This window comes from Acinetobacter sp. ANC 5378 (assembly GCF_013004315.1).
GTDB lineage: Bacteria > Pseudomonadota > Gammaproteobacteria > Pseudomonadales > Moraxellaceae > Acinetobacter.
Genome location: NZ_JABERK010000040.1, coordinates 1 through 52430 on the forward strand (window position 1 = coordinate 1; position 52430 = coordinate 52430).

Consider the following 52430-nt stretch of genomic DNA (forward strand, 5'->3'; position numbering starts at 1 on the left):
AAATACGGTATTCTGATGTGACAAAACCTGAATCCTGGTCGTTAAAGTGTTTGTTTGCACTCATATTTTAACTGTTCGGACTCAGGTTTTTTTATTTAAATCAAACTATGGGACAGCAGTGCCAATTGGGGCTCTTTTTTTTAGCGAAGCTTCTAGGGCAGGAGCGTATTAAATTGATTAGCTGATCAAAAATAAGGTCACAAAATTGGATAAAAAATGCATAAAATTGTATATTTTTCGTCGATTAATAATAAAACTAGTTTAAACTTTTAAATCCGTAGAAAAAAACAATGAAGCGCCTGTTGAAAAAAAGTAAATAACCTTTCACGGTTATGCGTTTGTGATTACAATTGATCGCTTAAAATCGAATTTCGTTATCCATATTTTAGAATTGAAGAATTAGACTGTGACTGAAGCAACGCAAACAAAGCCCAAACATGTCATGATGATGGCCGCAGGTACTGGCGGGCATGTTTTTCCAGCACTCGCTGTTGCTAAAGAATTACAGCAACAAGGAGTACAGGTGTCTTGGCTTGCAACGCCAACAGGCATGGAAAATCGTCTGTTAAAAAATCACAATATTCCAATTTATCAAATTGATATTCAAGGTGTACGTGGCAACGGTGTTGTGCGTAAGTTATTGGCACCTTTAAAAATTTTAAAAGCAACATTAAGTGCTATGCGTTATATGAAGCAGCTCAAGATTGATGCTGTTGCAGGTTTTGGGGGGTATGTTGCAGGCCCGGGTGGTTTAGCTGCGCGTGCCTTAGGTATTCCGGTCATTATCCATGAGCAAAATGCGATTGCCGGTTTTACCAATACCCAATTATCCCGTATTGCTAAAACTGTGTGTCAGGCTTTTCCAGATACTTTCGCCGAAAGTGCAAAAATTGTGACCACAGGCAATCCTGTGCGCAAAGAAATTACAGAAATTTTAAATCCGTCTTGGCGTTATCAGGAACGTGAAAAAGCGGCGAAGCCTTTACAGATTTTAATTGTCGGTGGCTCATTAGGTGCACAAGCATTAAATGAACGTGTGCCGGAAGCATTGAAACAACTTAATGTGCCGATGCAGGTATTTCATCAATGTGGTCAAAACCATCAGGATGCAACGCAAGCACGTTATAGTGATGCACCTGCAACCTTGCAGGTTGAAGTGCAGCCGTTTATTGAAGATATGGCTAAAGCCTATTCAGATGCTGATTTAATTATTTGCCGTGCGGGTGCATTAACCGTCACTGAAATTGCAACTGCGGGTGTGGCTGCGGTTTTTGTTCCACTGCCAAGTGCCGTGGATGACCATCAAACCGCAAATGCCAAATTCCTTGCGGGTATCAATGCTGCGAAAATTTGTCCGCAAGCCAGCATGACACCAGAAAACTTAAAAGAATTGCTAACACCACTGATGAATCGCCAATTGCTGTCAGAAATGGCAGTTAAAGCACGTCAAAAAGCACAACCTGATGCAACCCAGCATGTGGTTCGTTTAATTCAAGAATTGTAAATTAGAGTTATATATGTCTCCATCTACTCCTGCTGAGCAAGCGAAAAAATTAATTAAAGTGCCTGAAATGCGCCGTATCAAACACATTCATTTTGTAGGGATTGGTGGTGCTGGTATGTGTGGCATCGCGGAAGTGCTCAAAAACCAAGGCTATAAAGTTTCTGGTTCTGACATCAAAGCGTCTAAAACGACTGCGCAACTTGAAGAAAATGGTATCAAAGTTTATATCGGTCATACGGCTGAAAATATTAAAGATGCCAATGTACTGGTTGTATCGACAGCGATTGATCCGGAAAACCCGGAAATCAAGGCAGCGATTGAAACCCGTATTCCTGTGGTTCGTCGCGCTGAAATGTTGGGTGAATTGATGCGTTACCGTCACGGTATCGCAGTGGCAGGTACACATGGTAAAACCACCACCACAAGTCTGATCACATGTATGTTGGCGGAAGAAAACATGGATCCGACCTATGTGATCGGTGGTTTGCTGAATCGTACCGGTGTGAATGCTGCACTCGGTGCGAGCCGTTATATCGTGGCTGAAGCAGATGAATCGGATGCAACGTTCTTGCATTTGCATCCGATGGCGGCAATTGTGACCAATATCGATGCCGATCATATGGACACTTATGGCGGTAGCTTCGATGTCCTTAAAGATACCTTCGTACAATTTTTACAAAAACTTCCATTCTATGGTTTGGCTGTAGTTTGTGGCGATGATGCCAATGTCCGCGAAATCATGCCGCGTATTGGTCGTCCACTTTTAACTTACGGTTTTAACGAAGATAATGACATCCGCGCGGTCGATGTTGATCAAGACGGTATGCGCACTCACTTTACCGTACTGCGTAAAAATCGTGAACCACTTCGTGTCACTGTAAATCAGCCGGGTCTGCATAATGTACTCAATGCCTTGGCAGCGATTGGGATCGCAACCGATGAAGGTGTTTCTGACGGTGCAATCTGCCGTGCATTAGAAGGTTTTAGTGGGGTAGGTCGCCGCTTCCAGGTACAAGGTGAATTTGAACTTGATGGTGGTAACGTCAAACTGGTCGATGACTATGGCCATCATCCTAAAGAAGTGGAAGCAACGATTAAAGCTGCGCGTCAAAGCCATCCTGATCGTCGCTTGGTGATGATGTTCCAGCCACACCGCTTCACGCGTACCCGTGACTGCTTCGATGACTTCGTCGATGTATTGTCACAAGTCGATCAATTGTTATTGCTGGAAGTGTATCCTGCCGGTGAAAAACCGATTGTCGGCGCGGACAGTCGCAGCTTGGCGCGTAGCATTCGTTTACGTGGCGATGTTGAGCCGATTTTGGTTGATCCTGTGGAAGGCAATTTACAAAATGCGGTGCAAAAAGTGTTACAAGCGAATGACTTGTTATTAACGCAAGGCGCAGGTAATGTGGGGGCTATCTCGATTGAGCTTGCACAAAATAAATTGTATTTAAAATAATCACTTTATGTGATTTTGAATTTGATTGTTCAGTTATAAAGTTTAAGGATATAAACGTGGCAAATGCTTCAGAATTCGGCAAAGTTGCCGTGTTGCTTGGTGGTAAATCGGCTGAGCGCGAGGTTTCTCTAGATAGTGGTAAAGCTGTACTTGAAGCATTGGTGCGCTCGGGTGTAAATGCAGAAGCTTTTGACCCGCAAGAACGTAGCGTGACTGAACTGGTAGACTATGATCGTGCATTTATTGTGTTGCACGGTCGCGGTGGAGAAGACGGTCAAATTCAAGGTGCATTGGAATGGTTGAATCTTCCGTATACCGGTACTGGTGTACAAGGTTCAGCCATTGGTATGGATAAAGTCAAAACCAAGCAGGTGTGGCAAGGTTCAGAATTGCCAACAGCACCCTACCGTATTGTGACCAAAGATTCTGATTTGAATGCTGTTGTAGACAGTATTGGTCTGCCATTCATTATCAAACCGGTACATGAAGGCTCAAGTATCGGGATGAGCAAAGTTGAACGTATTGAAGACTTTGCGCTAGCGATTGAAAAAGCCACTGAACATGATGCAGTGGTGATGGCTGAAAAATGGATTAGCGGCCGAGAGTTCACGATTGTGATTCTGAATGGTCAGGCGCTTCCTGTGATTCGTCTTGAGCCGCCAAAAGATGTGGCTTTTTATGATTATGAAGCCAAATATAATCGTAACGATGTGCAGTACGGCATTCCTTGCGGTCTATCAGAAGATGATGAAAAACGTTTGCAAGCCTTGTCTTTACGTGCTTTCCAAGCCGTTGGTGCAAGCGGTTGGGGGCGTATTGATGCGATGCAGGATGAACACGGCAACTTCTGGTTGTTAGAAGTGAACACTGTTCCGGGGATGACCAGTCATTCATTGGTACCTAAAGCTGCGAAAGCAGTAGGGTATAGCTTTGATGAGCTTTGCGTTGCCATTCTGGAACAAACTTTGACAGGTGTGGCTCACTAAACTATGGCTCAACTTCCTGCTTCAATGCGCCGTAAACGAGCAGCAATCACATCAATACATGACAAGCCACCAACGCGTAAGGAAAAGCTTGCGAATGCTGGTGGCTGGTTATTATTGCTGGTTGCACTCATGGTATTGGCTGTAGGGGTCTATGGTTTATATACAGTCATGACCGATGCGCATGTCGCGGAACTCAATGTTGTGGGGACACGTTCAGACGCAGAAAACAGTCAGGTCATGAAGCATGTTACGCCAGCGGTAACAGCGAATTATTTTACCTCTGATTTAGAACAAATTCGAGATCAGGCGCTAGAGTTGTCTTGGGTGGATCGCGTGGTGGTCTCACGTGCGTGGCCTAATTCAATTCGGGTACGGGTGATGCCGCGTCATGCCATTGCACGTTGGGGAACTGGACGACTGTTGAGTGATAGTGGCGATATTTTTGCAGAAGTGATTCCGCAAAATAATCAAAAATTACCTTTGCTGCATGGTCCGGCTTCTCAGTCAAAAATGATGATGCGTCGCTACAATGAAATTAATCAGTTATTCCTGCCGGTCAATGTTCGTTTAAAAGAATTATATTTAACAGAACGTATGACCTGGTTTATGCAGTTTGATTCGGGTTTACGCATTATTGTGGATCAAGATCAGACCATGAGTAAACTTCAACGCTTGAGTCATCTGGCACAAAGTGATTTAAAACCAGTTTGGTCTAAAATTTCGTCAATTGACTTACGTTATCGAAATGGATTGGCGATACAATGGAAGAATTCAGCACCCCCTAATATTGTAAATGGTCACTTTGTTGTAACGATTGATGACACAAGCATTGCAGATGTAAGAACGGTAAAGCCATAATTGAGCGGCTTTATATAAAATAGAGGCTTATGGCCATAAATTAACCAAACATGTAATGGTAGTAGTAGATAATGAATGAAGCTGTTCCCTCGGTTGTTGCGATTGACATTGGGACACACAAAGTTTCAGTTTTGATTGGTAAGGTACATGCGCCAGACAATATCCAAGTGATTGGGATGGCAACAGCTCGTAACCGAGGCATGAATAAAGGGAAAATTGTAAGTCTCGATAAAGTCATCACTGCAATCAAGAATGCCGTACAAGAAGCAGAAGATATGGCTGAATGCCGGGTGCATTCCGCTTGGATTTCCATTCCAAGTGCAGAATTAAAAAGCTTTTATGCATCAGGTCGTACACCCATTGAAAATAACGACCATACAATTACAACAAGTGAAGTTGTACGTGCGTTAGAGTTGGCTAAAGCCAGTCATTTGACCTCTGACCATTATTTGGTGAGTGCAGTACCGTTAGGCTTTGAATTGGATGATTCGGCAGAATGGGTACAAAATCCGATTCGCATGTCTGCACATAGTATGATCGGGCATTATCAGTTGATGATGCTACCGATCAGTACCATGCAGAATCTGGATCGTGCGTTAAAAGGTGCCAATATTGGCGTCGAGAAAATGGTGGTGTCCTGTTTGGCCACTGCTGAAGCAAGTCTGCTCAAAGATGAAAAAGAGTATGGTGCATGCTTGGTGGATATTGGTGCGGGTACGACCAATATTGCAGTTTATCTAGATGGTCGCCTGGCATTGACGCATACTTTGCAACGTGGTGGTGAGCATGTTACCCGTGACATTGCAGCAGTCTTGCAAACTACGACGGAAGAAGCGGAACGAATTAAGTTATTGTATGGCTGTGTTGACCTGAAAGTGGTGAAACCCGATCATATGATTCAATTCCAGGGCATTGATGGTCCGCAAACCACCAGTCGCATTGAATTGGCAGAAATTATTATTGCGCGTTATGAAGAAATTTTGACTCAAGTTCATCAAGAGTTACAACGCAACGGTGCAATTCATGGTTTATATCATGGTGTGGTACTAACAGGTGATGCAAGCCAAATCGAAGGAATGGTGAATCTGGCACGTCAGATGTTAGGGGTTTCAGCACATTTGGGAAATCCACCGGTACAGGTATATGCTGAAGAGCAAAATCAGGCTGCTTTGCGTCGTTCGCAATATGCAACAGCAGCAGGATTATTGATGTTTAGTCAAAGTGACACGCAAGATACCATTGTGGAATCTACGGATCCTGAAAAACTGTCTGTTTTTAAGCGAGTAGGTCGAGCATGGTCGGCATTAAATAATCAGTTAAAATCGATATTTTAAGTTGAATTTATTGGGAATATTGTTAGGAAGTTGTACGTCTAACGGCTTGGACTTGACAAGCGTGTAGTTGGGCAGCATCCTAAAACATAATTTTTTATTAAGATCAAGGCAGTATACGGGCTTAAGTGACTGCCAATTACGAATTAGGAAATCCAAAGGTCATGGCCTCATTTGAATTTTTAGAAGATGATCAAAACGATAGCAACGGTCAAGCCCGTTTCACTGTGTTTGGTGTAGGTGGTGCTGGTGGTAATGCTGTGCAACATATGCTTGAGTCAGACATCCAGGGTGTAAAATTTGTTTGTGCCAATACGGACAAACAAGCTTTAGATCGTATGAATGCCCAATTCAAAATCCAGTTAGGCGAGCAAAGCACGCGTGGTTTGGGTGCGGGTGCAAATCCGCAAGTGGGTCAAACTGCTGCTGAAGAAAGCCGTGAACTCATTCGCCAACACCTTGAAGGTACAGACATGGTGTTTGTGACTGCCGGTATGGGTGGTGGTACAGGTACCGGTGCTGCGCCAGTTGTTGCTGAAATTGCCAAAGAAATGGGTATTTTGACAGTTGGTGTGGTGACTACGCCTTTCAACTTTGAAGGAAAACGTCGCCAACAATCAGCTGAAAAAGGCATTGAGGCTTTAGAAGCACATGTTGATTCTTTAATCATTATTCCTAACCAGCGTTTGCTTAAAGTATTCCGCGATATTTCAATGAAAGACGCGTACAAAAAAGCAGACGACGTATTGCTTAATGCAGTACGTAGTATCTTTGATCTTGTGGTTCGCCCAGGTCACATCAACCTTGACTTTGCCGATTTGAAAACTGCCATGAGTACTCGTGGTTATGCCATGATGGGTGTAGGTTCAGGTCGTGGTGAAACACGTGCACGTCAAGCTGCTGAACAAGCGATTCGTAGTCCATTGCTCGATAACGTAACTATCATGAATGCCAAAGGTATTTTGATTAACGTGACCGGTGGTGATGATGTGACTTTTGGTGAAATTGAAGAAATTACCGATGTCGTCAATCAAATTGTCGATTTGGATGAAGGTCAAGTATTCTACGGAACTGTATTTGATCCAGATGCACGCGATGAACTGAGTGTGACTGTGATTGCAACAGGTTTAACTCGTAACTCAGCGGATTCAGCTGATACGGTGAAACGTCCATCTGCACAGTCTGTAACTCGTCCTGCAAATCATGTGGCTCATGCTGTAGTTGAAGATGATGATGTACCTGCAATTCAACGTCAACAAAATGAAGCCGGTACAACTGCTGCTCCAGCAGTGGGTACAGCACGTCCATCGCCAATGAGCATTCAAGATTACTTGAAAAATCAGCAACGTAAATAAACTTTATTTTTAAAGTTTTAGTTGGTGTATTTACAAAAGGTAGTAGCAATACTACCTTTTTGTTTTTTAACAATGGTTAAATATGCTAACGTATAGCGGTTTTATGAGCAGATGATAGAGAAATGTTGAAACAACGAACCCTAAAGCGTGTCGTGAAAGCGAGCGGTATCGGTCTTCATAGTGGGCAAAAAGTCTTGATTAACTTTGTGCCACACCATGTGGATGGGGGAATTGTATTTCGACGTATCGATTTAGATCCACCCGTGGATATTCAAGCCAATGCCATGTTGATTCAAGAAGCATTTATGTGCTCTAACTTGGTTCAGGAAAATGCCAAAGTCGGTACCATTGAACATGTCATGAGTGCGATTGCCGGATTGGGAATTGATAATCTGATTATTGAAGTCTCTGCTTCTGAAGTGCCGATTATGGACGGGAGTGCCGGCCCCTTTATTTACTTGCTAATGCAAGGTGGTCTGGCTGAACAAAATGCGCCGAAGAAATTTATAAAAATTTTAAAACCGGTTGAAGCTTTGATTGATGATAAACGTGCTGTGTTCCGTCCGCACGAAGGCTTTCAGCTCAACTTCACCATTGATTTTGATCACCCTGCATTTAAAAAAGAATACCAGTCCGCAACCATCGACTTTTCAACTGAAACTTTTGTTTATGAAGTCAGTGGAGCGCGCACTTTTGGTTTTATGAAAGATTTAGACTATCTGAAAGCCAATAATTTAGCGTTAGGTGCAAGCTTGGAAAATGCGATTGGAGTAGATGAAACAGGCGTGGTGAATGAAGAAGGGCTTCGCTTCTCGGATGAATTTGTACGGCACAAAATTTTAGATGCAGTGGGTGATTTATATTTGTTGGGGCATCAAATTATTGCAAAGTTTGATGGTTATAAATCGGGCCATGCCTTAAATAATCAATTATTACGCAATGTTAAAAACGATCCAACTAGTTACGAAATTGTAACATTTGATGACGAAACTCAATGTCCAATTCCGTATGTAAGTGTGACATAAGTCATTGTCTTTTAATGCGTGCGTTATAATATAACAAATGTGATTGTTAAGCAGTTCACAGAATTTTTGACTGATTTCAAAGACATCAAAGTGTCTGTTACTTTTTATTGCTTGCCAAACGTAGCATTGCTTGGCTAAGCTTAGGGTCGCTCACAAAGTCAGCAGCACCACGAATTAAATCTTGGGTATCTGGACTAAGGGATCTGGTCAGAGATTCAGACTTGAGGGGTGTTTGTGTTTGAATTCTTAAACGAACTTGCAGTTTATGCAAATCTTTAAATTCAGACAATTGTAATAATTGGGCTATATATTGCTTTTGAAGATATGCCAGTTGACTAATCATGGCTTGATTTGCACCGGTAATCGTCAAAATGCCATTTTCATAACATACAACTTGCCATTGCTCTGGTTGGGGCAATAGCGGTTGAACAAGTTTTGTAAGTTTCTGCCATGCAGCAACTTGTGTAGAGAGAAACGTAAAGTTTCCTGTTTTTAAGTGTTTTCTTGTTTGTTGAAAGAGCTTTACCGGTTCAGACATACATTGTTCCTTCATATTTGTGTCTTAATCTTATGCGCTCCTTTCAGTAGATATCAAGGAAGAGATCACGCAAGGACATTGACTAAGAACAGTTAAAAGAGGTTTTTTTATGCATACGCGACGTATTTTATTAGCGTTTTCATTGGCAGCGTCTGCCGCATCTGTAGCTTTTGCTGATTTAGTAGAACTAAATTCTAACGACGGATCAACAGATCGTATTGAACAGTTGACTCGTACTTTGGCTCAAGGGTCTTATGCAGAATCAAATGATATTGATGTTCCTGCTGAAACTAAAATGAGTGTTAAATTACGTGAAAAAACTGTTGAATTAAACAATGAATCGCTCGCAAAAAAATACGGTTCAAGCAGCTCAAAAAGCTATTCTAACAATGCTTACTCTTGGTTGGTAGCCCATCCGCTTCCTGATATGAAGCGCGTTAGCTCATCTTATGGTGGTCGTACCATGGGTGGTCGTGCGGAAAACCATTCAGGTTTAGATATGTCTGCACCGAGTGGTACGGCTATTTATGCCACTGGCCCTGGTGTCGTCACTAAATCAGGTTGGGGCACCGGTTATGGTCAATACGTGGAAATCAACCACGGTAATGGTTATTTAACGCGTTACGCACATGCATCTCGTTTGATTGCGCGTGTCGGTGATCGGGTGCAAGCCGGTGAGCATATTGCCAATGTAGGCTGTACTGGTCGTTGTACCGGTCCGCATTTACATTATGAAGTAGTCAAAGACGGTGAGCGTAAAAACCCTTCAGCATATTTAGCGATGTTGCCATAAGATTGAGTATGACAAATTTTTAAAACCCATTCTGTCGGTTTTAATTTAAAGAGTTGTAACGATCGTTAAAAAGAGTGTGGTAATTCATTTAAAGAGTAGAGTAAAAAGCCGCTATAACTTTTAAGTCTTATATTATCACTGTACAGAATACTTGTTGTATAAAAAACCGCCTTTATTGGCGGTTTTTTGTTTTATTGCGTAAAGAATGGTCAATAGGTATTTATTATCTAAATAATAGTGCTATTCCGTATTCAGCTGTAGCAATAACTGAAGCCTTCTAAAGTATGGTACATATAGAGAATATAAATAAGCTCAAGGAATAGGTGGAATATGGCGTTTTATGGTGATACTGACGCGCAAGAAACCCAAGAATGGCAAGATGCTTTTGACTCGGTTTTACAACACATGGGAACGGAGCGAGCGGCATTTTTATTAGAAAAACTCTATCAACGCGCAATTGCTACTCATGTTCCCATTCAGCGTCTAAATACTCCTTATCTCAATACCATTTCGGTTGAAGAAACTCCGGCAATGCCGGGCGACCAAGACATGGAACGCCGTATCCGTGCATTGATTCGCTGGAATGCTTTGGCGATGGTACTACGTGCCAATAAAACCGGTGACGATCTGGGTGGTCACTTGGCAAGTTTTGCATCTTCAGCAACCTTGTATGATGTTGGTTTTAACCACTTCTTCCGTGCCAATAGCGACCACTTTGGTGGCGACATGATCTATTATCAAGGTCACTGTGCCCCTGGTATTTATGCACGTTCATTCCTTGAAGGTCGTTTGACTGAAGATCAACTGAATAATTTCCGCCGTGAAGTGGGTGGCAATGGTTTGCCAAGTTACCCGCATCCGTACTTGATGCCGGACTATTGGCAGTTCCCGACCGTATCGATGGGTCTGGGTCCAATCATGTCGATTTATCAGGCGCATATTCAAAAATACCTGATGAACCGCAGCCTGATTAAAGAAGAAGACCGTAAAGTCTGGGCTTACCTCGGCGATGGTGAGATGGATGAACCAGAAAGTACTGGTGCGATTTCACTTGCTGGCCGTGAAAAGTTAGACAACCTGGTATGGGTTGTGAACTGTAACTTACAACGTCTGGACGGTCCGGTACGTGGTAACGGTAAAATCATTCAGGAACTTGAATCTTTATTCCGTGGTGCCGGCTGGCGCGTAATTAAAGTCGTGTGGGGTCGTCATTGGGATCCATTACTTGCCAAAGATGAATCGGGTGCTTTAAAAGCCGTGATGGAAGAAGCGGTCGATGGTGATTATCAGCGTTATCAGGTGAAAGGTGGTGCATATACCCGTGCTCACTTCTTTGGCAAATATCCGGAAGCTGAAGAGCTGGTGAAAAACTTAAGCGATGAAGATATTGATAATCTGAACCGCGGTGGTCACGATCCATACAAAGTCTATGCTGCATATGCTGAAGCGATGAAATCGACAGGTCAGCCCACAGTTATCTTAGCCAAGACTGTAAAAGGCTATGGTTTGTCTGAAGAAATTGAAGCGGTCAATAAAACCCACCAAATCAAGAAAATGCAGCTTGAATCACTCAAGTATGTACGTAACCGTTTCAACTTGCCATTTACCGATGAGCAGCTTGAAGAAGTGCCATTCTATCGTCCAAGTGAAAACTCGCCTGAAATTAAATACATGAAGGCGCGTCGTGAAGCATTGGGTGGCTATCTGCCTGCACGTCGTAAAGACAGTGAAGTTTTGGCAATTCCAGAACTTTCAGTATTTGATGCGGTATTAAAAGGTTCAAATGGCAAACAGCAATCAACTACCATGGTCATGGTTCGCTTAATTTCAGCACTACTGAAAGAAAAAGCAATTAAAGACCGCGTGGTTCCGATTGTACCAGATGAAGCCCGTACTTTTGGTCTGGAAGGTATGTTCCGTCAGTTGGGTATTTATGCCGCACATGGTCAGAAATACACGCCTGAAGACCAAGAACAGCTGATGAACTATCGTGAAGCCAAAGATGGTCACATGTTGCAAGAAGGGATTAACGAAGCCGGTGCGATGAGTGCATGGGCGGCGTTAGGCACCAGTTATTCAACCAATAACCTGCCAATGATTCCAATGTACATGTACTACTCGATGTTCGGTTTCCAGCGTATTGGTGACATCGCATGGGCAGCCGGTGATGCACAGGCACAAGGTTTCCTTCTTGGTGCAACCGCGGGTCGTACCACATTGAACGGTGAAGGTTTGCAGCATCAGGATGGTCATTCGCACATTCTGGCCAACACCATTCCGAACTGTGTGTCTTATGATCCATGTTTCGGTTATGAACTTGCGGTCATCGTACACGATGGCTTACAACGCATGTATGTCAATCAGGAACGTGTGTTCTATTACCTGACTGTAATGAACGAAAACTATGAGCATCCTGAAATGCCGCAAGGTGTGGAAGAAGGCATCAAGCGTGGTATGTATCTGCTTGAGCAAGATGACAAAGCCACTGTCCAGCTGATGGGTTCAGGTGTGATTCTTCGTGAAGTGATTAAAGCGGCGAAAATCTTGCGTGATGAATACCAGATTCACTCGAATGTGTGGAGTGTCACCAGCTTTAACGAGTTGGCACGTGATGGTATGGCATGTGAAGAATACAATCGCCTGCATCCACTTGCAGAAGACACCAAAGAATCTTGGGTATCTCAACAGTTGCGTGAAACTGACGGTATCGTGGTTTCTGCAACCGATCATATGCGCGCATACAGCGAACAGATTCGTGCCTATCTTCCAGACAACCGTCCATTTGTAGCCTTGGGTACCGATGGTTATGGTCGTTCCGATACGCGTGGCAATTTGCGTAGTTACTTCGGTGTGGATGCCGCGCACATTGTGGTTGCGACATTGAAAAAATTAGCCGATGAAGGCGAAGTTGATGCACGTTTAGTCAAAGATGCGATTTCAAGCTTTGAGCTAGATACTGATCGTCCTGTCGCTTGGGCCCCTCAAGCACATCCTGAAGTTCAGGCAGTTGCAGACTATAAAGAACAATCAGGTGAGGAGAACTAAGCATGCAAATCAAAACACCTGATATTGGGGTAGATAAAGCCACCGTTGTGGAAATTTTAGTCAAAGTGGGCGATACCGTTGCTGTTGATGACAGTCTGGTCTTGCTGGAATCGGATAAAGCCTCTGTTGAAGTGCCTAGCACTTCGGCAGGTGTGGTGAAAAGCATTCTGGTTAATCAGGGCGATGAGGTCACTGAAGGCGTGGCATTAATCGAGCTTGAATCAGAAGATGCATCCAATGCAGCAACTGAAATTCAACAGGCGGATGCTTCACAAAAAACCTCGGAAAATACCCCGACCTCACTGCCTGATCAAGAAATTATGCAGGAACTGGCATCGCATCAGCCGAGTGCTTCTCAGGCATCTACATCGAGCAGCATTGTCGAAGTACAAGTCCCTGACATTGGCGTAGAAAAAGCGCTGGTAGGCGAAATTTTGGTACAAGTAGGCGATGTTCTGGACGTTGATCAAAGCATTGTCGTGGTTGAATCAGACAAAGCTACGGTTGAAGTGCCAAGTTCAGTTTCAGGTATTGTGGAAAGCATTGAGGTTCATGAAGGCGACACTGTAAAAGAAGGTGTGGTGCTGATTAAAGTGAAAGTTGCGGGTACAACTCAGGCTAAAACTGCTGTTGAAGCTCCAAAAGCAGAAACTGTACACGCTGCCGTAGCGAAATCTGAGCCTGTGGCAGAAGCTGTTCCAGCTCAAAGCGGTGCAATTGAAATTACCGTGCCTGATCTGGGTGTGGACAAAGCCACCGTTGCTGAAATTTTAGTGAAAGTTGGTGACACGGTGGAAGCAGATCAAAGCATCATTGTGGTTGAATCTGATAAAGCCACTGTAGAAGTGCCAAGCTCAATTGCCGGTGTGATTAAAGCCATTCACGTTGAATTAGGCCAAAGCGTTAGCCAAGGTGTGGCTTTGGTAACCATTGAAGGCAAAGTGAAGGCTGCCGCTCAGGCCGTACCTGTTGCAAAAGCAGAAGCTAAACCAGAAGCTGCTCCTGCTAAATCAGCGCCAGTGGTACAAGCACAAGCTCCAGTCGTTGCATCAGGTTCTGATAAGCTGACCAAAGAGCAAAGTGCGGCAAATGCCAAAGTCTACGCCGGTCCTGCGGTACGTAAACTGGCACGTGAATTGGGTGTGGTGTTGTCACAAGTGAAAGCGTCTGGTGCACATGATCGCTTGATGAAAGAAGATGTGTTTGCTTATGTGAAAACACGTTTAACAACCCCTCAAGCAGCACCTGTAGCACAGGCTGTAGCACACGTTTCTGGCTTGCCTAAACTTCCTGATTTTAGTGCTTTTGGCGGTACTGAAGAAAAGGCCATGACACGCTTGCAACAGGTTTCTGTTCCGCAATTGTCACTGAATAACTTCATTCCTCAAGTCACGCAGTTTGATGCAGCCGATATTACTGAGCTTGAAGCTTGGCGTGGCGAGTTGAAAGGCAACTTTAAGAAAGAGGGCATTAGCCTGACCATTTTGGCTTTCATTGCCAAAGCCTTGGCACATCTTTTAAAAGAAGAGCCCTATTTTGCAGGTCATTTGGCTGATGATCAGAAATCAGTATTGCTGCGCAATGAAATCCATATGGGGATTGCAGTGGCAACGCCTGATGGTTTGACTGTACCCGTACTGCGTAACCCAGACCAAAAATCAATCAAGCAAATTGCGATTGAATTGGGTGAGTTAAGTAAAAAGGCGCGTGAGAAAAAATTATCACCGAAAGATTTACAGGGTGCGAATTTTACCATTACCAGCTTGGGTTCAATTGGCGGTACCGCATTTACCCCATTGGTAAATTGGCCTCAAGTGGCGATTTTGGGTATTTCACCTGCAACCATGCAACCGGTATGGAATGGTGAAGGTTTTGATCCACGTCTGATGTTGCCATTGTCATTGTCTTATGACCATCGTGTGATTAATGGTGCTGATGCTGCCCGTTTCACCCATAAATTGACCAAACTTTTAGCTGATATTCGTACTTTGTTGCTCTAATCGGGTCATCAATTGCGAATAAAAAAAACCTGCTTCGGCAGGTTTTTTTTATTCGCACAGATAAGGAAGATGTCGGGAACATACGGCTCATCTAATCCTCATCGTTTGATTTTATTTATTTTTAATCTATATCCTAAAAGCCAGCCAGTAAATTGATTTGATAAAAAATTGCTTTGCGATTAAAATTACCCCACTTCATTGGGGAGTAGCCGCTTTTTACGCAATGTAAAAAGGTGATGGTCAACATAATTGTTCAACAGAACATGGTCATCATAGCAAAGAACCAAATCAGCTTTTTTAAGCTTCTTTTGTTGGCAAGACCTTTGATTTATCACTCCGCAGATTTTGGCTAGCAGGAGCGATAAGTCATCGGCAAATTTTGCTAGCCAGAGAAAGATCACATGCATGAACTGCTTATCTCTACCGCTATTGTTGCCCTCGCTGAAATGGGCGATAAAACTCAATTATTAGCACTTTTACTTGCGGCACGCTTTCGTAAACCCGTTCCGATCCTACTTGCTATTTTACTGGCGACCTTGTTGAACCATGGGATATCGGCTGTGCTTGGTCAGTGGATTACTACGGTTCTTAATCCAGATGTGTTGCTGTGGATTGTATCAGTTGGCTTTATCGCGATGGCACTATGGATGCTTGTTCCAGACGAACTGGAAGATGAAACCGACAATATTAATAAATGGCAAAAATATGGCGTGTTTGGTGCAACCTTTGTGCTGTTCTTCCTCGCTGAAATAGGCGACAAGACACAAGTGGCAACTGTTGCTCTGGCTGCGCGTTTTGACAGTGTGTTCTGGGTGATGCTAGGAACGACAATTGGGATGATGATTGCCAATGCACCGGCAGTCTTTGTCGGAAATAAGCTGGCTGATAAATTGCCAATTCCACTGATTCATAAGATTGGCGCGAGCATTTTCTTGATTATTGGTGTTGCCACCTTGGTGCAACATTATTTCTTCTAAAGTTGAATCGTAGTGAAAAAAATCCTGGCATTTTAGTCGGGATTTTTTATTGCAAAACGTATCACAATTTACTGATAAATCTGACAATATTTCAATGTAAGTTTGTTGTAAACCGCCATAATTCCCTATATGTTGTATGGCATAAAAATGCACTTTTACAACGATATTTTGGGGAATGGGTTATGGCATTTGATCGCACTACATCACAAGTGTTATTTGATAATGGCACACATAAATGTATTAGCTTTACCAGTCTGGTCAAAGGTGAAGGGGTACAAGCCAACCAATTTCTGATTTTAGATAATGAGCGTGCCGCAGTGCTGGATCCAGGTGGTGATTTAACTTATGTCCCACTGACCATGGAACTGAATAAATATACCCGCCTGACCAATCTTGATTATGTGATGGCTTCCCACCAAGACCCCGATATTATTACCTCAATGCCACGCTGGTTGGTGTATACCGAAGCCAAAGTGGTGGCGTCTAAACTCTGGGCACGTTTCTTACCGCATTTGAACTCGGCATTTATGAGTGATCGAATGAAAGGTGGATGGCTGGAACGCTTGATTGAATTGCCGGATCACGGTGGAGTCATTCCTTTGGGCGAGTCACGTATTATTGTTGTTCCTGCGCATTTTTTGCATTCGGTTGGCAACTTCCAATTTTATGATCCGATTGCAAAAATCCTGTTTTCAGGTGATATGGGCGCATCGATGGTTGATGATGCTTCTAAGCCACTGGAAAATTTTGCAGCACATATTCCCAAGATGAAAAGCTTTCATCAACGCTATATGTGTTCAAATAAAGTGATTCGTCTTTGGGTGAATATGGTTCGCACCATGGATATTGAAATGATCGTGCCACAGCACGGTACGCCATTCATGGGTAAAGAGCAGATTAACCAGTTCCTGGATTGGATTGAAACTTTACAGTGCGGTACAGACTTGATGGATGAAACGGTATTTACCTGTCCAGAATAATATCCCTGCTGTTCACTGATTTTTCTTGCGTATAAAAGCAACATTTTTTAAAATTTCTCGCTAAAAATTAAACCTTTGATGACGAGAATTTAAGAAATGTTGTCTCAAGTCGCTACGCAGGATGCGTGTTTGAGTTGTGGAGCATGTTGTGCTCATTTCCGGGTTTCATTCTATTGGGCGGAAGGCATTCCCATGCCCGAGCAGTATACTGAACCGCTCACTGCGGTCTATTCCTGTATGCAAGGCACCAATCAGGCACAGCCTTATTGTGTAGCGCTCGAGGGGAAAATTGGTGAACAGGTCAATTGTGCAATTTATACCGTGCGCAGTTCCAGTTGCAAAGAAGTGCAAATCGCCGATGAGCAATGTAATAAAGCCCGCCGTGCCTACAATATGATTCCATTTATACCCATCGAAACAGCAGAACCGATCAATGATGATGATTTTGATCAGGTCGTTTAACAGTAGATAAAATTAAACCTTAAACATCATAATGCAGCAGAGTTGCTGTTTTTGAACGAAAAAACATCGTAAATCTTCAGCAATGCAAATTTATTTTGCATTGCTGTTTGAAATTAACATGAATAAAACTGTTTTTTTTGTTTATAATGGCGCACGGAAATTACCAGTGAGACTGTTATGTTGACCATCGTTCAAGAAGCGCTAACCTTCGATGATGTCTTATTACTCCCTGCCTACTCAACTGTTCTCCCAAAAGATGTCTCCTTAAAGACACGCCTTACTCGTGGCATTAATTTGAATATTCCCCTTGTTTCAGCCGCAATGGATACTGTGACAGAATCACGTATGGCAATTGCGATGGCGCAAAACGGTGGTATCGGCATCCTGCATAAAAACATGGATATTTCTGCTCAAGCAGCTGAAGTACGTCGTGTGAAAAAATTTGAAGCAGGGATGGTGAAAGATCCTATCACTGTGACTCCAGAAACAACGGTTCGTGAATTGATTGCGATTACTCAAGCCAACAATATCAGCGGTGTACCTGTTGTTAAAGATGGCAAAGTGGTCGGTATTGTCACGGGTCGTGATACACGTTTCGTAACTAATCTCGAACAACCAGTTAGTAACATCATGACTGGTCAAGACCGCTTGGTGACTGTTCGTGAAAACGAATCTAAAGAAAATATCCAAGCCTTATTACAAAAAAATCGTATTGAAAAAGTATTGGTTGTTGGTGATAACAACGAATTAAAAGGTTTAATTACGGTCACTGATTTCCGTAAAGCCGAACTTTATCCAAATAGCTGTAAAGATGACCTGGGTCGTTTACGTGTTGGTGCTGCAGTGGGTACAGGTATAGAAACACCTGCACGTGTTGAAGCACTGGTTGAAGCAGGTGTGGATGCGATTGTGGTGGATACTGCACACGGTCACTCTGCGGGTGTAATTGAACGTGTTCGTTGGGTTAAAGCCAACTATCCGCAAGTTCAAGTGATTGGCGGTAACATCGCAACTGGCGATGCTGCATTGGCTTTACTTGATGCAGGTGCGGATGCGGTTAAAGTCGGTATTGGCCCTGGTTCAATCTGTACTACGCGTATTGTTGCGGGTATTGGTATGCCGCAAATCTCTGCAATTGATTCTGTTGCCAATGCATTGAAAGAACAGATTCCTTTGATTGCTGACGGCGGTATCCGCTTCTCTGGCGATATGGCAAAAGCCATTGGTGCAGGTGCAAGCACGATCATGGTTGGTTCACTGCTTGCAGGTACTGAAGAAGCACCGGGTGAAGTTGAATTCTTCCAGGGTCGTTATTACAAAGCTTACCGCGGTATGGGTTCGTTGGGTGCAATGGCGGGTGCAACGGGTTCTGCAGACCGTTATTTCCAGGACTCTAAAGCGGGTGCTGAAAAATTAGTACCAGAAGGCATTGAAGGTCGCGTACCTTACAAAGGCCCAATGGGCAACATCGTGCACCAAATGATGGGCGGTTTGCGTTCATCTATGGGCTACACGGGTTCTGCAGTGATTGAAGATCTTCGTCAAAATGCGAAGTTCGTAAAAATCACTTCAGCCGGTATGTCTGAATCGCATGTGCATGATGTGACTATTACTAAAGAAGCGCCAAACTACCGTGTTGGTTGATTTTTAGTAATCCAAGCCATGAAAAGCCGTCATTTATATGACGGCTTTTTTGATTTTGGTGTAAAGTATTTACAGCAAAATGGGATGCTCAATGTCCCCCATAAATGTATAAAAAGTGAGTAAAAAATGAGTTATTTTGGAACAGATGGTATTCGTGGAAAGTTTGGGGAACTTCCAATTACACCTGAATTTGCGCTCAAGTTGGGTTTTGCAGCAGGTAAAGTTTTAAAACAAATGAGCAATAAGAAAAAACCCATCGTTGTTATGGGTAAAGATACCCGTTTATCTGGCTATATTTTAGAATCAGCTCTACAAGCAGGTTTAAATGCTGCCGGTGTTTATGTCCATTTATTGGGTCCATTACCAACCCCTGCGATTGCACATTTAACTCGTGCAATGCATGCCAGTTTAGGTATTGTGATTTCAGCTTCGCATAACCCTTATTTTGATAATGGGATTAAGTTCTTCTCAAGTGAAGGTAAAAAACTTCCAGATGAAATTCAAGATGCAATTAATCAAGAACTTGAAAAAGAATTGAAAATTGAAGATACCGCAAACCTGGGTAAAAGCGTTCGTGTCAAAGATGCCAACGGTCGTTACATTGAGTTTTGTAAATCAACATTCCCTTACCATTTTGACTTAAGCAATTTAAAAATTGTGGTGGACTGTGCCAATGGTGCAGCTTATAACGTAGGTCCTTCGGTATTTAAGGAATTGGGTGCAACAGTTGTTGCTCTTCACAATGAACCGAATGGTTTAAACATCAATGAAAATTGTGGTTCAACCCATCCGGAAAACCTGCAAAAGGCAGTAATTGAACATCAGGCAGATTTAGGTATTGCCTTTGATGGTGATGCAGACCGGGTGGTTTTGGTCGATAAAAATGGTCAGTTGGTTGATGGTGATAACATCCTCTATATTCTTGCCACACAAGCCAACCATAAGCCTGCAGGAATTGTCGGTACCGTGATGAGCAATATGGCGCTTGAATTGGCTTTAGAAAAAGCGCAAGTTCCATTTGTACGTGCCAGTGTAGGTGACCGTTATGTGTTGCAAGCACTGGATGAAAATGGTTGGGTGATTGGCGGTGAACCATCAGGGCATATTCTGACCTTAGACAAGAGCACCACAGGTGATGCGATTATTGCAGCCTTGCAAGTTTTGACTGTCATGGTTGAACAGAAAAAAGCTTTGCATGAATTGGTTACAGACTTCCATTTATTGCCCAATGTACTAGTGAATGTTCGTTTAGAAGCAATGTTTGATCCCTATGCTGTACCTGCACTGGTGACTGAATTTGAAAAAGCTGAACAACAACTCAAAGGTCGTGGTCGTTTACTGATTCGTAAATCAGGAACTGAACCTGTCATTCGTGTGATGGTGGAAGGTGATGATCTTCAGGAAGTAACCGATTTAGCCAATCATCTTGCAAACACTGTACGTTCCAATGCGATTTAAGGTAACAATATGAATGATGTGATTAAAGATTTGAGCGAACTTCGCTTAAGTTACCAAAAAGGTGAATTACACGAAGCTCACGTGGATGAAAATCCACATGTGCAGTTCCTAACGTGGTTTAATGCCTCTTTAGAAGCTCAATTGCATGAACCCTATGCCATGTCTCTGGCAACGGCAAGTGCGCAAGGTCGTCCCCATGTACGTACCGTATTATTGCGTGGTGCAACTGAAGCGGGTTATGACTTTTATACTAATTATGACAGTCAAAAAGGCTTGGATTTAATTGCGAATCCGTATGCGGAATTACTGTTTTATTGGCCGGAACTGGAACGTCAAATTCGCGTAAGTGGTAAAGTTGAAAAGATCTCTTTAGCAGAGTCGACAGACTATTATCATAAACGTCCACGTGATAGCCAGATTGCAGCGCATATTAGTACCCCACAAAGTGGTGTCATTGCCAGCCGTGAAGAATTGCAAACGCGTTTCCAAACCTTGCAAGATCGGGTAAGCGACAAAACAGAATTGGCTAAACCCGAATTCTGGGGTGGCTACCGTTTGGTACCGGACTATTACGAATTTTGGCAAGGTCGTCCAAACCGTTTACATGACCGCTTAAGTTATGAAAGAATCGATGGTACATGGAAATTACAACGGCTCATGCCTTAAATGCCAAAAACACTGATTCAGCAACGACCTTTTATTACACGCCCTGAAAATATTCAGGGCGTGTCGCCCTTTATTGCGCAAATTTTAGCGCGCCGTGGTGTGCAATCTGAACAAGAACTCGAACTTAAACTGAAACATTTACTCGCTCCAAATATGAAAGGTTTAGAGCAAGCCATTCAAATTATGGATCAAGCCATTGATGAAAATAAGAAAATAGTCATTGTTGGCGATTATGATGCGGATGGTGCAACCAGCACCGCATTGATGGTTCTAGCTTTACGCGATATGGGCGCCAATGTTGAATATTTGGTTCCTGACCGTTTTAAATATGGTTATGGTTTAACACCTAAAATTGCCGACCTGGCTTTTACCAAGTATCAGCCGGATCTGTTGATTACGGTTGATAATGGTATTTCCAGTCATGCTGGTGTTGAACAAGCCCAAGCGCATGGCATGCAGGTGATTATTACCGATCACCATCTGACCACTAAGGAAACGCCTAAAGCCGAAGCTGTGGTCAATCCAAATCAATTGGGCTGCGACTTTCCAAGTAAAGCCTTGGCGGGCGTGGGGGTTGCATTTTATCTGCTTGCCAACCTGTCGAGTCATCGCAGTAAATCAGGAAAATCGACTTCCAAGGTGGCGCAGTATTTAGACTTGGTTGCACTGGGTACTTATGCAGACGTTGCAAGTCTGGATTATAACAACCGGATCTTGGTGGATGCCGGGGTTAAATGGATTCAGCAAAATCAATGTCGTGCCGGGATTAGGGCCTTACTTGATATTGCAGGACGAGAACCGTCTCAACTTAAAGCCCAGGATTTAGGCTTTGTGCTTGGTCCACGAATTAATGCGGCTGGACGTATGGAAACCATGGATATTGGTATTGAATGTCTCATGGCAAGCCATATGCAAACGGCCTATCCATTGGCACAGCAGCTGAATCAACTCAATCTTGAACGTCGCCAGGTTGAAGCGCAGATGAAGCAAGAGGCTTTATCTGAATTAGCAATCTTGCAATTGGATCAGGTAGATTTACCTGCAGCTTTAATTTTATTTGAACCGCATTGGCATCAGGGTGTGATTGGTATTGTTGCGGGTCGTCTGAAAGAACAGTTTCATCGTCCGAGCATCGTTTTTGCGGCAGATGATGATGGCATTCATATCAAAGGTTCTGCACGTTCAATAGAGGGCGTGCATATTCGAGATGCGATTGAACTGATTGCGGAACAACATCCACATTTGGTCAGTCACTTTGGCGGACATGCCGCGGCAGCCGGTTTAACGATTCAGAAACAGCATTTTGAAGAATTCAAACTGGCCTTTGAGCAACTGATCTCGACTATGGATGAATCGCTGTTTCATGCCACCTTATGGACTGATGGTGAATTGCCGACAACAACTTTTCAAATTGATACTGTTGATTTGCTGCAAAATTTAACCCCATGGGGACAAAAATTTCCATCGCCGATTTTTGAAGGTGTATTCAAGGTTTTAGATTATCGCTGGTTAAAAGAAACCCATTTAAAACTGCGTTTGGCTTTGGAAAATGGACAAATTGTGGAAGCGATTGCCTTTAATGCCACTGAAAAATTCGAATTTGATGCCATGCAAGATAGTGTTCGACTGGTGTATGAGCTCGATAAGAATGAATTTAATGGCAACGTCAGTTTACAAATGCGTGTTATGCATTTAGAACAATAAAAAAACCGCTCAGATGAGCGGTTTTTTGATTTTTAATCTGAGAGATTAGAAGCGGTAAGCTGCACGAATGCCATAAGTATTGATATCATCAGCAAATGCTATGTTACCTTCAAGACTGACTTGTTGAGTCAAGAATTTCTTCGCACGGATTGTGAATACATCATCATCAACGCCATCAGCATCACTGCCACTGAAGCCAAGGCCGACACTTAATGTTTTATCTAGATAAAGGTCTGTACCTAAATTATAAAAATTGTCGTCACCGAAAGTAGCACCACCTTCAAAGTTCATGTCGTATTGACCTACTTTAGTTACGTATTTAGCACGTAAAGTTGGATCAACATCATCCTCTACATCGTTGTCATACCCATCCAATCCAACAGCGATAAGCAAACCAGAAATTGGAAGATAACCTAATTCTGCTGTATAGCGAGTTGTGTCAAAATCCTCAAAACCATTGAATTCTTCAGTGATTTGACCAATATTTCCACTTACATAAAAGTCTGTATTTGGAACGAAATATTCAATACCTACACCAAAAGCCGTTTGTTCGTAAAAATCAAAATCAGTATAAGAAACAGCTGCATTAATGTTACTAGAGCGATTTAGAAATGCTGCTTCATTTAATGGTGAGTCTTTGATTTGAACCGGATTAAAGTAGTAAGTGCCATCAACCGCAAGTGTGTGACCATTATCAGCACCTTGAATATCAACGTCATGGTAAGCAACAGTACCCCCAATTTCAGCTTGGTAAGCATGTGCAGTTCCTAGGCCAGCCAAAAGTGCTGTAGCAAGAGCAAGTTTTTTAAGCATTTAGATTTCTCTCTTTGTTATAAAAATATGACTGTTTGATGAATAGTTGTAACAGATTGTACAGCTATTAATCGCACCGTCAATGTGCAAAAAATACCTAAATGCCTATTACAAGTGCAAAAAACCCATCCGAAGATGGGTTTTTTATAGCTGACTAATTTTGAGTTAAGATTAGAAGCGGTATTTTGCGGCTACACCAAATTTATTGTAGTCGTTATTACCGTATTCACCAAAACCTACACGGCCTTCAAGGCTGACTTGAGGGGTAAAGAATTTACGTGCGCTTACACCGAATTCATTTTGATCTCGAAGATCATTACTCTGATAATCGACGCCCACGCTCATAGTTTTATCAATAAAGTAATCTGCTGCAAGATTGTACTCATCTAGATCACCAAAAGCTGCACCGGCTTCCAAGTTAATGTCTTTACCGTTGCTGAGTGTGGTGACATATTTAGCACGTAATGTTGGATCTACGCCGTCATCAACGTCATTATCCCAACCTTTTACACCAGCGGCGATTAACAGGCCTGGTGCTGGTAAATAACCCACTTCTGCAGCATAAGTGGTTAAATCATTGTCTAGATCATCGTTATCTTTAAGATCATGACCATTCACGTTACCACTTAAGTAAAAATCTGAATTAGGTACAAAGTATTCAGCACCTACACCATAAGTATGTGCTTCAGTATCACCTACTTCATCATATTGATATTGTGCGCTGACGTTACTGGCACGATCAAGGAAAGCTGCTTCGGCTAATGGAGCATTACGGGTTTGAACCGGATTAAAGTAGTAGGTGCCATCAACACCGAAAGAGCCGCTTGAGCTACCATTATCAGGATCAATCAGTCCTGCAGATGCACCGACTTCTGCCTGATAAGCATGTGCTGCTGTACCCGTAATAGCTAGAGCAGAAAGAAGTGCTGAAGCAATGGCTAATTTTTTCATGGATACTACCCCTCAAATTTTGGTTAAAATTAATACATTTTTTGTTACAACTTTCAGTCTAGAGCAAAACAAAACCAGGTCAATCCATGGAAAGTTACAGAAATGTTTCTAACGTAATTTTGTGTAATTAATATTCAATAAATATTTGAAAAATACAAAAATATTAAAATGTTTTGTTTTATTAAAATTGTGGAGAGTTAATGGATTTATGTGAATTTTTAATAAAATTTTAAGTATTTCGTAACATAATAATGAGTTAACCATAAAAAAACACCCTCAATTGAGCGTGTTTTTAAGTACTCAAATGAATACTTGTTTTTCAATTAAAAACGATAAGTTGCATTGAGACTGAATGTTTGAATATCATCCCCAAAACCAACTTCGCCACCCACTGCAAAGTTAGAATTAATGAAATATTTAGAACGAATGGAGAAAAAATCAACATCGTCTTCGCCATCATCTTGAATATTATAAGCTGCTCCTAAGCTGAAAGCCTGATCGAAATAGTAGTCTGCAGCAAGGGTCACTTCATCTTCATCCCCAAATGCACCGTCAGCTTCCAGATTTAAAAATTGACCTTGATCCATGGGTGCTACATATTTTGCACGTACTGCGAAGCGGTTGTCTTCCAACTCACCATCGCCTTGATAGCCATCAATACCTGCCGCCAATAATAGATTCGATACAGGCATATAACCGACTAATGCACGATAAGTTGTAACATCAGAATCGTTAGTGACATTCCCTAAAGGAGAGGTCACTTTGATTTCACTCTGACCAAAACCGAATTCACCATTTAAATAAAATTGTTCAACAAAATATTCAATCCCACCATAAATTGTATGTAAATCAGCTTCAGATTTTGTAGCTAAAATAGTTTTGCTTTCTAAATAGTTATAGGTATAGCCAAGATAGGCATTGCTGTTATGGCCTAAAAATGCGGCTTCATTAAGAGGTGCATTTTTAGTAGAAATCGGATTGAAATAAAAAGTGCCTTTTAGCTCAAACTGATGGTCCGTATCGGTAAAATTATCATCATGATCCGTGTAAGTGAAGCCACCATCTAATTGAGCATTATAAGCAAAACTTGAAGAAGCAATTGCAGCAAGACCAAGTGCGAATAGAGTGCGTTTCATAAAATCCCCAAAGGTTATTGTTGTAATAAAATTGTAATAATGTATAAAAAACATACACATTGTTTATAAAAAAGACATTTTGGTCAACTGTTATTACATCTCTGCCCTCTAAAATTGCATCTATGCTCTGTGTTATAATTGACAGCTATTTAAGCCTAATATTCTGATTGAGAGTAATTCACGTGGAAATTAATCCTTATCTAAACCAATTAAAAGACTTAAACGACCGTGGTCAAACACTACGGGGGTATCTTTGACTACGATCTGAAAAAAGAGCGTTTAGAAGAGGTTCTCCGCGAATTAGAAGATCCAGCAATCTGGAATGATCAAAGTCGTGCGCAAGCGATGGCCAAAGAAAAAGGCGAGCTTGAAAACGTATTAAATGTGCTTGAAGGTTTATCAACACAGCTTGAAGACGCGCAAGCACTGCTTGATTTAGCGGTTGAAGCAGACGATGAAAGCTTGCTTGAAGATGTACAAGCAGAATTGGATGCGTCTGAATCGGAACTGGCAAAACTTGAATTCCGTCGTATGTTCAGTAATCCAATGGATCCGAATCCATGTTATGTGGAAATTCAGGCCGGTTCGGGTGGTACGGAAGCACAAGACTGGGCATCCATGTTGCTTCGTATGTATATGCGCTGGATTGAACGTCACGGCTTTAAAGCAGAATTGATGGAAGAATCTGACGGTGATGTTGCGGGTATTAAATCTGCAACCATCCGCGTTGAAGGTGAGTATGCCTATGGCTGGTTACGTACCGAATCCGGTGTCCACCGTTTAGTGCGTAAATCGCCATTTGACTCGGGTAACCGTCGTCATACTTCATTCTCGGCTGTGTTTGTTTCACCTGAAATTGATGACAACATCGAAATTGATATCAATCCTGCAGATGTCCGTACCGATACTTATCGTGCATCGGGTGCCGGTGGTCAGCATATTAACAAAACCGATTCTGCGGTGCGTTTAACCCATGCACCAACAGGGATTGTGGTGGCGTGTCAGAACCAGCGTTCACAACATGCCAACCGTGACCATGCCTGGAAACAGTTGCGTGCAAAACTCTATGAATTAGAGATGAAAAAACGTACTGATGCTGCGCAGGCACTGGAAGATACCAAGTCTGATATCGGTTGGGGCAGCCAGATTCGTTCATACGTACTGGATGACTCACGTATTAAAGACTTGCGTACCAGTGTGGAAAGCTCGAATACCGGTGCAGTCCTCGATGGTGATCTGGATAAATTTATTGAAGCCAGTTTAAAACAGGGTTTATAAATTTATCTCTTTAAAAACAGAGGCGAGTCCTCTGTTTTTTTAGCTTTAAAATTGGGTGAATCGAGTTCATCCAATCCATTGATCAGACAATGTTAGAATAGAGTGAATTTGTACAAGATTGCAGCAATTTACAAAATGAATATATAATATCGATAAATTTCGATATTAATATCGTATAAATTCGATATAATGATTCTAGGTAAGGTGCTGATCATGAACATGAGTGAAATGAGATGGACACAGAAGCAATTTATAAAGCCTTAGCCAACCCGATTAGACGTCAGATTCTGCAATGTTTAAAAGAACCTGAACGCTATATTTCCGCTGAAGAATGTGGAACTGATTTTAGTCGTGGCGTGTGCGCAGGTCAGATGGAAAAAATTGCCGATATCTCTCAATCGACCATGTCCAATCATTTATCGGTGCTGCAACAGGCAGGACTGATTCATGTTACTAAATATGGGCAATGGTCTTATTTCTCGCGTAATGAAGCACTGATCGAAGAGTTTTTACAACATTTACAGCATACGCTTTAGACTTTAATCAGTCAGGGCAAGCTGTAAGAGGATTGCTGGATGACAGATTTTTCAACACCGATTCAATTTGGTGAACTTAAACTTAAAAACCGCGTGGTGATGGCACCATTAACACGTAGCCGTGCCACCGTTGATCGTGTACCTACACCGATGATGGCCGAATACTATGCGCAACGTGCAAGTGCAGGTTTGATCATCTCTGAAGCAACAGTGATTTCAGAAGAAGCCAACGGTTATGAAAAAACGCCGGGTCTATTTACTGATGCGCAAGTTGAAGGCTGGAAACTGGTCACTGATGCTGTGCATGCCAAAGACGGTTTGATCGTGGCGCAATTGTGGCATGTCGGTCGTGTTTCACATCCTGATTTATTAAACGGTGAAACACCGGTTTCTGCCAGTGATGTCCAACAGGCGGGTTATGTCAGCTTACTGCGTCCAAAACGTGAATATGTAGTGCCACGTTCACTGGAAATTTCAGAAATTCAAGCCATTACCGAGCAATATAAACAGTCTGCCATTCGTGCCAAAGAAGCAGGTTTTGACGGGGTGGAATTGCATGCGGCAAATGGTTATCTGATTGACCAATTCTTACAAACTTCAACCAATAAACGTACCGATCTTTATGGTGGTTCGGTTGAAAACCGTGCCCGTTTCTTGCTTGAAGTGGTGGATGCCCTGATTGAAGTCTGGGGTGCGGGTCGTGTCGGTGTACATTTGGCGCCACGTGGCGATGAGCATGATATGGGCGATGCCAATCCACAAGAAACCTTTGGTTATGTGCTAGAACAATTGGGTCAGCGTAAAATTGCTTTCTTCTTTACCCGTGAATACTTAGCGGATGACAGCATCAGCCTAGATATGAAAGCACGTTCAAATGGTGTGCCATATATTGCCAATATGCGTTTAAGCCGTGAAGATGCGCTTGAATTATTGGCATCGGGCAAAGCAGAAGCGGTGTCTTTTGGTAAAGCCTATATTGCCAATCCTGACCTTTTTGAGCGCTTGGTGGAAGATGAACCACTGAATGAATTGAAGTTTGAAAACATGATTGGAACCGATGTGGCAGAAGGTTATATCGATTATCCTTTCTTAAATAAACAGCTAGCCGAAAGCTAAGTTGATATATCAATAAAGCAGAATAAATCATTGGGCAGAGCAGAATTCATTAACATGTGGAGGCTGCTCTGTTATATTTTGCCGATTGAACATCATTTGAGGCAACTTGTTTGGCTACTCCTTTTTGGTACAACGCAGCATTATCAGTCATTAAACCATTGTATCAATGGCGGATCAAAAAACGTGCGTTGAATACGGAGCAATTGCAACAAGAGTATCTTGAGCGTTTTGGCCCATTTCAAGCGCCAAAAAATCTGCATGCCATTTGGTTTCATGTGGTATCGGTGGGAGAAACCAATGCGGCACAACCCTTAATTGAACACTATTTAAAATCGGGTCATGCTGTTTTAGTGACCAATACCACCAAGACTGGACAGGCGCGTGCCAAATCACTATTTTTAAAAGCACCCTATGAGCATTTATTCCAGGCAGTGTATTTGCCTGCCGATCAGAAAAAATTAGTTCAGGCATTTTATCAAAAGTATCAGCCGAAATTATTGGCCTTAGTAGAAACTGAAATTTGGCCAAATTTAATTGACCAAGCCCAGCAATTTAAAGTGCCATGTTTACTGATTAATGCACGACTTTCGGAAAAATCAGCTAAAGGCTACAGTAAGGTTCAAGGGCTTAGCCAAGGCATGCTGAATGGTTTGAACCAGTTACTGGCTCAAGACCAAGCAACCTTAGATCGTTTTCTAAATTTAGGGATGGCTGAAAATAAAAGTCAGGTGTTGGGTAGTATTAAATTTGATATTCATGCACCTGAAAGCTTTATTCAACAAGCTCAGCAACTCAAGCAAGACTGGAATTTATCAGCACGTAAAATTATTACTATTGCCAGTACGCATGCGCCAGAAGAACAAAAACTCCTTACCGCGTTAAAACCTTATCTTACGCAACATCCAGAAATTGTGGTGATTGTAGTACCGCGTCATCCGGAACGCTTCGATGAAGTATTTCAGATTGCACAAGCATTGAATCTAGAGACTCAACGTCGCAGTTTAGGTGAGGTTATTGAACCCCATACCCAAGTGTATTTAGCCGATAGTATGGGGGAAATGTGGTTGTGGTACGCCTTAAGCCAAGCCTGCTTTGTCGGTGGTTCGTTGAATGAACCGGGTGGTGGGCATAATATTTTAGAGCCGATTGCATTAAATGTGCCGACGGTTTTGGGTAAAAATTACTTTAACTTCCAGACCATTGTTAATGAATTTGTCGCAGTGGATGGGGTAAAAGTTGTCGATGATGCAGAGCAGGCGGCGAAGGTTTTAATTGAACTGTTAAATGATCACGTGGCTGCAAAGCAATTGAATCAACAGGCACAGCAGATCATGCTTAAAAATACAGGTTCTTTAGCCAAACATATTGCGGTGATTGATCAGTATCTCTAAAAAGCCCTGTATACATTACGTTGAAATTTATTTCGCGGAGGCGGCATGGATGCCGCCGTTAGGCTATGGTAAAGGGACTTACCATTAGCCTAACAAAGAGTTTTGCCTACTTTTGCTCTGTCAAAAGTAGGAACATGCCTACGCAACGTAAAATAAAGCCATGAAATGATAGGTGGCTGTGCAGGTGACTTTGCTTTTAATAGTTGATTTATAGTTTATGAACATCGTCCTTCTTGACCCACGCCAAACTGAATCAGAGCTTTGGTCGATTAGCTCTAAACGTCAGCTTGAACATTTAAAACACCATATAAATATACAAGTAGGTGATACATTAAAAGTCGGTATTCGAGAAGGGCAACGTTACCTGACCGAAGTGGTCGAAGTGACTGAACAAGTGGTTAAACTCAAGCCGATTCAAATCGAACCCGTTCCGGCAAAATTACCGGTCACTTTAATTGTGGCGATGCCGCGTCCGAAAGTACTACGCCGTTTAATTATGGACAGTGTGACCTTGGGTGTCGAAAAGATTATTCTTTTGCACAGTTATCGGGTGGATAAAAGCTATTGGCAAACCCCATTTTTACAACAGCTTGATCAACATGTAACTCTTGGCTTAGAACAAGCTGGGGATACTATTGCACCCAAAATTGAAATCTATAAACGTTTTAAACCCTTTGTTGAAGATATCTTGCCCGGTTTAATTACAGCAGATTATCCGGCTTATGTGGCACATCCTTATGCAGACCTGAAAATGCCGTTTGCAATTGATCATCCATGTACGATTGTGATTGGACCCGAAGGTGGTTTTATACCTTATGAAGTGGATTTACTGATAAAAAACGGCTGCCAAGCAGTCAGCTTAGGCAACCGTATTATTCGAACCGAAACTGTAATTCCTTATGTGCTCGGTCGCTTATTTAGCGCGTGCTGATTCAGCCATTTCCGCTCCATCATTTCCACGATAGACTTTTACTTCCTGTACTGGGTAAGGAATAGAAATATTGTGTTCAGCAAAGGCTTCAATCACATGTTCTTGAACGTCACTGATGGATGCTGAAGTTGTGGTTTCAGTGGTATCTACCCACCAGCGCACATTCAGGTTAATTGAGAAATCTGCCAGCGCACTGACATTTACACTAAATGCTGGCTGGCTGAGGATGGTTTGGTCTTTATCCAAAATGCCCATGATGATGTTTTTGGCTTTTTGCACATCATCTTCATAGCCAATGCCGACCACAAACTCACAGCGGCGACGTTGATAGGCGGTATTTACCGTTACTGGGCTGGTATAAACCGTTGCGTTTGGAATCACGATACGACGGCCATCGGGTGAACGCAAGAAGGTCGCGCGAATCTGGATATCTTCAACCGTACCTTCCATACCCGACACGATAATGTCATCGCCAATTTTAAACGGTTCGCCCAGTAAAATCAGAATACCGGAAAGCAGGTTCTGGAAGATGTCCTTGAACGCGAAACCGATCGCGACCGAACCAATCCCTAAGGCACTCATCAGCTGACCTGGGGTGAATCCTGGAATGGCAATGACCATGGCAATCAGGAAACCAAAGAAAATAATGGCTGAACTACCAACACGGTTGAGTACCAGAACTAAATTTTGTTTGGTATAGCTGCGGTCGGCCAAGGCTTTACGGACAAAAAATTTAAACAATTTTGACAGTAAATAGAAGAGGGTAAATACCACCAACGCAATACAGATATAAGGTAAACGTTCCCAAAATGCCTCGACAAATTTATCGATGGTCGAGTAGGCATCATTGTATTTTGCGGTATGTTGAAGCACGGTTTGAGCCGTTTTTTCACCTGCTTCTTGCAACAGATCGGATGTGCCCTGAGTCACTTCACTCAAGGCATTGTTTTGTTCAGCCACTGGTTTTCCGAATCATAAAAATTATGGGCTATTTTGCCTGAAACTCAGCAATAATTTAACCAGCCATACGGGGTATTCACTGTAGTTTTGTGAAGAAACTGTCAGCAGCTTTTAAAAATATTGAGTGCCTTTTTGAATCACTTCTTGCGGCATTTCCAGTTCACCCTTACCGAACATATAAGACACCATGCTGCCTGAAGCCAAGAAACTTAACACAGTGATAATAATCATCAACCAGGCCAGTATTTTTTCCCAGACCGGTGTTTCACGGGGCAAACCATAGTTGTTGATTCCTGCTGTACCTGAACCTAACAGTAAATATAAACCGAGCAAAATATTTACTACAGGCAGTAAAAACAACAGAATCAGCCAGCCACTTCGGTTCATGTCATGCAACCGGCGTATGGTAATGACCATGACCAGATAGATGTACAGCACTAAAATAACCACGAAGCCGAGTCCTGCGATTCCCGTTATGGTGTTCACAAACTGATTGTCTACCGACAGGGTATTCAGGTTGAAAATACCCATGACCAAGCTCAGTGCAATCGTGGCAAAGAAAGTAATTAAATGCACAAAACCATACCAGCCAATTGAACTCAAACGACCAAAACGACCTTCTGGCGACAGGGGATTATCTGAGCTGCTCGGTTGAGGTCGGGAAAAAAAAGGAGATGAGTCTTGCGGGTTCATACGCTTTTTCCGGATAAAATTTAGATAAGAAAAATGTTGTATTTAGCAGAGTTAAAAGTACATTTTATGGTTAAAGTATAAGATTAAATAAACAGATCAGATACGAATAACACTGTTTTTTTTGTTGTATACGATAAGCAGTCTGTGTTTTAAATTGTATAAATAAACTACGACCAAAGCATGATTGGAGTGGTTGAAAAATAATCGTCATACTGTGGAAATGCAGTCAATAAAATCAATAACGTGGCATAGCATCTCGTGATGAGATGAAGAAGAGCAAGGAAGTACTTATGAAAGAGATCTATCCTGTACCAGAAGAATTTAAAAAAACCGCTCGTACCGTTGAGTCTGAATATTTCGAGCGTTATCAGAAATCCATCGATCAGCCGGATGAGTATTGGGCAGAGCAAGCCAATAAACTGGACTGGATTAAACCTTTTACCCAAGTCAAAAATACCAGTTTTGATAAGGATAATTTCAAAATCGAATGGTTCGCCGATGGGCAACTGAACCTCAGTGCCAACTGTTTAGACCGTCATTTAAAAGAACATCCGCATAAACCGGCCATTATCTGGGAAGGTGATCATCCTTCACGACATAAAATAATTTCGTTTAAAGAATTGCATGATGAAGTGTGCCGTTTTGCCAATGTGTTAAAAAAAAATGGGGTGACCAAAGGCGACCGTGTGGTGTTGTATATGCCAATGATCTCCGAAGCTGCCATTTCAATGTTGGCTTGTGCGCGAATTGGTGCAGTGCACTGTGTCGTATTTGGTGGTTTCTCACCAGACTCATTGGCCAGTCGTATTGAAGACAGCCAGGCGAAAATCGTGATTACCGCCGATTCTGGCATGCGTGGTGGCAAGCCGATTCCACTAAAAGAAAATGTTGATGCGGCACTCAAGGTACAGGGAACCGAATCGGTTCAAAATGTGATTGTGGTGTACCGTACCGGCAATCCGATTGATCTCAAGGAAGGGCGTGACCTGTGGTATCACATGGAAATCATGTCGGTCAATGAAATCTGCCCGCCTGAACCGATGAATGCCGAAGATCCTTTATTCATTCTGTATACCTCGGGTTCGACCGGCAAGCCGAAAGGGGTATTGCATACCACTGGTGGCTACCTCACTTATGTGAACTCCACTTTTCGTGAAGTGTTCGATATCAAGCAGGATGATGTGTTCTGGTGTACCGCAGACTTGGGCTGGATTACCGGGCATTCCTATGTGCTGTATGGGCCATTATCCACTGGAACAACCACTGTAATGTTTGAAGGTGTGCCACAATATCCAACTTGGGCGCGTACCGGTCATATTGTCGACAAACACAATATCACCATTCTGTATACAGCACCGACAGCGATTCGCGCCATGATGCGCGAAGGTGATGCCTTTATCCGCGAAAGTGACCGCAGCAGCTTGCGTTTAATTGGTTCCGTTGGTGAGCCGATTAACCCGGAAGCATGGAACTGGTATTACACCGTGGTCGGTGAAAGCCGTTGTCCAATTGTCGATACCTGGTGGCAAACTGAAACTGGCGGAATTTTAATTTCACCTTTGCCGGGAGCCACGGATTTAAAACCGGGTTCCGCTACTCGACCATTGTTTGGCATCCAACCCGCGATTGTCGATGCTGAAGGCAAAGAACTGGAAGGCGAAGCGGAAGGTAACCTGATCATCAAGGATTCCTGGCCGGGTCAGATGCGCACGATTTGGGGTGATCCAGAACGTTTTATTGAAGCTTATTTCTCAACTTATCCGGGAAGCTATTTCACTGGAGATGGCGCCCGCCGTGACAAGGATGGCTATTACTGGATTACCGGACGGGTGGATGATGTACTGAATGTCTCTGGACACCGTTTAGGCACGGCAGAAGTGGAAAGTGCCTTGGTGGCACATGAGCATGTGGCTGAAGCTGCGGTAGTCGGTATGCCACATGACATTAAAGGTCAGGGTATCTGTGCATTTGTCACCTTGCAGGCCGATTTTGAGGAATCCGAAGAGCTGCGTAAAGAACTGATCGACTGGGTGCGTAAAGTATTAGGACCCGTCGCTACACCCGATGCCTTGCATTGGGCACCCGCTTTACCGAAAACCCGTTCCGGTAAAATCATGCGCCGTATTTTAAGAAAGATTGCCGCCAATGAACTGGATACCTTGGGGGATACCTCAACCCTGGCAGATCCACAGGTGGTGGACAATCTGATCGCGACAGTCTATCCCAAGAACTAAGTCATTTTAGTCATTACCGCCTGCATTTTTCAGGCGGTATTTTTATTTTACGTATAAGGACTGCAGGCATTCAGATAAAGATGAAAAACATCATCTGCTAAGCTAAAAATATAGAAACAGATAGATATGATTATGAATGCCTCATCGCCACTTTTAAATTCAAATCCATTACAGATTGCTCAACAACTTGCGGAACAGTTTGCAAAGACTGCTGCTGAACGTGATAAACAAGGCGGCAATCCAAAATCCGAGCGTGATTTAATCCGTCAAAGTGGCTTACTGGGTCTTTCTATTCCCACCCAATACGGTGGGCAAGGGGCAGACTGGAAAACGGTTTTTCAAACCATTCGAACCATTGCCCAAGCTGATAGTTCACTGGCGCATGTCTATGGTTTTCACCATTTACTGATTGCAACGGTGCAACTGTTTTCACAACCTGAACAATATGGAAAATGGTTGGAGCAAACAGCACAAGAAAACCTGTTTTGGGGCAATACTTTAAATCCCTTAGACCGACGAACTACAGCAGTCAAAGTCTCTGAAACGGAATATGTATTTCAGGGCGATAAAAGCTTTTGTTCAGGCTCGATGGATTCAGATATCCTGCTTTGCTCGGGCTATAATGATGAGGGGAAATTACTGATTGGGGTAATTCCCACAGTACGTGACGGGGTCAGTTTTTTAGGTGATTGGAACAATATGGGACAGCGCCAAACCGACAGCGGCACCAGTCATTTCGAGCAGGTCAAAATCCAGCAGCATGAGTTGCTGTTAAATCCAGGCCCACTGAGTACGCCGTATTCGAGTTTACGTCCGCTGATTGCACAATTGATTTTTGTGCATCTGTTTTTAGGGGTGGCAGAAGGCGCCTTTGAAACAGCAAAACAAACCGTGCAAACTCAAAAAGCATGGTCAAAATCTTTGGTGGAAAATTCCGTGAATGATCCATTTACGCAAAAGCATTTTGCCGAGTTTTATGTGCAGCTTGAGGGCGTGCGTTTACTGGCCAATAAAGCGGTAGAGACTTTGCAAAATGCCTGGAACATGGGTGAAGCATTAACAGCCGAGCAGCGCGGTGAAGTGAGTATTGCCATTGCCACAGCAAAAATTGCTGCAACCCAGACTTCACTGTTTGTGACACAAAATATTTTCCAGGTGATGGGTGCACGCGCGACGACTGCCAAACTGAATCTCGACCGTTTCTGGCGCAATGTCCGTACCCAGACGCTGCATGACCCGATTGATTATAAATATCAGGAAGTGGGGGAATGGGTGTTAACAGGTAAAGTCCCTGATCCAAGTTTTTATTCTTGATGTGATTATTCAAAAAAGCCTCTATCTCGGGAGGCTTTTTTATTGAGGTATCTGCTCTTTTTTAATAATAGCGAAAAAGGGGTAGTCTTCTCTTTAGCCTTCGTTTTCCCCTCACCCCAACCATTTATCTCAGGGAGAGGAAGTTTCTCCTTTTAGGAGATGAGAACCCTCAGAATATATTCTGAGTTAGCAAGGGAGAGGTGAGATGTTTATCGAAAGGGCAGATGAGTAATATTAAAAAAGTCTATGCATAAAAAAAACCCTCAAGCCGAGCCTTGAGGGGGAGAATAGGGTAAAGCATTATTATTATAATTTGACCGCCTTAAGCTGATTTTGCTTGCAGCTGTTCCGCTTGCTCTGCTTCTAACTTACGAACCAATGGCAAGACTTTCGCACCGAAGTATTCAACATCTTCAATACAGTGTAGGAAGCCAGAAAGCACCAAGTCCACACCGATATCTTTGAGAACCAAAATACGTTCAGCAATTTGCTGTGGTGTACCAATCAGGTTGGTTTTGAAACCATCGTTATACTGCACCAAATCTTCAAAACTTGATTTTGCCCAGTTGCCTTCGCCTTCAGCGGTTGAGGCACCTGCTTCGCGGGTGGCATCGCCAAATGCATTCACAGCTTGAATATTGGCTTTATCGATAATTTCTTGCAGCACAGATTGCGCTTCTTCTGCGGTATCACGGGCAATAATGAAGGCATTCACTCCAATTTTAACCTGATGGTTATTGGCCTTGGCTTTCTCACGAATATCATCAATCTGTTTTTTAATTTCTTCAGGCGTGTTGCCATTGGTAAAGTACCAATCTGAAACGCGTGAAGCCATGTCACGTGCAGCACGTGAACTGCCGCCTTGGAAAATTTCCACAGGTTTGTTTGGAAGCGGCTGTGGACGTAGCGTGTAATCTTTAAACTGATAGAACTTGCCATCAAAGTTAAAGTGATCTGTATTCCAAATGCCACGTAAGCTGCGAATAAATTCTTCTGAACGAGCATAACGCTGATCGTGTTCTGGCCATTCTTCGCCAATCGCATCAAATTCACCGCGGAACCAGCCACTGACCACGTTAATCGCGATACGGCCATTGGTCATTTGGTTAATGCTGGCCAATTGTTTCGCTGCAAGAGCAGGTTTCCACGGCCCGGGTAAAATTGCCGCAATCAGTTTAATTTTTTCAGTTTTTGCTAACAATGCATGACTAAAACTGACCGATTCATGTTGATGTTCTGCGCCGTAGCTTGACGCAAAACGAATCTGGGTTAAACCATATTCAAAGCCGTTTTTTTCTGCTGCCTGGGCTAAGCGTACATTGTACTCATAGCTCCAGTCGGTGCGCTGTTCGATATTACTGACCACCAAGCCACCACTGACATTCGGTACCCAATAGGCAAATTTAACTTGGTTTTCTTGTTGATTTGACATATCTAAACCCTCGAGGTGGAAGTCGCTGATTAAGCGACTTGAGTCTTCGGTGCTTTTTTGCTGTGCAAGCGAGATTCCGCTGCATCTAGGCTTGGCACTGCCGCAGAAGGAAGTACTTCTTCCTGCTCGATTTGTTTATTAATGCCCAGGTTTTGGTTGGCTTGTTGGGTTTTCTCTTTCACCACTTCAGCACGTTGACCTTTAGCCGGTGCCCACTCAAGAATTGGTAGCGCACGTGCCACTGCTAAAGTAATACGGTCACGCAAGAACTCGCTGTGAATGGTGTATTCAGGGGTGAAATCTTTATCTGTTGCGTATACACCGATCGGCAGAGTTTGCGCCTGGAAGAAGCTAAACAGTGGACGTAATTGGTGCTCAAGAACCAGGGCATGACGTTCAGAACCGCCAGATGCTGCAAGTAAAACAGGTACATCAACCAATGCGGTTTGTTCTACAAAATCAAAGAAATGTTTAAATAGACCGGTAAATGATGCACGGTATACTGGTGTACCCACAATCAGTGCATCTGCTGCTTCTACGGCAGCTAAATCGTCTTGTACACGTTGTGGTAATTGATTGCGGTAGATCGCCCCACCCATCAATTGACCAATTTCGCTGAATTTAATGAAATGGACATTAATCGGTGTTGCTTCACCCAGTTCGTCTAGAATGGCTTGAACCAGAGCTTCGGTTTTTGACGGGTTGTTTAAACCACCCGATACAGCAACAATATTCAGTGGTTTTTGTGTATTTAAAATAGACATCTTGGAATAACCTAAAACAATAAAATCTCGGAATGTATTTATTAATCACCACCTGAGATATTCTGTAAAATAAGCAAATACAGAAAAGTTATCTGATTTTAAGATATAAAGAAAATTGCCATTAACTCAGCTTTAAAGGGTAGTTAATTATTTGATTTATAAATTTATCTTGATTGTTAATAAGCATTTTGCTTTATACGATAAAATTTATATCAAAATGTGATTAGATTTAAAGAAATTAAGAAAATGCGGAATTTTGTCAATTTCTTAAGCCGAATGTCGGCTTAAATGCAAAAATAGTGAGATCTTGCATATCCTTAGATGCATGACTATGGTTAGAATAGAAACCACTGTGCACAAGATCTTTCATGTCGCTTATGAATATTTTAATCGTTGATGACCATCCGTTGTTTCGTCATGCCTTGATTCAGGCCGTTCGTTACAGCTTACCGCAAGCTCAAATTCATGAAACGGCTGCAGTAAATGAGTTGTATGAACGCTTAGATAACGGACCGGAACCGGATTTGGTTTTATTGGATTTAAATTTACCAGGGGCTTCAGGCTTTTCAGCTTTGGTTCACGTCCGTGCACAATATCCCTCAATTCCAATTATTGTGGTTTCTGCGCATGAAGAAACTTCAATTATTCAGCGTGCCATTGCGCATGGTGCAATGGGCTATATTCCTAAATCGGCACATCCCAGCCATATTGGTGAGGCGATTCGCCAGGTGCTGGAAGGTGAAATCTGGTTACCGCCAAACTTGCCTGCCAATCTGAATTTCGATCCACGTGCAGCAGATGAAACTGCACTGGCAGAACGTATTCAATCGCTAACACCGCAACAATTCCGTGTATTGATGATGGTGGCGGAAGGTTTACTGAATAAACAGATTGCGTATGAGCTTGATGTTTCTGAAGCAACCATTAAAGCGCATGTCACGGCTATTTTCCGTAAATTGAATGTGCAAAACCGTACTCAGGCGGTATTGGCGATCAGTGCTTTGAATATTGAAGAAAAGAAAATGTAATCTGCTGAACCCAGCATTGAACGAAAAAGGCACTTAAATTAAGTGCCTTTTTCGTTGCGGTTTATTGCGAGGGATGCTTTGACTTTCAACGCATTTAGCATTTTAGATTACGCGACGCAGCTTTGTCTGGGAGTATGGTCTGTGCAAAATAAGGGATTTAATGCACATTGCAGATCATCAATTTGCTCTTGAGAGACATAGGCTTTCTCTTTCAGATATTCCGCCACGCTGTCATCTCTTAAACTTAAAAATGCCGCATCATATACGCCTAAATCGACAAATAAAGCCGCAGTTTCTAAGCTGTTAAAACGGTCTAAATAAACATCACTGCCATACAGCAGGAAAATATGATCTTCATTGGCATGGGTATTTACATCTAAGTGCTTTGCCAATTCGAAAGGTGGGGTCTTAATAAAGAGCAGATCAGACAATTCATCAAATTGGGTGGTATCGAGCAGATTCTCATCGGTTTTGACTTTGCCAAGCCATGCTTTAAAGACCAGCACCGCACCACCACGCAATAACATGCTCCAAATCTGGTGACGTACTTGATCAGTTAGGTCTTTAGATTCGGCTTTTAGGGATTGAATCAGCTTATCTTCTTGTTCAGCAAGTCGATCAAATAGACCCAAGCCTTGCGGTTTGTAGGCTGCAGGGCTGAAGACATCAAAATTCAACTCATCAAACACTTGTAATGCAAGCGGAACCGCACTTTGATACAAGGTGTTTAATGCCTGAATGTGAGTATCTTTTAAGTGGCTGGGCTTAAATAATTCAGTCCATTGAATTTCAGGTAACAGGGCATTGGCACCATATTGACGGTAAAATTGTTGCGATTGATCTACGCCATGACTTCTGGCTTCAGAAATGTTCATCTTAAACTCCTGTATTTTTCTATGATGATCAGTTCCTTGGGCAGCGTTTTATGTACGTACGGATAGACAGATTAAACTGATCATTTGTTGCTCTCATATATGAGCCAAGACGGCGACGAACGGAATACGACTAAAGTTATAGAGTGGGTTTTTATTAAAAAAATACTTTTAATAATAATAACTTATTAAATTGTAACTAATTATACAAGTGTATATTTGAATTTTGATGTTCTTTGCCATAGATACGTGGTTGGAGTTTTTGGTCAATGTAACGAAGCTTAAAACAAGACTTTTTGAACCGTTATGCCTAAATGAAAAAATAAATTGCCAGTACGCGTAATCATAGATGTATATATGTAAAAAAACGTCCATTTCATCAATTTGAAATGGACGTCCGGTTTTACAGTTTAGACTTAAGGACTGGAAATTTTTAAGCCTGATAACCATGACCGAAGCGATGCCGGTTTTAACGGTTTTTTCAGCAGCACAATATTCAGTTCTTTCAAATGTTGTGGAAGTTCAGGATCTGAATCTGCGGTAATCAGCGCCACAGGAACTTGCTCTTGACGATTTTCCAGAATGAAATCGAGACCGATTTTACCGTTATTCAAATGTTGATCGACCAGCCACACCTGAATGTTTTCTTGCTGAATCAGTTCTAGTGCCTGTTCAGGTTCGGTGGCTTTGAAGACTTGATAGCCCCATTTGGTGAGCAAGGTCGACATCCCTTCCAAAATAGTTTCATCATTATCCAAGCATAAAATTTTATAGGCTTTGCTTTTCAGCGGAATCGCCTGGACTGGCGCGGCTACCACTTTTGGTGCTTCCACAATCGGTACTTCAATCATGAAGCAAGAGCCTTTGCCATATTCGGAATAGACGTGTACAGGGTAGTCCAGCATGCTGGTCATGCGTTGTACAATGGCCAAGCCGAGTCCCAGACCTTGTTCACCCCAAGGCGAGGTATGACCGCAACGTTCGAACTCCTGAAACAGCTTAATCCGTTGTTCTTCAGCAATACCCGGACCGGTGTCCCAAACCCCAATACGGATATTGTTGGGTTTTTCTGCAGAACGTAGAACGCCGACAATCACCTTACCTTTAGCGGTATAACGTAATGCATTGCTGACAAAGTTTTGAATAATACGGCGAATCCATTGCGGATCAGTATCAATCCAGAATTGCGCATCATGCACACTGAATTTAATCCCGCGTTGTGCCGCAATCGATTTAAATTGCAGTTCTAAATCACTAAGCAAGTCATGCAGGGGATAAGCTTGACGTTTCGGTTGAATCGTCCCCCCTTCCAAACGCGCAATATCCAGCAGGGCAGACAACATGCTTTCTGCACCATGCAAGGCACGATCAAGTTGTTGCAGGGTCTTGCGATCTTCATCCGACTGAACACTTTGTTCCAAAGCGGTACTGAACAAACGCGCAGCATGCATCGGTTGTAACAAGTCATGACTGGCTGCTGCAATAAAGCGACTTTTCGACATATTGGCACGGTCAGCTTGTTCGCGTGCCAGCTGCTGCTCGGAAAGCGCATTGGCAAGCTGCTGGGTTCGATCCTGAACTCGCCCTTCAAGCATGGCTTCATTTTCACGGAACGCGGTAATATCGGCAAACGTAGTCACGAAACCACCGCCTTCAATCGGATTACCGCGCATTTGAATCACCCGACCATCTTTACGGATCCGTTCAAATTCATGCGCGCTACCCATCGCCATCCAGTGAATCCGTTTGCGTACGTGTTCTTCAACGGAACCCGGACCGCATTCACCACGTTCTGCGTTATAGCGAATTAAATCTGCAATTGGACAACCGACATAGACAATGTCTTTTGGATAATCGAACAGTTTAAGGTACTGATTATTCCATGCCACCAGACACATATTTTCATCAACCACACTCACTCCTTGGGTCATATGGTCAATCATGGTCATGATCAGGTTTTGGTTAAAACGCTGCCACTGTGAGGCCTGATCCAGAATATTCGCCACCTGACCGAGGGCTAAGCCATTATTCACCATAGCCGTAGTGAGCAGGGTGCGCGCAGAAGCTGAACCGATGGTTCCTGCCAGATATTGCTCGGTGAAGCGCCACCACATGCCATTGGCACTGCTGTTTTCATTCAGGATGACATTGTTTTGCGCACAGAATTGGTGGAAGGCTTGGGTGGCAGCACCTTCACCGGTAATCCGTTTGGCCAAGGCAATTAAATCTCCAACTTTTAGACGGGCCACATCATGTTGCAGGTAATTAATATCACTGGTCGTGCTATGCGAGGGTAAGGGCTTGGTTTCATAATAGAAGAAACTTTCCGCTTGAATCTGTTCTGCAATACTTGGGCGGAAAATTCGAGACACCCAAACATAGAGCAGGATATTCAGACCTAACGACCACACCACACCGTGGGTCAGGGCTGCAAAAGACTGAAAACCGAGCAATGCTTCTGGACGTAACCAGTTAATACCCAAAGGTCCCAGAGTCAGGAATTGTTGGGTAAACTGGCTATATTCAGCAGGCAAGCTACGCAGTACCGTCGGTAACAGCAAGGTATATGCCCACATTACAAAGCCGGTAATCAGACCTGCATAGACCCCTTGTTTACTGCCGCCACGCCAATAGAGTCCCCCAATCAGGGCAGGGGAGAATTGTGCAACCGCGCTAAATGCCAGCAAGCCAAAAACAGAGAGTTGGTCAATGTCATTAAAGAAATGGAAGAACAGGAAGCCCAGTAACATGACCGCTAAAATGCATATGCGGCGGGTAAATTTCAGTACCAAAGGCAGACGTTTGTCGTGACGTGAAAGTATGCCAGTGCGCCAGAGTGCCGGCATAATCAGGTCATTACTGAGCATGATCGACAAAGCGACAGAGGACACCAACAGCATGCCGGTTGATGCAGAAAAACCACCCAGGAAGGCCAATAGCGTCAACCATTCCTGGTTATAACTAAGCGGTAAGGAGAGAACGGCAACATCGGGAATGGCTAAAAAGTGCGGTGCTGCATGTAATGCCCAACTGGCAATGGGAATAATCGCGATGGTGGTGAGGATCAGATAAGTGGCAAACCAGCGACGCGCCCCACGAATATGTTTTTCATCGCGTAGTTCAACCACAGCCACATGGAATTGGCGCGGCAAACAAATGATTGCGAGTGCTGCCAATACCGTTTGTACCCAAAAAGTTTCCGGTACACCAAACAGTTGCACCTCTTTAAAGGTATCTGCGACATCACTTGAAATTTGCCCCAGATTGCCGGGAGCATCAAACACAAAAAATAACGCAACACAAATTAAAGCAAATAATTTAACAAAGGACTCAAATGCCACGGCCAACATTAAACCGCCATGTTGTTCGGTATTGGCAATTTGCCGGGTCCCAAAAATCATGGCCAAAATGGCTAATATCCCAGTTAAGAACAGCACACCATTGGTGGTACCTTCTATACCTGTACCTTGTTGCAAAACCACTGCAGCACTTAAGGCAATGGCTCTAAGCTGCAAGGCCAAATAGGGAATAATCGCGATGACGGCAAGAATAGTGACCAGGGAGGCCAAAGTCCCACTTTTGCCATAACGCGCGGCAACAAAGTCGGCAATCGAGGAAATGGCATGATGTTGACGTACTCGACCTAAGCGTCGCCAAATATCATAACCGACCCCGACAAAGATTAAGGGTCCCAAATAAATCGGCAGGAAGATAATCCCTTCACGAACAGCGGCACCGGTCGCACCATAGAATGTCCAGGATGAACAATAAACCCCTAAAGTCAAACTAAAGAGGAGCATGCGACCACGGGTACTTAATCGACTCGCGTGTTTTTCCCCAAAAAAGGCACAGATAAAAAGTAATGCGATATAGAGGGCGAGAACCCCGATAATGAGCCAGCTGTTCATATTGCCTACAGTGTAAAACTATATCGTAATCATACCCTATCTGGTAATCTGACCAGTGTAATTGGTTAAAATTTAACGACCAAAGTATTAATTACAACAACCCAACAAGATTGTTAAGTTATACAACGTAATAATTCGAATTAAAAAATAGCGCCTAAGGCTGGGCACAAACAGGAGCATTGGTTATGGATGAGAGACAGGTAGAGCAAATTCTACAGAATCCAAAATTTAAACAGATGGTCAGTAAAAAAAGCACACTGAGCTGGACACTTACAGCAATTATGTTGTTCGTCTACGTGGGTTTCATGCTGCTGGTCGGTTATAACAAAGAATTCTTAATGAGTTCTTTTAGCGGTGGTGTAACAACGTGGGGCATGCCACTGGGTCTAAGCATCATCGTATTATCATTTCTACTTTGTGGTGTGTATTCCTATATTGCTAACAACAAGTTAGATCCATTAACAAAAGAAGCAATGAGAGAAGTAGAAGCAATTGCGAATGAAAAAGGACCGCACTAATATGAAATGGAATTCATTGAAGGCTCAAGCCCTTGCAGCATCAACGCTGCTCATGTCGGGTATGGTCATGGCTGGCCCAGATCTTGGAGCTGCTGAGCAGCAACCAACCAACTGGCACGCAATCATCATGTTTGTGATTTTTGTTGCTTTCACTTTGGTGATTACCAAATGGGCAGCGAAGCAAACCACCAGTACGACAGATTTCTATACTGCCGGTGGTGGGATCTCAGGTTTCCAAAATGGTTTAGCGATTGCCGGTGACTATATGTCAGCTGCTTCGTTCCTGGGTATTTCCGCACTTGTGTTCAGTTCAGGCTTTGACGGTTTACTTTACTCACTTGGTTTCATGGTGGGGTGGCCAATCGTATTGTTCCTGGTGGCTGAACGTCTACGTAACCTAGGTAAATTCAACTTATCTGACGTGGTATCTTTCCGCTTGGCAGAAAAGCCAGTTCGTACTTTGGCGGCTGTGAGCTCACTTGTGGTTGTTGCATTCTACCTCATCGCTCAGATGGTCGGTGCAGGACAGCTGATCAAGCTGCTGTTTGGTTTGAACTACAACATTGCTGTTGTCATCGTTGGCTTGCTGATGATGGCTTATGTGATTTTCGGCGGTATGCTGGCAACCACTTGGGTACAGATCATCAAAGCGGTGATGTTACTTTCAGGCGCAAGCTTCATGGCATTTATGGTCATGAAAGGTGTGGGCTTTAGCTTCACTGAAATGTTTGACCAATCGATTCATATCTTCTCTAAAGTTCATGATATTACTTTGGCAGAAGCCGGCAATATCATGGGGCCGGGGAAGTTAGCCGCAAATCCACTTGATGCAATCTCTTTAGGTCTTGCATTGATGTTTGGTACTGCCGGTTTACCGCATATCTTGATGCGTTTCTTTACGGTGAAGGATGCCAAAGAAGCACGTAAGTCAGTGGTTGTTGCAACAGGTTTCATTGGTTATTTCTACCTTTTAACCTTCATCATTGGTTTCGGTGCGATTATGTACGTATCGAACAATCCACAATTCCTTGATGTGGCGAAAATGGCAGTGACTGGCAAGTTAGAGCTTGTTGGTGGTAACAACATGGCTGCGGTGCACTTAAGTGATGCGCTTGGCGGTGACTTGTTCATGGGCTTCATTTCAGCAGTGGCATTCGCAACGATTCTTGCAGTGGTTGCAGGTTTGACATTGTCTGGTGCTTCAGCAATTTCACATGACTTGTATGCAAACGTATTCAAGAAAGGTCAAACGACTCCTGAATCTGAACTTCGCATGTCAAAAATTGCGACTTTAGGTCTTGCAATTTTTGCGATGATTTTGGGTATTTTGTTCGAGAAACAAAACGTTGCCTTCATGGTCGGTTTGGCATTCTCGGTGGCTGCATGTGCCAACTTCCCGGTACTTGTATTGTCAATGTTCTGGAAAGGCTTAACCACGCGCGGTGCGGTCATTGGTGGTGTCGTGGGTCTAGGTCTTGCAGTGCTGTTGATTGTGCTGTCTAAAGCAGTTTGGGTGGATACATTAGGTATCTCTGATACGCCAATCAATCCATTTAACGGTCCTGCGATCTTCGCTATGCCATTGTCGTTCTTCTGCTGCTGGTTGTTCTCTGTGACTGATAATTCAGCACGTGCACAAGCAGAGCGTAAGGCATTTGACGCACAGTATGTTCGTTCAATGACAGGTATTGGCGCATCAGGTGCATCTGATCACTAAGACTCAAAATTGAATCTATAAAAAAGTCCCTGAGGGGACTTTTTTATTGCCTAGAGATTCAATATATGATTGATAAAGTGTTTTTTAAATTCAATCAGTTTGTTTTTGAAGCTGATTTTGATTTTTGTCTTGGGGGGAGTTCATTGTTAAAATTTAATTAGGGGGCATTTGTTAATGATTTTTTGGTGATTTTCATACAAATGTGTCACTGGTAGGGTGCTTAATTCATGCTAAGTTGATCAGGTGAAAAATAAAGAAAACAGCATAATAAAAAAACAGCAATCTCTTGGAGTGGTAAATGCAGGCCTTTATTGATGTTTGGAAGATTTTCCGCTTATTACCTTCAGCGTGGCTGATCTTATTGCAATTTATCATTTTAATATTATCTGTGGCAGGCAATTACAGTATGACCTATCGGACGTTGACCTGGCTTTTAGGGGTCTTGGTTTTACTGGTGATCGCCAAAGTCATTCGCCAAACACCGATGTTTACCATTTTAGGATTGAGTTTTGTCGGTGGTGCGGTAATTTTTTCTTCACTGATTTTATTGGGTGTAAAACATCCCATGCTTCAAGTGATTGCGCATGGTTTCGAAGCTGCAGCCTATTTTAGTGCCGCATATGGTTTATTGCGTTATATGTTTGAAGATCGTTATTTAACTCGAGATGAACTGTTCGCTGCCGGTGCGGTATTTACATTGCTTGCTTGGGGTTTTGCCTTTTTATATAACATTTGTCAGCTTTTGGTACCGAGGAGTTTTCAAAATCCCAATATGACTGGTTTACAAACATGGCTGGATTTATTGTTTTTAAGTTTCAGTTTGCAGTCGGCAACAGGCCTGTCTGATTTAATGCCGATGAGTGCACCTGCACGTGTGCTGGCGGTGCTACAAATGTTTTGTGGTGTCATGTACTTGGCACTGATTGTTTCGCGTTTAATTGCCCTGCAATATATTGCATATTTACCAGATCATGATGATGTTAATAAATAAGAGCAGTGTGATTCATGAGAATAATGGCTTTCCATCTGAATAAAGCTAGACAATAAAAAAGGACTCAATTGAGTCCTTTTTTGAATTCTTTTTCTAATTGGAAATTAGAAGCGGAATTTAGCATTTACGCCAACAGTTTCTGTATCGTATACAGAACCTTTTTCAGCATTAGCATTTACGTAAGATGCACCAACTGCAACAGCAGGAGTGATGAAGTAATTTATGTTCGCACCCCAAGCTTTGTCTGGTGAACCATCGAAGCTAGATTCAGCATAAGACGCGCCAACGCTTAATTTAGGTGTAACGAAAAGAGTTGTACCTAGGTTGTAAGCAGTATCTTCACCGTAAACTAAACCGCTTTCGAAACCGATTGACATGTTTGTACCATCGATTGCACCAACGTATTTAGTACGTGCAGTGATCGCGTCTTGGTCTTGATCAATCGTGTCAGATTCTAAACCAGCTTTAACAACACCGTTTGAAAGGATGTTGAAAGCATCATAAGAAGTCTGGTTAGCAACGCTAGTATAACCAACAGCTACCAAGAAGTTAGGAGCTACTACAGCACCAAGTTCTAAAGCATAACGGTCGCCATGGTCATCAGCTTGGTTGTTTTTGTTGTCTGTAATTGTGTTGCTATAAGAAGCGCTAGCATATACAGGAACAACTTTAGTTGGAATATACGCTTCTGCTTTAGCACCAATAGTATGAGAAACAAAGTCTTCACCTTCAGCATCTACGTCGTATTCACCATAGTTATAAGCTACAGAAACGTTAGATGCTTGGTTTAAGAAAGCTACTTCAGCCAATGGACCTTTTGAAGAATCAACATTTTTAAGGTAATAAGTACCTTGTACAGCACCCGTAAAGTTTTTGTCATTTGCTGTGTTATCAACGTACTCAGATTGACCTTGTACTTCGAATTGGTATGCTTGAGCACCGGTCATGGCTAATAATAAAGCAGTGGCTAAACCAAGTTTTTTCATAATAATTACCCGTTCTGTTAAAAATGGATTAAACAGTAGGCATTGTATTGTAACAAAACATTAAGTCAATGAACTATAATGACATTATTTTGTTGAGTTTTTGTATTAAATCATATGGATGGTTAAAAAATGTGCAGATGATTGATTTTATGTCAACATTAAAAAACTTTTTTTAGAACAAATGAATATACGGATTTCTACAGCTGTTTTTTGGGAAAAAACGGAAAATTCGAGAGCCTTTTAACAATGTAAAATTTGATAAAGTTTTTCTATTAATTGTAAAAAACAATTTATAGAGCTGGCTTAAGTATGGATTGTTTCGCATATTTTTAATTTTATTTAGAATTTAGTACCAAAGTTAGCCTTAAAATATTTCATTTGAGTATAAAAAATAAACATATCATTTTTATTTATGTGATGATTTTTGCATTATTGTCTAATTATTGTGATTTAACTAAAAGCCAACTAATCCAATAGGCTTTACTTATTTGGTAATTTTTATCATAATCTATCTATCAAGTCATGTTACATTAAAATAATGTGATGATGATCTGATTCTCCATGAACAAGTTTTGTTTTTATATGCCCAACTTTCCCCAAGGTTGGGTTTTTTTTGCCTGAAATAAGTGTGCTTTGCCTAAGTTATTATATTTAATAAAGAAAATATCCAAGTATTAGCGCAGCATTGAAACTAAAAGAATATTCTTCTTTATTTTTTGATCAATGATTGATTACAAAGCAGAATATTTGAAAAAGGTGAATTTGGAATGATTTGTAATAATTATGCACTAATATGATGCGTTATTAATATTGATTTTGCGCCATTTCTCAATTTTTAGTCATAAAAAACCCCAGTTTCCTGTGAAAACTGGGGGTTTTTTAGCCAAAAATCTCGGATAAATCAAAAATCCTGCTGAGGAATGATTTTGACTTGCCCTAATGCGGTGCATTATGCACTTATTTGTAGCATGTGTAAATATTTTCTTAGACCTGTTATAAAAATATTTTTAGCTATGTGTCATTCATACAAAATGATGTGAATGAATTTAATAAAAGTAGAAAATTTAGGCTTTCGAGATTTCGAGATGAAACAATGATTATTTTACTTAAGTTGCTTAATGGGGGGGCTTGATGCAATTAAGTGCTTGTCAGAAGGAAAGTGAAAAGAATTCTAATCAATCCATGATGCTGATGAGCGCAAGCAATTGAGCTTAGATATTTGGAATAAACTTGGTTTATTCTTTTATCTTCATTAGAGAGTAGTATTAATAATAATTTTTTATAAAAAAATAAGATAAACGGTTGATAAGAAAGAATTAGTAGTATGAAAATCATGTAATATATACGATTGTATTATAAACGAAATATGATGATGATTGGCCAGTTGTTTTTGTGTGGGACGTACTGAATCCATGTATAAATTACGTTCGGGACATATTAGTCAACGGCTTTTTTTGTCGATGATTATCATTATTTTCTCACTGCTTTTTCTTTCTGTTCCTTTAATTGTCAGTAGCTATCAGAGTTATCAAAAAGCAGATCGAGCCTTAACTGAAATTTCTGCGTTACGTGCAGTTGCCGATTTAGCCAATAAAGTTTCACGTGAGCGAGCACCTGCGAATAAGGTGATGTCGAGCACCGCTGAAGAATTAGCTGAAAATCTACAAGAGCTGCAAGCGCATCGAAAAGAAGTCGATATACAAATTGATCAGACCATACAGATTTTAAATGCAGCGGGCTTTTCTGCCCAGGTACGAGGCTTATCTTCCAATTTAAAAGTAACTTTACAGCAAGGTCGTCAAGCTGTAGACGCGTATGCTGCTTTGCCCCGATCTGAACGTACTTCAAAACAACTTGATGATGCGATTAAGCAAATGTTCACGGCTTGGGATAGTTGTCACGAAATTTTAAAAAATGTATTGGTACACGCTGAAGCTAAAAGCACATCTGTTTCTGAATACTATACGCTGATTTTAATTCTGGCAGATTTACGCGATCAGGCAGGGCGAATTGCCTCCAATATCATGGCATCCATCACTTTTGTAGAAAAAATACCTGAAGATAATCTGGCCCGATCATTACAGACTCAACATCAGGCAAGGTATTTATGGGCTTTGGTCAATACCATACAACCTGAACAAGGTAAAACCCCCGAATATTTAGCTTTGCATCAAAAAGTAAAAACACAGTTTTTAGACCAAGGCATTCCAATTGTTGCAGGTTTAATTAATGAAAGTTTGCATAATAAGCGTTATTCATTAACTGGTACGCAATTGACAGAGGCTATGGTCGACAAATTTGTAACAGTGGTAAATTTGCAAACCTATATTTTAGATTACAGTGTTAGCGTTGCTCAAGATGAGAAAAATCAAGCGAAACAACAATTTATAATAACGCTATTGGTTGCAGTAATTTGTCTGGTTACCGCATGTTTTACCATGATTTATGCGCGAAATGGGGTATTTAAACCTTTACTTAAAGCCAAAAATGCAATTCTTCGTTTGGCACAGCATAAAGTTGCAGATAGTGAATTTGATGAATTATCAAATGATCCAGTAACATTGTTACAGGCAATTAAAAAGTTGAAATCTGTGCTACAGCAACGTGATGCTTTAGAATTCCAACTTAGAAATATTGCCAATACTGATAGTTTGACTGGTGTATCCAACCGTTTGGCTTTGGATGAATACATTAAGTATTTGGAAAAGAAACCTGAAAAATTTACTCAAACAGCCCTGATTATTTTTGATATTGATGATTTTAAATATGTAAATGATACATTTGGGCATATTGTCGGTGATGAAGTTATTAGGTTAGTCGCGGAAAAATTACAATTTAATGTACGTACTTCAGATTTGATCGTGCGTTATGGCGGTGATGAATTTTTGGTGTTAATCGAACAGGCTGATTTTCAGGATGCCTGGGTTGTTGCGAACAAAATTCTTAAAGAAATTGGCAGCTCTGAACTCTACATTGCTGAGATCAATCAGAATATCCAGATTTCGGTAAGTGCGGGTGTGGCGGTTGGTGCGGCATCGTGGATGGCACTATTAGAAAAAGCCGACAAGTCTTTATTTCAAGCCAAAGAAAATGGGAAGAATAAAGTGGCGGGGTGAGGTTGAATTCACCCTCTATTTAGTTTTCCCAATCAAATAATTAATAAAATTAGTACATGCAACCAGCATAAATTTAGCATCGATATAACTCAAATTTGATTCTTCTAGCATGGCATGGCGAATACCATCCGCATCAGAGGTATAGCCATAAAGTTGGCTTAAACTTGCTTTAAGGGCAGGGTGTAAACCAAGTTTATCTTCAATAATTGAGTTTCGATAATCAGAGCTTTGACGATCTGAGAGCAATTTCAAAGCTTGATTGAGATGTTGTTGAACACCTGAATATGGATTTGTATTTTTTAGAGCATCTTCGATAGATTGGATTTCTTGTTCAGAGGTAATTTCAATAATTTGATTCCTGATAATTCGATAACTAGAGTTTTCTTCGGTTAAAATATTATTGATTTCAATTAGAATTTTTTTTATTTTTTGATATCTTTGATTGATATATTCATTATTAAGTATAAATTCTAGAAAGTCATAAATTTCGTACCAAGGGGCTTTAAATAGGCTGACTCGGATATCTTTAATTACACTACTTTGAACTATTGATAGGCTATCCAAAGGTTTTTTCAGAAAACTTGAATAAATATCATCAATGAGTTGTAGTCTTGTGTTGTAAGGAAGCTCCTCATATTCTATTAAAAAACTACTATAGATGGATGACCAAATTCTATTTCGAAGCTCTTCAGAAATTGATTCCTTTTGAATAATTTCTCTTACAGGTTTATAGCCATATCGTTCTGAAAACCGCATTTTGTTCCCCCTAACAAATTTAAAATTATATTTATTTTTAATCCTCTCTAACCCTCCGTTATAAAAGGAGGGAATTTCCCACTGCTGTCCCATAGTTTGATTTAAATAAAAAAACCTGAGTCCGAACAGTTAAAATATGAGTGCAAACAAACACTTTAACGACCAGGATTCAGGTTTTGTCACATCAGAATACCGTATTTC

Annotated in this window: 41 protein-coding genes and 1 riboswitch; of the genes, 29 read left to right on the forward strand and 12 right to left on the reverse strand. The window is 42.1% G+C overall.

What is annotated here, in order from left to right; genetic code table 11:
* The first annotated feature begins 406 nt into the window (after window positions 1-406).
* From murG to lpxC, 7 genes are all read left to right on the forward strand, one after another.
* Window positions 407-1504, forward strand: a complete 1098-nt coding sequence (gene murG, locus HLH16_RS09045; RefSeq protein ID WP_171529081.1) for an undecaprenyldiphospho-muramoylpentapeptide beta-N-acetylglucosaminyltransferase — start codon at window positions 407-409, stop codon at window positions 1502-1504.
* Window positions 1505-1517: 13 nt separating this feature from the next.
* On the forward strand, window positions 1518-2966 hold the full coding sequence (gene murC / locus HLH16_RS09050) for a UDP-N-acetylmuramate--L-alanine ligase (RefSeq protein ID WP_171529082.1): 1449 nt from the start codon (window positions 1518-1520) through the stop codon (window positions 2964-2966).
* A 56-nt stretch (window positions 2967-3022) separates the two neighbouring features.
* Entirely contained in the window at window positions 3023-3952 is a 930-nt protein-coding gene (locus HLH16_RS09055) for a D-alanine--D-alanine ligase (RefSeq protein WP_171529083.1), read from the forward strand.
* Window positions 3953-3955: 3 nt separating this feature from the next.
* Window positions 3956-4810, forward strand: a complete 855-nt coding sequence (locus HLH16_RS09060; protein ID WP_171529084.1) for a cell division protein FtsQ/DivIB — start codon at window positions 3956-3958, stop codon at window positions 4808-4810.
* A gap of 71 nt (window positions 4811-4881) precedes the next feature.
* A complete protein-coding gene (gene ftsA, locus HLH16_RS09065; RefSeq protein ID WP_171529085.1) occupies window positions 4882-6144 on the forward strand; it encodes a cell division protein FtsA in 1263 nt (420 codons plus the stop codon).
* 161 nt (window positions 6145-6305) lie between these two features.
* Window positions 6306-7496, forward strand: coding sequence for a cell division protein FtsZ (gene ftsZ / locus HLH16_RS09070; RefSeq protein WP_171529086.1), 1191 nt, complete (start codon window positions 6306-6308; stop codon window positions 7494-7496).
* 122 nt (window positions 7497-7618) lie between these two features.
* The gene (gene lpxC / locus HLH16_RS09075) at window positions 7619-8521 is read left to right on the forward strand and encodes a UDP-3-O-acyl-N-acetylglucosamine deacetylase (RefSeq protein WP_171529087.1); all 903 of its coding nucleotides are present in this window, start codon (window positions 7619-7621) and stop codon (window positions 8519-8521) included.
* Window positions 8522-8618: 97 nt separating this feature from the next.
* Here the strand turns inward: lpxC and HLH16_RS09080 are convergent, their stop codons facing one another.
* Window positions 8619-9059, reverse strand: coding sequence for a DUF721 domain-containing protein (locus HLH16_RS09080; protein ID WP_171529088.1), 441 nt, complete (start codon window positions 9057-9059; stop codon window positions 8619-8621).
* Between the two features lie 109 nt (window positions 9060-9168).
* Here HLH16_RS09080 and HLH16_RS09085 point away from each other — a divergent pair, with 109 nt between their 5' ends.
* From HLH16_RS09085 to recJ, 10 genes are all read left to right on the forward strand, one after another.
* Entirely contained in the window at window positions 9169-9852 is a 684-nt protein-coding gene (locus HLH16_RS09085) for a M23 family metallopeptidase (RefSeq protein WP_171529089.1), read from the forward strand.
* A 330-nt stretch (window positions 9853-10182) separates the two neighbouring features.
* Window positions 10183-12897, forward strand: coding sequence for a pyruvate dehydrogenase (acetyl-transferring), homodimeric type (gene aceE, locus HLH16_RS09090; protein WP_171529090.1), 2715 nt, complete (start codon window positions 10183-10185; stop codon window positions 12895-12897).
* A gap of 2 nt (window positions 12898-12899) precedes the next feature.
* Window positions 12900-14897 (forward strand): 2-oxo acid dehydrogenase subunit E2, encoded by a 1998-nt coding sequence (locus HLH16_RS09095; RefSeq protein ID WP_171529091.1) that lies wholly within the window; start codon window positions 12900-12902, stop codon window positions 14895-14897.
* A gap of 188 nt (window positions 14898-15085) precedes the next feature.
* Window positions 15086-15226, forward strand: a riboswitch (yybP-ykoY riboswitch).
* Window positions 15227-15298: 72 nt separating this feature from the next.
* Window positions 15299-15874, forward strand: a complete 576-nt coding sequence (locus tag HLH16_RS09100; RefSeq protein WP_171529092.1) for a TMEM165/GDT1 family protein — start codon at window positions 15299-15301, stop codon at window positions 15872-15874.
* Between the two features lie 182 nt (window positions 15875-16056).
* Entirely contained in the window at window positions 16057-16854 is a 798-nt protein-coding gene (locus HLH16_RS09105; RefSeq protein WP_171529093.1) for an oxygen-binding di-iron domain-containing protein, read from the forward strand.
* A gap of 96 nt (window positions 16855-16950) precedes the next feature.
* Window positions 16951-17316 (forward strand): YkgJ family cysteine cluster protein, encoded by a 366-nt coding sequence (locus HLH16_RS09110; RefSeq protein ID WP_171529094.1) that lies wholly within the window; start codon window positions 16951-16953, stop codon window positions 17314-17316.
* 177 nt (window positions 17317-17493) lie between these two features.
* Entirely contained in the window at window positions 17494-18960 is a 1467-nt protein-coding gene (gene guaB, locus HLH16_RS09115) for an IMP dehydrogenase (RefSeq protein ID WP_131288303.1), read from the forward strand.
* Between the two features lie 126 nt (window positions 18961-19086).
* Entirely contained in the window at window positions 19087-20418 is a 1332-nt protein-coding gene (gene glmM, locus HLH16_RS09120; RefSeq protein ID WP_171529095.1) for a phosphoglucosamine mutase, read from the forward strand.
* 9 nt (window positions 20419-20427) lie between these two features.
* Entirely contained in the window at window positions 20428-21084 is a 657-nt protein-coding gene (gene pdxH / locus HLH16_RS09125; protein ID WP_171529096.1) for a pyridoxamine 5'-phosphate oxidase, read from the forward strand.
* Window positions 21085-22788 carry a single-stranded-DNA-specific exonuclease RecJ gene (gene recJ / locus HLH16_RS09130; protein ID WP_171529097.1) on the forward strand — a complete coding sequence of 568 codons (1704 nt, stop codon included), beginning with the start codon at window positions 21085-21087 and terminating at the stop codon, window positions 22786-22788. It begins immediately after the preceding gene.
* Window positions 22789-22833: 45 nt separating this feature from the next.
* Here recJ and HLH16_RS09135 read toward each other — a convergent pair whose 3' ends face one another.
* From HLH16_RS09135 to HLH16_RS09145, 3 genes are all read right to left on the reverse strand, one after another.
* Window positions 22834-23601: a putative porin gene (locus tag HLH16_RS09135; protein ID WP_171529098.1), complete on the reverse strand. Its 768-nt coding sequence runs from the start codon at window positions 23599-23601 to the stop codon at window positions 22834-22836.
* Window positions 23602-23772: 171 nt separating this feature from the next.
* The gene (locus HLH16_RS09140; RefSeq protein ID WP_171529099.1) at window positions 23773-24552 is read right to left on the reverse strand and encodes a putative porin; all 780 of its coding nucleotides are present in this window, start codon (window positions 24550-24552) and stop codon (window positions 23773-23775) included.
* 323 nt (window positions 24553-24875) lie between these two features.
* Window positions 24876-25688 (reverse strand): putative porin, encoded by an 813-nt coding sequence (locus HLH16_RS09145; protein WP_171529100.1) that lies wholly within the window; start codon window positions 25686-25688, stop codon window positions 24876-24878.
* Window positions 25689-25870: 182 nt separating this feature from the next.
* Here HLH16_RS09145 and prfB point away from each other — a divergent pair.
* The 5 genes from prfB to HLH16_RS09170 all read left to right on the forward strand — a co-directional run bounded on the left by prfB (window position 25871) and on the right by HLH16_RS09170 (window position 30940).
* A protein-coding gene (gene prfB, locus HLH16_RS09150; protein WP_131288284.1) for a peptide chain release factor 2 occupies window positions 25871-26966 on the forward strand; the annotation gives its coding sequence in 2 pieces (ribosomal slippage) (window positions 25871-25942 and window positions 25944-26966; 1095 coding nt in all).
* Window positions 26967-27199: 233 nt separating this feature from the next.
* Window positions 27200-27502 (forward strand): ArsR/SmtB family transcription factor, encoded by a 303-nt coding sequence (locus HLH16_RS09155; protein WP_171529101.1) that lies wholly within the window; start codon window positions 27200-27202, stop codon window positions 27500-27502.
* 39 nt (window positions 27503-27541) lie between these two features.
* The gene (locus HLH16_RS09160) at window positions 27542-28618 is read left to right on the forward strand and encodes an alkene reductase (protein ID WP_171529102.1); all 1077 of its coding nucleotides are present in this window, start codon (window positions 27542-27544) and stop codon (window positions 28616-28618) included.
* A 110-nt stretch (window positions 28619-28728) separates the two neighbouring features.
* Entirely contained in the window at window positions 28729-30009 is a 1281-nt protein-coding gene (locus HLH16_RS09165; RefSeq protein ID WP_171529103.1) for a 3-deoxy-D-manno-octulosonic acid transferase, read from the forward strand.
* Window positions 30010-30226: 217 nt separating this feature from the next.
* A complete protein-coding gene (locus HLH16_RS09170; protein ID WP_131288273.1) occupies window positions 30227-30940 on the forward strand; it encodes a 16S rRNA (uracil(1498)-N(3))-methyltransferase in 714 nt (237 codons plus the stop codon).
* Here the strand turns inward: HLH16_RS09170 and HLH16_RS09175 are convergent.
* Together HLH16_RS09175 and HLH16_RS09180 are read right to left on the reverse strand one after the other, a co-directional pair.
* Window positions 30923-31900, reverse strand: a complete 978-nt coding sequence (locus HLH16_RS09175) for a mechanosensitive ion channel family protein (RefSeq protein WP_131288270.1) — start codon at window positions 31898-31900, stop codon at window positions 30923-30925. The two genes, HLH16_RS09170 and HLH16_RS09175, sit on opposite strands and share 18 nt — an antisense overlap.
* A gap of 111 nt (window positions 31901-32011) precedes the next feature.
* Window positions 32012-32593 (reverse strand): DUF805 domain-containing protein, encoded by a 582-nt coding sequence (locus HLH16_RS09180; RefSeq protein WP_131288268.1) that lies wholly within the window; start codon window positions 32591-32593, stop codon window positions 32012-32014.
* 290 nt (window positions 32594-32883) lie between these two features.
* Here HLH16_RS09180 and acs point away from each other — a divergent pair, with 290 nt between their 5' ends.
* Together acs and HLH16_RS09190 are read left to right on the forward strand one after the other, a co-directional pair.
* Window positions 32884-34827 carry an acetate--CoA ligase gene (gene acs / locus HLH16_RS09185; protein ID WP_131288265.1) on the forward strand — a complete coding sequence of 648 codons (1944 nt, stop codon included), beginning with the start codon at window positions 32884-32886 and terminating at the stop codon, window positions 34825-34827.
* A gap of 132 nt (window positions 34828-34959) precedes the next feature.
* Window positions 34960-36141 carry an acyl-CoA dehydrogenase family protein gene (locus tag HLH16_RS09190; protein WP_131288262.1) on the forward strand — a complete coding sequence of 394 codons (1182 nt, stop codon included), beginning with the start codon at window positions 34960-34962 and terminating at the stop codon, window positions 36139-36141.
* 322 nt (window positions 36142-36463) lie between these two features.
* On the opposite strand, the gene sfnG is transcribed toward HLH16_RS09190, so the two are convergent.
* Both sfnG and msuE read right to left on the reverse strand, forming a co-directional pair.
* Window positions 36464-37573, reverse strand: a complete 1110-nt coding sequence (gene sfnG, locus HLH16_RS09195) for a dimethylsulfone monooxygenase SfnG (protein WP_131292599.1) — start codon at window positions 37571-37573, stop codon at window positions 36464-36466.
* Between the two features lie 29 nt (window positions 37574-37602).
* On the reverse strand, window positions 37603-38337 hold the full coding sequence (gene msuE / locus HLH16_RS09200) for an FMN reductase (RefSeq protein WP_131271351.1): 735 nt from the start codon (window positions 38335-38337) through the stop codon (window positions 37603-37605).
* A gap of 377 nt (window positions 38338-38714) precedes the next feature.
* On the opposite strand from msuE, the gene HLH16_RS09205 reads away from it, so the two are divergent.
* Window positions 38715-39365: a response regulator gene (locus tag HLH16_RS09205; RefSeq protein ID WP_131292605.1), complete on the forward strand. Its 651-nt coding sequence runs from the start codon at window positions 38715-38717 to the stop codon at window positions 39363-39365.
* 107 nt (window positions 39366-39472) lie between these two features.
* On the opposite strand, the gene HLH16_RS09210 is transcribed toward HLH16_RS09205, so the two are convergent.
* The gene (locus tag HLH16_RS09210) at window positions 39473-40240 is read right to left on the reverse strand and encodes a hypothetical protein (protein WP_131292602.1); all 768 of its coding nucleotides are present in this window, start codon (window positions 40238-40240) and stop codon (window positions 39473-39475) included.
* Window positions 40241-40653: 413 nt separating this feature from the next.
* Window positions 40654-44145 (reverse strand): hybrid sensor histidine kinase/response regulator, encoded by a 3492-nt coding sequence (locus tag HLH16_RS09215; protein ID WP_131292561.1) that lies wholly within the window; start codon window positions 44143-44145, stop codon window positions 40654-40656.
* 185 nt (window positions 44146-44330) lie between these two features.
* Here HLH16_RS09215 and HLH16_RS09220 point away from each other — a divergent pair, with 185 nt between their 5' ends.
* The 3 genes from HLH16_RS09220 (at window position 44331) to HLH16_RS09230 (ending at window position 47371) form a co-directional block, all read left to right on the forward strand.
* On the forward strand, window positions 44331-44663 hold the full coding sequence (locus tag HLH16_RS09220) for a DUF485 domain-containing protein (RefSeq protein WP_067725504.1): 333 nt from the start codon (window positions 44331-44333) through the stop codon (window positions 44661-44663).
* A 1-nt stretch (window position 44664) separates the two neighbouring features.
* Window positions 44665-46380: a cation acetate symporter gene (locus HLH16_RS09225; RefSeq protein ID WP_131292564.1), complete on the forward strand. Its 1716-nt coding sequence runs from the start codon at window positions 44665-44667 to the stop codon at window positions 46378-46380.
* 298 nt (window positions 46381-46678) lie between these two features.
* Window positions 46679-47371, forward strand: a complete 693-nt coding sequence (locus tag HLH16_RS09230) for an ion channel (protein ID WP_171529104.1) — start codon at window positions 46679-46681, stop codon at window positions 47369-47371.
* A gap of 104 nt (window positions 47372-47475) precedes the next feature.
* Here HLH16_RS09230 and omp33-36 read toward each other — a convergent pair whose 3' ends face one another.
* Window positions 47476-48357: a porin Omp33-36 gene (gene omp33-36, locus HLH16_RS09235; RefSeq protein ID WP_171529105.1), complete on the reverse strand. Its 882-nt coding sequence runs from the start codon at window positions 48355-48357 to the stop codon at window positions 47476-47478.
* Window positions 48358-49769: 1412 nt separating this feature from the next.
* On the opposite strand from omp33-36, the gene HLH16_RS09240 reads away from it, so the two are divergent.
* Complete coding sequence (locus tag HLH16_RS09240) at window positions 49770-51473, forward strand: GGDEF domain-containing protein (protein ID WP_171529106.1); 1704 nt, start codon at window positions 49770-49772, stop codon at window positions 51471-51473.
* Window positions 51474-51488: 15 nt separating this feature from the next.
* Here HLH16_RS09240 and HLH16_RS09245 read toward each other — a convergent pair whose 3' ends face one another.
* Window positions 51489-52229: an AbiJ-NTD4 domain-containing protein gene (locus tag HLH16_RS09245; protein ID WP_171529107.1), complete on the reverse strand. Its 741-nt coding sequence runs from the start codon at window positions 52227-52229 to the stop codon at window positions 51489-51491.
* Between the last annotated feature and the right edge of the window lie 201 nt (window positions 52230-52430).

Coding starts and splice junctions, on each gene's coding strand:
- HLH16_RS09245 (WP_171529107.1), bottom strand. CDS start 52,229: ATGCGGTTTTCAGAACGATATGGCTATAAACCTGTAAGAGAAATTATT.
- HLH16_RS09110 (WP_171529094.1), top strand. CDS start 16,951: ATGTTGTCTCAAGTCGCTACGCAGGATGCGTGTTTGAGTTGTGGAGCA.
- HLH16_RS09220 (WP_067725504.1), top strand. CDS start 44,331: ATGGATGAGAGACAGGTAGAGCAAATTCTACAGAATCCAAAATTTAAA.
- HLH16_RS09210 (WP_131292602.1), bottom strand. CDS start 40,240: ATGAACATTTCTGAAGCCAGAAGTCATGGCGTAGATCAATCGCAACAA.
- HLH16_RS09145 (WP_171529100.1), bottom strand. CDS start 25,688: ATGAAACGCACTCTATTCGCACTTGGTCTTGCTGCAATTGCTTCTTCA.
- HLH16_RS09085 (WP_171529089.1), top strand. CDS start 9,169: ATGCATACGCGACGTATTTTATTAGCGTTTTCATTGGCAGCGTCTGCC.
- murC (WP_171529082.1), top strand. CDS start 1,518: ATGTCTCCATCTACTCCTGCTGAGCAAGCGAAAAAATTAATTAAAGTG.
- aceE (WP_171529090.1), top strand. CDS start 10,183: ATGGCGTTTTATGGTGATACTGACGCGCAAGAAACCCAAGAATGGCAA.
- recJ (WP_171529097.1), top strand. CDS start 21,085: ATGCCAAAAACACTGATTCAGCAACGACCTTTTATTACACGCCCTGAA.
- sfnG (WP_131292599.1), bottom strand. CDS start 37,573: ATGTCAAATCAACAAGAAAACCAAGTTAAATTTGCCTATTGGGTACCG.
- HLH16_RS09140 (WP_171529099.1), bottom strand. CDS start 24,552: ATGAAAAAATTAGCCATTGCTTCAGCACTTCTTTCTGCTCTAGCTATT.
- msuE (WP_131271351.1), bottom strand. CDS start 38,337: ATGTCTATTTTAAATACACAAAAACCACTGAATATTGTTGCTGTATCG.
- HLH16_RS09240 (WP_171529106.1), top strand. CDS start 49,770: ATGTATAAATTACGTTCGGGACATATTAGTCAACGGCTTTTTTTGTCG.
- HLH16_RS09105 (WP_171529093.1), top strand. CDS start 16,057: ATGGCATTTGATCGCACTACATCACAAGTGTTATTTGATAATGGCACA.
- HLH16_RS09100 (WP_171529092.1), top strand. CDS start 15,299: ATGCATGAACTGCTTATCTCTACCGCTATTGTTGCCCTCGCTGAAATG.
- HLH16_RS09180 (WP_131288268.1), bottom strand. CDS start 32,593: ATGAACCCGCAAGACTCATCTCCTTTTTTTTCCCGACCTCAACCGAGC.
- HLH16_RS09215 (WP_131292561.1), bottom strand. CDS start 44,145: ATGAACAGCTGGCTCATTATCGGGGTTCTCGCCCTCTATATCGCATTA.
- lpxC (WP_171529087.1), top strand. CDS start 7,619: ATGTTGAAACAACGAACCCTAAAGCGTGTCGTGAAAGCGAGCGGTATC.
- HLH16_RS09160 (WP_171529102.1), top strand. CDS start 27,542: ATGACAGATTTTTCAACACCGATTCAATTTGGTGAACTTAAACTTAAA.
- pdxH (WP_171529096.1), top strand. CDS start 20,428: ATGAATGATGTGATTAAAGATTTGAGCGAACTTCGCTTAAGTTACCAA.
- HLH16_RS09095 (WP_171529091.1), top strand. CDS start 12,900: ATGCAAATCAAAACACCTGATATTGGGGTAGATAAAGCCACCGTTGTG.
- ftsZ (WP_171529086.1), top strand. CDS start 6,306: ATGGCCTCATTTGAATTTTTAGAAGATGATCAAAACGATAGCAACGGT.
- HLH16_RS09190 (WP_131288262.1), top strand. CDS start 34,960: ATGAATGCCTCATCGCCACTTTTAAATTCAAATCCATTACAGATTGCT.
- glmM (WP_171529095.1), top strand. CDS start 19,087: ATGAGTTATTTTGGAACAGATGGTATTCGTGGAAAGTTTGGGGAACTT.
- HLH16_RS09080 (WP_171529088.1), bottom strand. CDS start 9,059: ATGTCTGAACCGGTAAAGCTCTTTCAACAAACAAGAAAACACTTAAAA.
- guaB (WP_131288303.1), top strand. CDS start 17,494: ATGTTGACCATCGTTCAAGAAGCGCTAACCTTCGATGATGTCTTATTA.
- acs (WP_131288265.1), top strand. CDS start 32,884: ATGAAAGAGATCTATCCTGTACCAGAAGAATTTAAAAAAACCGCTCGT.
- HLH16_RS09155 (WP_171529101.1), top strand. CDS start 27,200: ATGGACACAGAAGCAATTTATAAAGCCTTAGCCAACCCGATTAGACGT.
- HLH16_RS09205 (WP_131292605.1), top strand. CDS start 38,715: ATGAATATTTTAATCGTTGATGACCATCCGTTGTTTCGTCATGCCTTG.
- HLH16_RS09170 (WP_131288273.1), top strand. CDS start 30,227: ATGAACATCGTCCTTCTTGACCCACGCCAAACTGAATCAGAGCTTTGG.
- HLH16_RS09230 (WP_171529104.1), top strand. CDS start 46,679: ATGCAGGCCTTTATTGATGTTTGGAAGATTTTCCGCTTATTACCTTCA.
- ftsA (WP_171529085.1), top strand. CDS start 4,882: ATGAATGAAGCTGTTCCCTCGGTTGTTGCGATTGACATTGGGACACAC.
- HLH16_RS09060 (WP_171529084.1), top strand. CDS start 3,956: ATGGCTCAACTTCCTGCTTCAATGCGCCGTAAACGAGCAGCAATCACA.
- omp33-36 (WP_171529105.1), bottom strand. CDS start 48,357: ATGAAAAAACTTGGTTTAGCCACTGCTTTATTATTAGCCATGACCGGT.
- HLH16_RS09135 (WP_171529098.1), bottom strand. CDS start 23,601: ATGCTTAAAAAACTTGCTCTTGCTACAGCACTTTTGGCTGGCCTAGGA.
- HLH16_RS09225 (WP_131292564.1), top strand. CDS start 44,665: ATGAAATGGAATTCATTGAAGGCTCAAGCCCTTGCAGCATCAACGCTG.